At 69.0% G+C, this 51,276-nt stretch carries 45 protein-coding genes and 1 pseudogene; 27 read left to right on the plus strand and 19 right to left on the minus strand.

Features of this window, described 5'->3' with window-relative positions; translation table 11 throughout:
- Positions 1-114: 114 nt before the first annotated feature.
- The 3 genes from AB0N06_RS27050 to AB0N06_RS27060 all read left to right on the plus strand — a co-directional run bounded on the left by AB0N06_RS27050 (position 115) and on the right by AB0N06_RS27060 (position 2,019).
- On the plus strand, positions 115-924 hold the full coding sequence (locus AB0N06_RS27050) for an AraC family transcriptional regulator (RefSeq protein ID WP_366137316.1): 810 nt from the start codon (positions 115-117) through the stop codon (positions 922-924).
- A 73-nt stretch (positions 925-997) separates the two neighbouring features.
- Complete coding sequence (locus tag AB0N06_RS27055) at positions 998-1,717, plus strand: AzlC family ABC transporter permease (protein WP_366137317.1); 720 nt, start codon at positions 998-1,000, stop codon at positions 1,715-1,717.
- Entirely contained in the window at positions 1,714-2,019 is a 306-nt protein-coding gene (locus AB0N06_RS27060) for an AzlD domain-containing protein (RefSeq protein ID WP_366137273.1), read from the plus strand. Before AB0N06_RS27055 ends, AB0N06_RS27060 begins: the two co-directional genes overlap by 4 nt.
- 149 nt (positions 2,020-2,168) lie before the next feature.
- Here AB0N06_RS27060 and AB0N06_RS27065 read toward each other — a convergent pair whose 3' ends face one another.
- Positions 2,169-3,083 carry a hypothetical protein gene (locus tag AB0N06_RS27065; protein WP_366137274.1) on the minus strand — a complete coding sequence of 305 codons (915 nt, stop codon included), beginning with the start codon at positions 3,081-3,083 and terminating at the stop codon, positions 2,169-2,171.
- 79 nt (positions 3,084-3,162) lie between these two features.
- On the opposite strand from AB0N06_RS27065, the gene AB0N06_RS27070 reads away from it, so the two are divergent.
- Positions 3,163-3,357, plus strand: a complete 195-nt coding sequence (locus AB0N06_RS27070; RefSeq protein WP_037701444.1) for a DUF3046 domain-containing protein — start codon at positions 3,163-3,165, stop codon at positions 3,355-3,357.
- 183 nt (positions 3,358-3,540) lie between these two features.
- The gene (locus AB0N06_RS27075) at positions 3,541-4,710 is read left to right on the plus strand and encodes an AI-2E family transporter (RefSeq protein ID WP_366137275.1); all 1,170 of its coding nucleotides are present in this window, start codon (positions 3,541-3,543) and stop codon (positions 4,708-4,710) included.
- A 96-nt stretch (positions 4,711-4,806) separates the two neighbouring features.
- On the opposite strand, the pseudogene AB0N06_RS27080 reads toward AB0N06_RS27075, so the two are convergent.
- Positions 4,807-5,051 (minus strand): annotated as a pseudogene (locus tag AB0N06_RS27080) (short-chain dehydrogenase); the annotation flags it as partial.
- Between the two features lie 488 nt (positions 5,052-5,539).
- On the opposite strand from AB0N06_RS27080, the gene recA reads away from it, so the two are divergent.
- Both recA and recX read left to right on the plus strand, forming a co-directional pair.
- On the plus strand, positions 5,540-6,670 hold the full coding sequence (gene recA / locus AB0N06_RS27085; RefSeq protein WP_366137276.1) for a recombinase RecA: 1,131 nt from the start codon (positions 5,540-5,542) through the stop codon (positions 6,668-6,670).
- A 3-nt stretch (positions 6,671-6,673) separates the two neighbouring features.
- Positions 6,674-7,402: a recombination regulator RecX gene (gene recX, locus AB0N06_RS27090; RefSeq protein ID WP_366137277.1), complete on the plus strand. Its 729-nt coding sequence runs from the start codon at positions 6,674-6,676 to the stop codon at positions 7,400-7,402.
- Positions 7,403-7,545: 143 nt separating this feature from the next.
- On the opposite strand, the gene AB0N06_RS27095 is transcribed toward recX, so the two are convergent.
- Positions 7,546-8,184, minus strand: coding sequence for a hypothetical protein (locus AB0N06_RS27095; protein WP_366137278.1), 639 nt, complete (start codon positions 8,182-8,184; stop codon positions 7,546-7,548).
- Between the two features lie 241 nt (positions 8,185-8,425).
- Here AB0N06_RS27095 and AB0N06_RS27100 point away from each other — a divergent pair, with 241 nt between their 5' ends.
- Together AB0N06_RS27100 and AB0N06_RS27105 are read left to right on the plus strand one after the other, a co-directional pair.
- Entirely contained in the window at positions 8,426-9,037 is a 612-nt protein-coding gene (locus tag AB0N06_RS27100) for a helix-turn-helix domain-containing protein (protein ID WP_366137279.1), read from the plus strand.
- Positions 9,034-11,595: an FtsX-like permease family protein gene (locus tag AB0N06_RS27105; protein WP_366137280.1), complete on the plus strand. Its 2,562-nt coding sequence runs from the start codon at positions 9,034-9,036 to the stop codon at positions 11,593-11,595. Before AB0N06_RS27100 ends, AB0N06_RS27105 begins: the two co-directional genes overlap by 4 nt.
- Before the next feature lie 61 nt (positions 11,596-11,656).
- Here AB0N06_RS27105 and AB0N06_RS27110 read toward each other — a convergent pair whose 3' ends face one another.
- From AB0N06_RS27110 to AB0N06_RS27145, 8 genes are all read right to left on the minus strand, one after another.
- Entirely contained in the window at positions 11,657-12,064 is a 408-nt protein-coding gene (locus tag AB0N06_RS27110) for a rhodanese-like domain-containing protein (protein ID WP_366137281.1), read from the minus strand.
- Positions 12,061-12,612: a cysteine dioxygenase gene (locus tag AB0N06_RS27115; RefSeq protein WP_366137282.1), complete on the minus strand. Its 552-nt coding sequence runs from the start codon at positions 12,610-12,612 to the stop codon at positions 12,061-12,063. Before AB0N06_RS27115 ends, AB0N06_RS27110 begins: the two co-directional genes overlap by 4 nt.
- Positions 12,613-12,685: 73 nt before the next feature.
- Positions 12,686-12,772 (minus strand): putative leader peptide, encoded by an 87-nt coding sequence (locus tag AB0N06_RS27120; RefSeq protein WP_311605579.1) that lies wholly within the window; start codon positions 12,770-12,772, stop codon positions 12,686-12,688.
- 33 nt (positions 12,773-12,805) lie between these two features.
- Positions 12,806-14,422 (minus strand): FAD-dependent monooxygenase, encoded by a 1,617-nt coding sequence (locus tag AB0N06_RS27125; RefSeq protein ID WP_366137283.1) that lies wholly within the window; start codon positions 14,420-14,422, stop codon positions 12,806-12,808.
- Positions 14,423-14,598: 176 nt separating this feature from the next.
- Positions 14,599-15,498, minus strand: a complete 900-nt coding sequence (locus AB0N06_RS27130; protein ID WP_366137284.1) for an amino acid ABC transporter permease — start codon at positions 15,496-15,498, stop codon at positions 14,599-14,601.
- Positions 15,495-16,160 (minus strand): amino acid ABC transporter permease, encoded by a 666-nt coding sequence (locus tag AB0N06_RS27135; protein WP_366137285.1) that lies wholly within the window; start codon positions 16,158-16,160, stop codon positions 15,495-15,497. Before AB0N06_RS27135 ends, AB0N06_RS27130 begins: the two co-directional genes overlap by 4 nt.
- Before the next feature lie 75 nt (positions 16,161-16,235).
- Entirely contained in the window at positions 16,236-17,078 is an 843-nt protein-coding gene (locus AB0N06_RS27140; protein WP_366137286.1) for a glutamate ABC transporter substrate-binding protein, read from the minus strand.
- Positions 17,079-17,137: 59 nt separating this feature from the next.
- Complete coding sequence (locus AB0N06_RS27145; RefSeq protein WP_366137288.1) at positions 17,138-17,923, minus strand: amino acid ABC transporter ATP-binding protein; 786 nt, start codon at positions 17,921-17,923, stop codon at positions 17,138-17,140.
- 340 nt (positions 17,924-18,263) lie between these two features.
- On the opposite strand from AB0N06_RS27145, the gene AB0N06_RS27150 reads away from it, so the two are divergent.
- Both AB0N06_RS27150 and AB0N06_RS27155 read left to right on the plus strand, forming a co-directional pair.
- Positions 18,264-18,956: a response regulator transcription factor gene (locus AB0N06_RS27150; RefSeq protein ID WP_366137290.1), complete on the plus strand. Its 693-nt coding sequence runs from the start codon at positions 18,264-18,266 to the stop codon at positions 18,954-18,956.
- A gap of 15 nt (positions 18,957-18,971) precedes the next feature.
- On the plus strand, positions 18,972-20,366 hold the full coding sequence (locus AB0N06_RS27155) for a HAMP domain-containing sensor histidine kinase (RefSeq protein ID WP_366137292.1): 1,395 nt from the start codon (positions 18,972-18,974) through the stop codon (positions 20,364-20,366).
- Between the two features lie 43 nt (positions 20,367-20,409).
- Here AB0N06_RS27155 and AB0N06_RS27160 read toward each other — a convergent pair whose 3' ends face one another.
- A complete protein-coding gene (locus AB0N06_RS27160) occupies positions 20,410-21,408 on the minus strand; it encodes a TAXI family TRAP transporter solute-binding subunit (RefSeq protein WP_366137293.1) in 999 nt (332 codons plus the stop codon).
- A 98-nt stretch (positions 21,409-21,506) separates the two neighbouring features.
- Between AB0N06_RS27160 and miaB the strand changes: the two genes are divergently transcribed.
- Complete coding sequence (gene miaB / locus AB0N06_RS27165; protein WP_366137294.1) at positions 21,507-23,009, plus strand: tRNA (N6-isopentenyl adenosine(37)-C2)-methylthiotransferase MiaB; 1,503 nt, start codon at positions 21,507-21,509, stop codon at positions 23,007-23,009.
- Positions 23,010-23,122: 113 nt separating this feature from the next.
- Complete coding sequence (locus AB0N06_RS27170; protein WP_366137295.1) at positions 23,123-23,842, plus strand: class III extradiol dioxygenase subunit B-like domain-containing protein; 720 nt, start codon at positions 23,123-23,125, stop codon at positions 23,840-23,842.
- Between the two features lie 118 nt (positions 23,843-23,960).
- On the opposite strand, the gene AB0N06_RS27175 is transcribed toward AB0N06_RS27170, so the two are convergent.
- Both AB0N06_RS27175 and AB0N06_RS27180 read right to left on the minus strand, forming a co-directional pair.
- Positions 23,961-24,200 carry an antitoxin gene (locus tag AB0N06_RS27175; RefSeq protein ID WP_366137296.1) on the minus strand — a complete coding sequence of 80 codons (240 nt, stop codon included), beginning with the start codon at positions 24,198-24,200 and terminating at the stop codon, positions 23,961-23,963.
- 23 nt (positions 24,201-24,223) lie between these two features.
- On the minus strand, positions 24,224-24,460 hold the full coding sequence (locus tag AB0N06_RS27180; protein WP_366137297.1) for a hypothetical protein: 237 nt from the start codon (positions 24,458-24,460) through the stop codon (positions 24,224-24,226).
- Positions 24,461-24,694: 234 nt separating this feature from the next.
- On the opposite strand from AB0N06_RS27180, the gene miaA reads away from it, so the two are divergent.
- The 6 genes from miaA to hflX all read left to right on the plus strand — a co-directional run bounded on the left by miaA (position 24,695) and on the right by hflX (position 32,665).
- Positions 24,695-25,633 carry a tRNA (adenosine(37)-N6)-dimethylallyltransferase MiaA gene (miaA, locus tag AB0N06_RS27185; protein ID WP_366137298.1) on the plus strand — a complete coding sequence of 313 codons (939 nt, stop codon included), beginning with the start codon at positions 24,695-24,697 and terminating at the stop codon, positions 25,631-25,633.
- A 107-nt stretch (positions 25,634-25,740) separates the two neighbouring features.
- A complete protein-coding gene (locus tag AB0N06_RS27190; RefSeq protein WP_366137318.1) occupies positions 25,741-26,178 on the plus strand; it encodes a hypothetical protein in 438 nt (145 codons plus the stop codon).
- Between the two features lie 99 nt (positions 26,179-26,277).
- Positions 26,278-27,150: a diaminopimelate epimerase gene (dapF, locus tag AB0N06_RS27195; RefSeq protein WP_366137299.1), complete on the plus strand. Its 873-nt coding sequence runs from the start codon at positions 26,278-26,280 to the stop codon at positions 27,148-27,150.
- Between the two features lie 142 nt (positions 27,151-27,292).
- A complete protein-coding gene (locus tag AB0N06_RS27200; RefSeq protein ID WP_366137300.1) occupies positions 27,293-29,446 on the plus strand; it encodes an HD domain-containing protein in 2,154 nt (717 codons plus the stop codon).
- A gap of 99 nt (positions 29,447-29,545) precedes the next feature.
- Positions 29,546-31,000 carry a M1 family metallopeptidase gene (locus AB0N06_RS27205; protein WP_366137301.1) on the plus strand — a complete coding sequence of 485 codons (1,455 nt, stop codon included), beginning with the start codon at positions 29,546-29,548 and terminating at the stop codon, positions 30,998-31,000.
- A 144-nt stretch (positions 31,001-31,144) separates the two neighbouring features.
- Positions 31,145-32,665, plus strand: a complete 1,521-nt coding sequence (gene hflX / locus AB0N06_RS27210; RefSeq protein ID WP_366137302.1) for a GTPase HflX — start codon at positions 31,145-31,147, stop codon at positions 32,663-32,665.
- Between the two features lie 75 nt (positions 32,666-32,740).
- On the opposite strand, the gene AB0N06_RS27215 is transcribed toward hflX, so the two are convergent.
- Both AB0N06_RS27215 and AB0N06_RS27220 read right to left on the minus strand, forming a co-directional pair.
- Positions 32,741-33,907: a hypothetical protein gene (locus tag AB0N06_RS27215; RefSeq protein ID WP_366137303.1), complete on the minus strand. Its 1,167-nt coding sequence runs from the start codon at positions 33,905-33,907 to the stop codon at positions 32,741-32,743.
- Between the two features lie 218 nt (positions 33,908-34,125).
- On the minus strand, positions 34,126-35,349 hold the full coding sequence (locus tag AB0N06_RS27220; protein ID WP_366137304.1) for a hypothetical protein: 1,224 nt from the start codon (positions 35,347-35,349) through the stop codon (positions 34,126-34,128).
- A 314-nt stretch (positions 35,350-35,663) separates the two neighbouring features.
- Here AB0N06_RS27220 and AB0N06_RS27225 point away from each other — a divergent pair, with 314 nt between their 5' ends.
- The 5 genes from AB0N06_RS27225 to AB0N06_RS27245 are packed head-to-tail and all read left to right on the plus strand — an operon-like array spanning position 35,664 to position 43,708.
- Positions 35,664-37,055, plus strand: a complete 1,392-nt coding sequence (locus tag AB0N06_RS27225) for a diaminobutyrate--2-oxoglutarate transaminase family protein (RefSeq protein WP_366137305.1) — start codon at positions 35,664-35,666, stop codon at positions 37,053-37,055.
- Positions 37,056-37,084: 29 nt separating this feature from the next.
- Positions 37,085-38,980 carry an IucA/IucC family protein gene (locus AB0N06_RS27230; protein ID WP_366137306.1) on the plus strand — a complete coding sequence of 632 codons (1,896 nt, stop codon included), beginning with the start codon at positions 37,085-37,087 and terminating at the stop codon, positions 38,978-38,980.
- Between the two features lie 52 nt (positions 38,981-39,032).
- Positions 39,033-39,767 (plus strand): GNAT family N-acetyltransferase, encoded by a 735-nt coding sequence (locus AB0N06_RS27235; RefSeq protein WP_366137308.1) that lies wholly within the window; start codon positions 39,033-39,035, stop codon positions 39,765-39,767.
- A gap of 60 nt (positions 39,768-39,827) precedes the next feature.
- A complete protein-coding gene (locus AB0N06_RS27240) occupies positions 39,828-41,687 on the plus strand; it encodes an IucA/IucC family siderophore biosynthesis protein (RefSeq protein WP_366137310.1) in 1,860 nt (619 codons plus the stop codon).
- A gap of 50 nt (positions 41,688-41,737) precedes the next feature.
- A complete protein-coding gene (locus tag AB0N06_RS27245) occupies positions 41,738-43,708 on the plus strand; it encodes an ATP-dependent DNA helicase (protein WP_366137311.1) in 1,971 nt (656 codons plus the stop codon).
- A gap of 118 nt (positions 43,709-43,826) precedes the next feature.
- Here the strand turns inward: AB0N06_RS27245 and lexA are convergent, their stop codons facing one another.
- Positions 43,827-44,621, minus strand: coding sequence for a transcriptional repressor LexA (gene lexA, locus AB0N06_RS27250; RefSeq protein ID WP_266980763.1), 795 nt, complete (start codon positions 44,619-44,621; stop codon positions 43,827-43,829).
- A gap of 553 nt (positions 44,622-45,174) precedes the next feature.
- Between lexA and nrdR the strand changes: the two genes are divergently transcribed.
- Both nrdR and AB0N06_RS27260 read left to right on the plus strand, forming a co-directional pair.
- Entirely contained in the window at positions 45,175-45,687 is a 513-nt protein-coding gene (gene nrdR / locus AB0N06_RS27255; RefSeq protein WP_366137312.1) for a transcriptional regulator NrdR, read from the plus strand.
- 161 nt (positions 45,688-45,848) lie between these two features.
- On the plus strand, positions 45,849-48,752 hold the full coding sequence (locus AB0N06_RS27260; RefSeq protein WP_366137313.1) for a vitamin B12-dependent ribonucleotide reductase: 2,904 nt from the start codon (positions 45,849-45,851) through the stop codon (positions 48,750-48,752).
- Positions 48,753-48,850: 98 nt separating this feature from the next.
- On the opposite strand, the gene AB0N06_RS27265 is transcribed toward AB0N06_RS27260, so the two are convergent.
- Both AB0N06_RS27265 and AB0N06_RS27270 read right to left on the minus strand, forming a co-directional pair.
- Positions 48,851-49,387 carry a TerD family protein gene (locus tag AB0N06_RS27265; protein WP_366137314.1) on the minus strand — a complete coding sequence of 179 codons (537 nt, stop codon included), beginning with the start codon at positions 49,385-49,387 and terminating at the stop codon, positions 48,851-48,853.
- A gap of 128 nt (positions 49,388-49,515) precedes the next feature.
- Positions 49,516-50,472, minus strand: coding sequence for a DUF1152 domain-containing protein (locus AB0N06_RS27270; RefSeq protein ID WP_366137319.1), 957 nt, complete (start codon positions 50,470-50,472; stop codon positions 49,516-49,518).
- A gap of 89 nt (positions 50,473-50,561) precedes the next feature.
- On the opposite strand from AB0N06_RS27270, the gene AB0N06_RS27275 reads away from it, so the two are divergent.
- Positions 50,562-51,167 (plus strand): YdbC family protein, encoded by a 606-nt coding sequence (locus AB0N06_RS27275; protein WP_366137315.1) that lies wholly within the window; start codon positions 50,562-50,564, stop codon positions 51,165-51,167.
- Positions 51,168-51,276: the final 109 nt, after the last annotated feature.

Below are 51,276 nucleotides of genomic sequence, written 5' to 3' on the forward strand. Positions count from 1 at the left end.
CCCGAAGACGCCCTGGACTGCGCCTGCGGCTTCTACCTCGGCGACCTGGCGCCCTGATCAACACCCCTCCACGAACTTGCGCGGGGCAGCACTAGGTACTGGCAGTACGCGGAACTGCCCGATCTCGATCTTCTGCGAGCCCGGTACGTCCGCCACACCTTCCCGCGCCACAGCCACGAGGGCTATGTCTTCGGCACCATCACCCGGGGCGTCGAGGACGTCGGGCTGCCCGGCGGCACCGTGCACGCGGGTCCTGGCAGCGTCGTCATGATCAATCCGGAGGTGCCGCACACCGCCCGGGCCGGGGCCCCCGAAGGCTGGGTGTACGCCACGCTGTACCCGTCCGCGCAGGTGATCAACGACATCGCGGCTGATACGACGCGGCTGCGCGGCACGGTCGGCTTCGCCGAGACCGGCGTCCTGGACCCGGAGGCGGCCCGGCTCATCGGCGAGGTGCACCGGGCGGCCGAGGAAGGCAATGCGCTCGCCGCCGACAGCATGCTGCGGATCATGGTCGCGCGGCTGCTCAGCCGCCACGGCAGCGTGCTGCCCGCCCGTGCTCCCCGGTCGGCCGGCGCCCAGGACGCGGAGCGGGCGCGTGCGGTGCTGGAGAGCCGCATGGCCGAGCCGCCGACACTGGAGACGTTGGCCGCCGAGCTCGGCACCAGCCCCTTCGCCCTGCTGCGTGCCTTCAAGAAGCAGTACGGGATGCCGCCGCACACATGGCTCACCGATGCCCGGGTACGGCGTGCACGGCGGATGCTCGATGCGGGCATCGCGCCGGCGGACGCGGCGGCACGGGTCGGCTTCACCGATCAGCCGCACCTCAACCGTCATTTCACCCGGATCGTGGGGGTGCCGCCCGGCGCGTACCAGCGCGAACGCGCAATAACGTACAAGACCGGTCCGGCTTCGTCCGCGTAGCGTTCCTGCCGTGCCAGAACAGACAGCATCCTCAAAGAGACTCGACGAGACAGCCGAGACCGCCGTCGGCGAGGTGAAGCCGGACGCGGCCGTCATCCGTGACGCGCTCGGCGTCGGTATCGCGGTGGGCCTCTCCGGCTTCGCCTTCGGTGTCACCTCGGCGGGCTCCGGTCTGAGCCTGATCCAGACCTGCGCGCTCAGCCTCCTCGTCTTCACCGGCGCCTCGCAGTTCGCGCTGGTGGGCGCCCTTGCCGCAGGCGGAAACCCGTACACCGCCGCCGCCGGTGCGTTCTTCCTCGGCGTACGCAACGCCTTCTACGGTCTGCGGCTGTCACAGCTGCTCGCCCTCCCACGCGCCGTGCGACCACTCGCCGCCCACTGGGTCATCGACGAGACGACCGCGGTGACGCTGCCGCAGCCCACCCGGCGGGCCGCACGGATCGGCTTCACCGTCACCGGACTCACCCTGTACGTGCTGTGGAACCTGACCACACTGCTGGGGGCGCTGGGCGCCGAGGCGCTCGGCGACACCGACACCTGGGGGCTGGACGCGGCAAGCCCCGCCGTCTTCCTCGCCCTGCTCGCTCCGATGCTGAAGAGCACCACGGAGCGCGTCACGGCCGCTCTCGCCGTCCTGCTCGCCCTGGGGGCGCTGCCCGTGCTGCCCGCGGGCGTACCGGTGCTGCTCGCCGCGCTCGCCGCACCCGCCGTCCTCTTCCTGATGGGACGCAGGAAGGCATCGGCCACGGACAGCCCGGCCAAGGACCCGACCACGACGGAGGACGCCCGATGAACGTATGGATAGCGATCGCCCTCACCGCCGCCGGCTGCTACCTCGCCAAGTTGCTGGGGCTGCTGGTCCCCGCGGGAGCACTGGAACGCCCGCTCGTACAGCGTCTTGCCGCACTCCTGCCGGTGGCGCTCCTGGCGGCTCTCACGGCGCAGCAGACCTTCGGGAACGGACAGGAGTTGGTGCTCGACGCCCGGGGTGCGGGGCTCGCCGCCGCCGCACTCGCCCTGGTGCTGCGCGCACCCTTCCTGGTGGTCGTGGGAGCTGCCGTCGTCGTCACGGCCGGGGTGCGCGCGCTCGGATAGCCAACCTGGCCGCACAGGCAGCGTGCGCGTCCGTCGCGCCCTGGCCCCAGCAGCCACCGGGTCGCTGCCCTGCCGCACTGCCCCGCCCCGGGGACCGACGGTGTGTCCGCCGCCCCATGGGCGTCGGAAGCGAACCGCGCCGCCCGGTCTCAGTGGAGGCTGCGGCCGTGGGCCCGCAGCGTCAGCAGCGCCTTGAGCGTTACCAAGGGGCGGCCCTCCAGGGCGGTGCCCGGTGCCCACTGTCGCCAGTTCACCGGCCAGCCGCCGTCCGCCTGCTGCTCCGTCGCCAGATGGTCGAGCGAGCGTTCCAGCTCCTCGTCGGTGAACCAGCGGCGCGCGAGTGATTCGGGGGTGCGGGCGTAGTCGTACGGGAAATGCTGCTCGCCCGGTGCGTACCCGGCCGCCACCGGGTACTCCGCACGCCGCTCCGGCTCCAGTACGGCCAGCCGCTGTTCCCGTACCAGCCGCCCGAGGCGGTCCGTCGCCGCCTCCGCCCGTGCCCGGTCCGGAGCGCCGTCGAGGAAGGCGACCGCGGCTTCGATCTCGTACGGATGCGACTTCTCCAGCGCGTCGACCGCCGCCCAGCAGAAGTCGGTGGCCCGGAACAGCCAGGCGTGCCACACCGCGTTGCGGTGCAGCAGTCCGACGGCGGGGCCGGTGGCCAGCAACTGGGGCGGAGGGTCATCGACGATCGGGATGAACGGCGCGGCCGGATAGCCGCGCTGCGAGGGGAGAAGTGCCGGCAGCGCCCCCTCCTTGGTCGACACATCGGTCAGGAAGCGGCAGATCCGCTCCACCCGCAGGCCGCTGCAGCGCCCGATGGAGTCCAGGACGCTGAGCGCATGGGCCGTGTGCAGCGGCTGGCTGACAGGGCCCCGCAGATCCGGTTCGAGTGCGTGACCATATCCGCCGTCCTCATTGAGATAGGCGGCGAGCGCGGTCTCCACCGCGTCCGCACCCCCTCCCAGGAAGTGATGGGCGAACCGCCGCTGCTCGAGGACGCGGGCCGTGAGCCAGATGAACTGCTCAGCACGCTTGAGGGGGCTTGCTCCTGTTCCGGCCATGGACCGACCGTAGGCCGGTAAGCGCTTTCGACAATGCGTAGCGGCGCGGCTGCACTCTCAGGAGCGGGATACTGAAGTCATGCGGTTGACGATTTTCTGGGAACGGATGGCGGACCACTTCGGTGCGGGGTACGCCGACTCCTTTGCGCGCGACCATGTGATGGCCGAGCTCGGCGGGCGTACGGTGCACCAGGCGCTGGCCGAGGGCTGGGAAGCGAAGGACGTCTGGCGCGGTGTCTGCACGGCGGTCGGCATCCCCGCCGACAAACGCTGACGCCGTGCCCGCCCACCGCTGGACCTCAGCTGTTCCGGGGGCGGGCGGCCGGCTGTCACAGCCGTAGGCGAGACTGGGTCCGTGGCACCGACAGACGAGACAGCCCAGACCCAGCCGCCCTTGACCCGGCCCGTCCCGCCGGCCGCGCCATCGACCCCGCCTTCCGGCAGCGGGTCGGCTCGAATGCCCGCATGGCTGCCGCGAGCCATGGTTCTCGCCCTGGCGCTCTACGCCTGCTTCCAGCTCGGCAGTTGGGCGTTCCACCAGCTCATCGGGCTGTTGATCAATATCCTGATCGCCTTCTTCCTGGCGCTCGCCATAGAGCCTGCGGTGAGCCGGATGTCGGCGCGTGGTGTGCGCCGCGGTCTGGCCACCTTCCTGGTCTTCCTCGTGGTGCTGATCGCCGTGGCCGGGTTCGTCGCGCTGCTCGGCTCGATGCTCGCGGGCCAGATCGTCGACATGGTCGAGGAGTTTCCCAAGTACCTCGACTCGGTGATCAACTGGATCAACCAGAATTTCCACACCGATCTCTCCCGGGTCGAGGTTCAGGACAGCCTGCTGCACTCCGACTGGCTGCAGAAGTACGTCCAGAACAGCGCGACCGGTGTGCTCGACGTCTCGACCACCGTGCTCAGCGGGCTCTTCCGGCTGCTGACGATCTTCCTGTTCTCGTTCTACTTCGCGGCCGACGGTCCCCGGCTGCGCCGCGCCTTGTGCTCCACGCTGCCACCCGCCCGGCAGGCCGAAGTGCTGAGGGCCTGGGAGATCGCGGTCGACAAGACCGGCGGTTTTCTCTACTCGCGTGGACTGATGGCGCTCATCTCCGGGATCGCGCACTACATCCTGCTGGTGATCCTCGGTGTGCCGTACGCCCCGGCGCTCGCGGTCTGGGTCGGCCTCGTCTCGCAGTTCATTCCCACGATCGGTACGTATCTGGCGGGCGCCCTGCCGATGCTGATCGCGTTCACCGTCGACCCCTGGTACGCCCTGTGGGTACTTGGATTCGTCGTGATCTACCAGCAGTTCGAGAACTATGTGCTGCAGCCCAAGCTCACCTCGAAAACCGTGGACATTCATCCGGCGGTCGCCTTCGGATCGGTCATCGCCGGTACGGCTCTGATGGGCGCCGTGGGCGCGCTCATCGCGATCCCGGCCGTCGCCACACTGCAGGCATTCCTCGGTGCCTATGTGAAGCGCTACGACGTGACGGACGACCCGCGGGTGCATGGACGGCATCTGTGGCGGCGCGGCGAGTCGGTGCTCCCACGGCCGCGAGGCGTGGCGACCCGGGCTCCGGGGGGCGACGGTGACGCGGATTCCGAGCGACCGAACGTCCCGGATCCGCAGGCCTGAAGCGACAACCGGACGGTAGGTGGCCCGGCAGGCTGCGTCGCGCGCGGTGCGGGAGCGCGGGTCGCGGAGGCGTGGGGGTGCGGTCCGCAGGCGGGCTCAGCGACAGCCCGCTATGTCGGCCGGCAGGCCCGCGTCCTGGACCTCGGGGACGTGCCGCCAGGCGTCGGGACGCCTGCTGTCGAGGTCGCTGAAGCCGTAGGCCCGCGCCAACTGCGCGCCGGACAAGAAAATTGCCCGTTCCAGCGTGCGACCTCCGGGTCCTGCGCGAGCGCGGCCACTGCCCGGCCGACGAATGCGGGACTCTCGGTGATGGCGAAATGCGGCGCCTGGATGATCGCGTCGTGCCGGTTCGCCTCGGCGGCGGCTGCGGTCTGAATCGATGGTCTCCGGAGGGTTCCTTTCCGACTCATCGGCGACTCATCTCCGACCGTTGGGTCCCAGTCGTCCGCCCGGTCACGCGGACAGTCGCTCCGACCGCTCCCGACTGAACGGCGATGCCTGGGCCCGCACCGCGCGTGGCGCCGACGACCAGGGCCGCTCTTTCTGTCGGTCATGTGCCCATACAGCCGGAATTCAGCATGAGGTCGACCACGTTTTCTTGACTCCCCAAGTGTGTGATGCTAGAGGGCTACTCTGGGGGCGGGTCGGTCCGGCGCGGTGCGCTTGACACTGAAATCGAACATCCATTCTCATGGGATTCCGGCCGGGTTTTCCCGGGCCCGACCGTGGAGTTGTCCACAGGCCGGGAGGACGTCGAGGCCCATTGTCAGTGGCAGGGGTTAGCGTCTTTGACGTGAAGCGATCGACTCAAGCAAATCGGGTGGAACCCATGGCAGGAACCGACCGCGAGAAGGCGCTGGACGCCGCACTCGCACAGATTGAACGGCAATTCGGCAAGGGCGCGGTGATGCGCCTCGGTGAGCGGCCGAACGAGCCCATCGAGGTGATCCCCACCGGGTCGACCGCACTCGACGTCGCCCTCGGCGTCGGCGGACTGCCGCGCGGCCGTGTGGTGGAGGTCTACGGGCCGGAGTCCTCCGGCAAGACGACACTGACGCTGCACGCGGTGGCGAATGCACAGCGGCTCGGTGGCTCGGTGGCCTTCATCGACGCGGAGCACGCCCTCGACCCCGAGTACGCGAAGAAGCTCGGCGTCGACATCGACAGCCTCATCCTGTCCCAGCCGGACAACGGTGAGCAGGCGCTCGAGATCGTGGACATGCTGGTCCGTTCGGGCGCTCTCGACCTGATCGTCATCGACTCCGTCGCGGCGCTCGTGCCGCGCGCGGAGATCGAGGGCGAGATGGGTGACTCGCACGTGGGTCTGCAGGCCCGTCTGATGAGCCAGGCGCTCCGCAAGATCACCAGCGCGCTCAACCAGTCCAAGACCACCGCGATCTTCATCAACCAGCTCCGCGAGAAGATCGGCGTGATGTTCGGCTCCCCGGAGACCACGACCGGTGGCCGGGCGCTGAAGTTCTACGCATCGGTGCGCCTTGACATCCGCCGCATCGAAACGCTGAAGGACGGCACCGACGCGGTCGGCAACCGCACCCGTGTCAAGGTCGTCAAGAACAAGGTCGCACCGCCGTTCAAGCAGGCCGAGTTCGACATCCTCTACGGCCAGGGCATCAGCCGCGAGGGCGGCCTGATCGACATGGGCGTGGAGCACGGCTTCGTGCGCAAGGCGGGCGCCTGGTACACGTACGAGGGCGACCAGCTCGGCCAGGGCAAGGAGAACGCCCGTAACTTCCTCAAGGACAACCCCGACCTCGCCAACGAGATCGAGAAGAAGATTCTCGAAAAGCTGGGCATCGGCGTCAGGCCGGACGCGGCACTGGGTGCCGAGCCCGGTGCGGACGCGGCGGGCGGCGCTGCGGCTTCGGCCGACGGCGCGAAGTCGGTGCCCGCTCCGGTCAGCAAGGCCAAGCCGGCCAAGGCTGCGGCGGCCAAGAGCTAGACCGTGACGCGTCGTACGGAGTGGCCGGACAGCGCTGTCGGCGCCGGTCCCGGCCCAGGAGTCGCCGGGCGCACGGCCGATTCCGCGCCCGAGTCCGCATACGGGCTGGAGGCCGGTCCCGGTCACGGCACCGGCTCGGGCGGGCGATTCGGTAAGGGGGCGGACCGTCGTGCCCGCTCCCGCTCCAGGAACAGCGGCTCCCCTTCCTCGTCGAGGGCCGAGAAGGGGGAGCCGCGAGACCCGGTCGAGCAGGCGCGCAATATATGTCTGCGGCTGCTCACCGGGACCCCGCGCACCCGCAAGCAGCTTGCGGATGCGTTGCGTAAACGCGAGATCCCGGACGAGGCGGCCGAAGAGGTGCTGTCGCGTTTCGAGGACGTCGGGCTGATCGACGACGCGGCGTTCGCGGACGCCTGGGTGGAGTCCCGGCACCACGGCCGGGGGCTGGCCCGCCGCGCTCTCGTCCGGGAGTTGCGGACCAAGGGGGTGGACTCGGCGGTGATCGACGAGGCCGTCGGACAGCTCGACTCCGAGCAGGAGGAGGAGACGGCCCGCGAACTCGTCGCGCGGAAACTCCGCTCCACTCGCGGACTGGACCGCGACAAGCGGCTGCGCCGCCTTGCGGGCATGCTCGCGCGCAAGGGGTACGGGGAGGGGATGGCCCTGCGTGTGGTGCGCCAGGCGCTCGAAGCAGAGGGCGAGGACACGGAAGGCCTGGACGAGCCGTTCTGACGGCGTTGCTATCGGGATGTGCGGGGCTGCATACACAGGGGGTGTGTACGCAGCGGATGTACACGGCGCGGGCGTTGAGCGCAGTGGGCGTGCACGGTGACGGTGTGCATGCTGGGTTGCTGCGGGCCGGGGAGGCGCGGCGGTCACTGTCCGGCATGTGAGGCGCGGCGGATGGTGGCGTCCAGCAGGGCCACAGCATCCGCCGCGGTGCGGCCCGGGTGTCGGTTCCAGGGGCCGATCAGGTCGGTCCAGCCCTGCGAGCGAAGCTCGGCGACGATCCAGGCGCCGGCCCGGTCCACGGTGTCGAGGGAGCCGTAGCCCAGGCGGTGTGCGGTGAGGAGGGCGCCGCAGACGCACCGGGCGCCGCGGGCGTTCCGCAGCCGGTACGGGGTGTTCTGCCAGCCCCACTCCATCAGGATCTGCCGCGCGTAGGCGAGGTGGGTGGAGGGCCGCAGTTCGGGCTGCCCGATGCGGCGCCAGCTGTGGAACCGGTCGGGGAGGATCGCGCCGAGGCGTCCGGGGAGGGGACGCTCGCGTGGGGCGGCCGGGGGCACGGAGCGGATCGAGTCGGCGATCAGCTGATCAACGGTCACGGACAGCAGATCACGCCAGTCGGCCGGATGCCGGTCCGCCGGGTGCGGCACGGAGCCAGGTGAGGCAGCACGCACCGGTTCGGGGACGGTGATGTCCCAGCCCGTGACGATCTGCTGCCAGGCCTCCGTGTCATGGAGGCGGACGGCCTGACGGTCGAGCTGGTCGGGTGTGAGGGCGGTGGTCGGCATCTGCGTGGCATCTCCGTCATATCGGTCCCTTGTATGAGGTGAATGTCTGCCTTGTGATGAATGTGCTCCACCGGGGTGAGCCATTCGGGTGCGTGCCGGGTCGGATCCCGGTCGGTCCCGGGTCGGTTCCAGAGCGGTTCCGAGGGAAGGCGGGACAGCGGCTCCCGGGGGAAAACTCCCGTACGAAGACGCCGACAGGCTCCAGTGCCCAGGTATCTGTGCACAGAGCACTGTGTGACGCATGGCAGAAAAGTCCGGTGGCACCGACATCACAGAGCTGGCCGCTCTCGCAACGCTCGCACAGCCGAGGCGGCAGCAGATCCTTCAACACCTCACCCTGCACGGCCCCGCGACGTCCGCGATCCTTGCCCGCGCCCTTGGGCTGAACACCGGGTCCACCAGCTACCACCTGCGCGAACTGGCCAGGTACGGCTTCGTGGAGGACATCCCCGCCGAGGAGCCGGACGGGCGTCGGGCGAGGTGGTGGCGGGCCGTTCCCGGCGACCGCCGTTTCCCGCCCCGGTCCCGCCAGAGCCCCGAGGTGCGGCTCGCGATGGACGAGCTGAACCGCCATGCGTACGCCGCCGACCTCGCCCTCTTCGAGCAGCTTCAGCGCGACAGGGGCGAACGGGGCGAGTGGGCCGACGCGTTCCCGTACTCGCGCGGCACCATCCGGCTCACGCTCCCCGAGCTCCGCGCGTTCTTCGAGGAGTACATCGCCCTCATGAACCGCTACAAGCGGTCCGACGCCGACACTCCGCCGGGCGCTCGCACGGTCCACACCCGGCTGCTCGCCTTCCCGGCCCCGCCCCTTGCGGCCGACAACCACATGAGAGAGACGGACGCATCATGATGCTGCGCTACGCCCTGCAGACGATCCGAGACCGCAAGGGCGGGTTCCTCGGCGCCCTGGTGGCCCTGATGTGCGCCGCTGCCCTTGTCACCGCCTGCGGCACGCTTCTGGAGACCGGTCTGCGCGGACGGATCGCGACCGAGCGCTATGCCGCGGCTCCGCTCATCGTCTCCGCCGACCAGAATGTTCACCAGACCACCGTCAAGCACAAGGGCAACGGGAAGACGAAGGTCAAGCGCAAGGCGAAACCCGTCGCTGAGCGCGCCTGGCTCCCCGCAGCCACCGCGGACCGGATCCGGAACGTGGACGGCGTACGCAAGGTCGTCCCCGAACTCACCTTCCTCGCTGTGCCCGTTGCCCAGTCCGCCGGCAAGGCCACTCCATCTTCCCCGCCTTCCTACGGACACTCCTGGGCCTCCGCCTCCCTTACGCCCTTCGCTCTCACCGCAGGCCGTTCCCCCGTCTCCGCCGACGACGTGGTGATCGACGGGGGTCTCGCCGAGCGAACCGGCCTGAAGCCCGGAGACCGGCTCACCGTCCAGTCCACCGGCGCTGCCCGCCCGTACCGCATCAGCGGTGTCGCAGCCCCGGCCCACCGCGGCGACCTCCGGCAGCAGACCACCCTCTTCTTCTCGGGCGCCGAGGCCGCCCGCCTCTCCGCCCGTCCCGGTCAAGTCACCGCCCTCGGTGTGGTGCCCGCGCCGGGCACGAACCTCGACCGGCTGAAGCGGCAGGTGGAGCAGGCGCTCAGGGGCACCACCGCGCAGGTGTCCACAGGCGACGACCGCGGCCCCGTCGAGTTCCTGGATGCCGCGGGCGCCCGGATCAAGCTCGTCTCCATGGGCGGTGCGATGGGTGGCACCTCACTCCTCGTCGCGATCCTCGTGGTCGTCGGCACCTTTGCGCTCTCCATCCAGCAGCGCCACCGTGAACTGGCCCTGCTGCGCGCCATCGCCGCCACACCGCGCCAGGTCCGCCGCCTTCTCGGGCGTGAGGCGCTGGTCGTCGGGGCCGTGGCCGGCGTGCTTGGCTCGCTCGCCGGACTGCCGCTCGCCGGCTGGCTCCACAGTCGATTCATCGATATGGGTGCGGTCCCACCGTCGCTGGAACGCACCACGGGCATCTTCCCGGTTCTCGCCGCCCTCGCCGTCACGCTTCTCGGCGCCTGGGCAGCCGCCAGGATCTCCGGCCGCAGGATCGCCCGTATCCGCCCTGGCGAGGCCATGGCCGAGTCCACGGTCGAGCGCGAGCGGCCGGCCACGGTCCGGATTGCCGCAGGTCTGGTGTTGCTCGCGGGCGGCGGAGCGCTCGTCGCCTTACTCGGCAGCCTGCGCACCGAGGCGGCCTCGACTCCCGTCACCTTCCTGGCCGTTGTGGTGCTGGCCACGGCCGTGTCGCTACTCGGACCGCTGCTCGTCAAGATGGCGGCGGCACTGCTCGCGGGCCCGCTCCGGCTGACCGGTTCCGGGGGCACTCTCGCCACCGCGAACATCCGTGGAAACTCCGTCCGGATGGCCGCCGTCGTCACCCCGCTCACCCTGCTCATCGCCATGACCTGCACGGTTCTCTTCGTTCAGCCGACCCTCGGTGACGCCGCCCGCGCCCAGGCCCGCGAAGGAACCCGTGCCACCTGGGTCCTCTCCTCGCAGGGGCCCGGGGTCCCGTCCGCCGCCGCCGAGACCGTGCGCAGGACACCAGGTGTGACGGCCGCTACCGAGGTCGTACGGACCACGGTCAGGGTCGGCCTCGAGAAGGTCACGGCTCAGGGCGTCACCCAGGCCGGTCTCGCCCAAACCTGGGACCCCGAGGTGACCAGCGGCTCGCTTGCCGGCTTCGCCGCCCGTCCCGGCACCGCTGCAATCAGTGAACTTGCCGCCGAACAGCTGGGGCTGCACGCCGGCAGCGAGCTGGCAGTGCACCTCGGTGATGGCACACCCGCCACCCTCACGGTCGCCGCGGTCTACACCCGCGGCCTCGGTTTCGGCGATCTGACCCTGCCCCACGACCTGATGGCCCGTCACATGGACAACCCTCTCGCTGCCACGGTCCTGGTCGCCGGAGACAGCGACCGCAGCCGGCTCGTCGCCGCTCTGCGGAAGTTCCCCGGCATCGCCGTGCTCGCCCCTGCCACCGCAGACCGGGTCCAGGCGGACCGGCAGCAGCAGAACGCAGAGGTCAACTATCTGGCCATGGGCCTGGTTCTCGCCTTCACCGCGATCGCGGTCGTCAACACCCTCGCCATGTCGGTGTCCGAGCGGATCCGGGAGTTCGCCATGCTCCGGCTGGCCGGTGCCACTCGCCGCCAGGTCCTGCGGATGCTCCGCATCGAAGCCCTGTCGGTTCTGCTGATTGCCGCCGTCCTCGGCACCGGCATCGCCCTCGCCGTGCTGACCGCCTTCAGCATCGGCATGACCGGCAGTGCGGCGCCCACCGTCCTGCCGTCGGTGTACGCGACAGTCGTGGGCGCAGCCGCACTGCTGGCACTCGTCGCCTCGACGCTGCCCGGCCGGCTGGCACTCACGGTCAGCCCGGTGGAGGTGGCGACGTCCAAGCAGTGACACTGCGGGCCGGTGGCGGGCGGAACAGCACAGGGAGCAGTGCGGCCGGGCCCGCCACCGGTCAGGCGCCGACCGGCAGCCCCGCCGCCCGCCACGCCTGGAACCCGCCAATCAGATCGGTCGCCCGGTGCAGCCCCAACTGCCTCAAGGACGCGACCGCGAGACTCGACGCGTACCCCTCGTTGCAGACCACCACCACCTGCAGTTCGTGGCTGACCGCCTCCGGCGCGCGATGGCTTCCCTGCGGGTCGAGTCTCCACTCCAGCTCGTTGCGCTCGACGACCAGCGCCCCCGGAATCAACCCGTCCCGCTCGCGCAGCGCCGCGTAGCGTATGTCCACCAGCAGGGCGCCGTCCGCGGCGGCGGCGATCGCCTCGTGCGGACCGATGCGGTCGTATCCGGCCCGGACCCGCTCCAGCAGTTCGTCGATCCCCACCCGCTCCGCACCGTTGTCGTGCTCGTCGCTCACTGCCAGTCCTCCGGGCGTTCGATGTGCTCAAGACGGAGTAGCGCACCGCTACGGCTGTAGCGCCTGATCTGCGGCAGCGGCGGATAGTACGCATGGACCGAGACCGCGTGCTCGGTGCCGGATTCGTTCAGCACCTCGTGCACATGGTGCCGGCCGAACGCCCTGCCCCGGCCGGTCGTCAACTGCCAGGACTGGTCGACGCCTTCGGCCAGTTCGAGGGTTTTCCAGTCGTCGGCGGGCAGCCTGGCCGCGAGTGAATGCTCTGTGAGCGTGCCGGTCGCGGTGGTGAAGGCGCCGATCGAGCCGGCATGGTCGTGCCAGCCGGTGCCGGTGCGCGGCGGCCAGCCGATCAGCCAGGCCTCGCTGCCGCCGGGGCCGTCGAGCCGGATCCAGGTGCGGCCCTCGGGATCGAGGGGGAGCGAGGCAATCAGACCGGGGTCCGCCGCCGTACGGTGGACGAAGTCGAGCAGTTCTGCAGCCGTGGGACCGGCACCGGAGTCAGGGCCGGAAGAAGGCGTGCGTACAGAAGGCGGGGGAGAGGCAGACAAGGGGACCGCCCTGAGAGTTCGCGCGTGATGCCCGGCGTGCGACAGAGGGCACGCCGCGGCAGGGAGAGGCGGTTCAGCAGGACGGGCGACACACACAGCCCGCATAGCGGACGAGGTCCATATGGACCCTCCGCCACAGGCGCACATCGGTGTCGGTCACATTTCGGAGTACACCATGTGCTGCCCGTGGCGGTCAATTGATGTCTGCGGTCTGGTCGGAGCGCACGGAGGCACGTGGCGCGCCGCCGCGCACCGCGTCCGCCGCAGCGAAAAGTTCCGCGGGCCGGACCCCGCCGAACGATGCCACCAGATGTCCGTCCGGCCTGATCAGCAGCACTGTATGGGCAGGGGCACCCGGGTAGGCCTCGGTCACCAGCAGCTCCCCCTTCACCGGCAGGGCGTCGACCGACTCGACGAGCCGGGGCATCACCCCCGCGGTCAACCAGTGGCGCCGGTCCCACACCCCGGTCCCCGGAGCGACCAGCACGACCAGCAGACGGCCCCGCCCCAGCCGCTCGCGCAGCCGTACGGTCGTGCCGTCGGGCGCCGTCACCCGTACATCGTCGACCGGTGCTCCCGGGGGCGTACCCACCGATGTGTGCGCCTCGGCGTACGCAGGCGCAAGGGGGGAGTGTGAGTACGAGGGGGGCGCACCCAGTGGGCCGCACCCCAGGTGACCGTCGGCGAGCAGTGAATCGTGCCCCCGTGCGCTCCCGGGGACGATGCTCCGTAGCCCTCCGCCGCCGCGCAGTATCGGCAGCGACTGGTCCGCCGCGCGCAGACGGGAGGCGACCGCGGCCCGCCGCTCGGCCTGGTAGCTGTCGAGCAGCACGTCGGAGGCGCCGTGATGCCAGGCTTGCGCCAGCTTCCAGGCCAGGTTCTCGGCGTCCCGCAGCCCTTCGTCGAGCCCCTGCGTACCGAGTGCACCGAGCAGATGGGCGGCGTCCCCGGCAAGGAAGGCCCGCTGGACCCGCCAGCGCCGAGCCAGCCGGTGATGCAGCGTGTACACGCCCGTGTCCAGCAGTTCGTACGGCGGGGTCTCGCCGCCGCACCAGCCCGCGAGAGTGTCCCGCACCCGGGTGATCAACGCGTCGGGGGTGACGAGCTCGCCGCGTGGCGGGAGCAGCCAGTCCAGCCGCCACGCACCGTCCGTCAGCGGGCGCGCGGTGACTTCGGCGCCCCCGGTGCGCCACGGCGGCAGCCGGTGCAGCACTGCCTCGCCCGGCCAGGGCAGTTCGGTGCGCAGTGCGGCGACGGCGTGGCGTTCCACTGCTGTGCGCCCCGGGAACCGGACGTCCAGGAGCTTGCGGACGGTGGATCTGGCGCCGTCGCAGCCGACCAGGTAACTCCCGCGCCACCAGGTCGAATCGGGTTCCCTGGTGTGCACCGTGAGCCCGGCCGGATCCTGCTCCAGAGTGTCGATCCGGCTGAGCGGCGCCATGTGCACCAGCTCCTGCCCGGCGACCGCGGCCCGCAGCCCGCGCATCAGGGCGTGCTGGGGCAGATGGAGCGGGGCCGAGAGCGGATCACCGTACGGGGAGTCCTCGCCGAGGCGCAGTTCGCGTACGAGCTGCTTGCGGCGCATGGAGCGCCAGCCCGTCCACTGGGCGCCCTCGTTCCGGAGCGCCTTGCACCCGAGCCGCTCCACCAGGGCTGTGGTGTCCTCGCGCAGCACCACCGTCCGGGCGGGACGGGTCTCGCCCCTCCCCGGATCCTCGTCGAGGACGACGGAGGGAACGCCCTGCGCGGCGAGGGCGAGCGACAGCGTCAGGCCCACAGGCCCGGCGCCGACGACAATCACCGGGTCCACGGCGCGACTCCCTGGGCCCGTGCGGTCGGGAGAGCGGTGGCGGAAGCGGGGGCTCGGTCGGCGATCACAGAACGTATGCAACCCACTGCCGGTGCTTGCGTCAAGTGACACCCGAGCACGGCGAGGGGCGCCGGTGCATGCACCGGCGCCCCTGCGCAGAAATTACCGACGAACCGTCAGACGGCGCGTCCGTCGTCGACGACGAGCGCCGGCGTGCCGATGGTCTCCAGACCACCGGCGGGTGCGGCGCCCGTGCTCTTCTTGCCGCGCCGCAGCCGGCCCTCCAGCCAGCCCGCGAACGAGGTGAGCGCGAAGTTCACCACGATGTACAGCACGGCGACGATCGTGAAGCACGCGATGGTGTTCGCACCGTAGTTCGCGCTCATCGGACGGACCGAGGCCAGCAGCTCCGGGAAGGTCAGCACCGCACCGCCGAGGGCGGTGTCCTTCACGATGACGACGATCTGGCTGACGATCGCGGGCAGCATGGCCGTCACCGACTGCGGCAGCAGCACGTACAGCATGGTCTGGCCCTTGCGCATACCGATCGCCTTGGCCGCGTCCGTCTGCCCGTTGGGGAGGGACTGGATTCCGGCCCGCACGATCTCGGCGAGCACGGAGGCGTTGTACAGCACCAGACCCGTGACCACGGCGTACATCGGGCGGGAGTCGCTGCTGATGGTCGTGTACTCGGAGTACGCCGCGTTCGCGGTGATCATCAGAATCAGCACCGGGATGGCGCGGAAGAACTCCACGACCACGCCGGCCGGCATCCGCACCCACCGGTGGTCCGAGAGCCGTCCGATACCGAACAGGGCGCCCAGCGGCAGCGCGATGACCAGGGCGAACGCCGCTGCCTTCAGGGTGTTCTGCAGACCCGGCCAGATGTAGGTCTGCCAGGGCTGGGAGCTGGTGAAGAACGGCTTCCACTTGATCCAGTCGAGCTGGTGCTTGGCAGCCAGACCGTCGTACACCCACCACACGGCGGCAGCGGCGACGAGCAGGAACAGGACCGTGTAGACGATGTTGCGCTGCTTGGCGCGCGGCCCCTGGGCGTCATAGAGGACGGAAGTCATCGCTTCACCGCCACCTTCTTGCTCACCCAGCCGAGGATCAGGCCGGTCGGGAGGGTCAGACAGATGAATCCGAACGCGAAGACGGCGGAGATCAGGATCAGCTGCGCCTCCTTCTCGATCATGCCCTTCATCAGGTATGCGGCTTCGGCCACGCCGATCGCGGCGGCGACCGTGGTGTTCTTCGTGAGCGCGATCAGAACATTGGCCAGCGGGTTGACGACCGAGCGGAAGGCCTGCGGAAGGATGATCAGCCGCAGCACCTGAGTGAAACTCAGTCCGAGGGCGCGTGCCGCCTCCGCCTGGCCGACCGGCACGGTGTTGATGCCCGACCGGAGCGCCTCACAGACGAACGCGGAGGTGTAGACGACCAGCGCGAGCACCGCGAGCCGGAAGTTGATGACCTTGAAATCGCTGGCCCCGAGCTGGATGTTGAGCGTCTGGAAGAGACCCAGCGACGAGAAGACGATGATGACGGTCAGAGGGGTGTTCCGGATGACGTTCACATAGGCGGTGGCGAAACCGCGCATCAGAGGGACCGGGCTGACCTTCATGCCGGCCAGCAGCGTTCCCCATATGAGGGAGCCGAGGGCGGAGTAGACGGTGAGCTGCACCGTCACCCAGAAAGCCCCCAGCAGGTCGTAACCTTCAAGAAAGTCGAACACGATCTCCCGCGCTTCCGCGTGTAGGAGGGCATGGCGCGCCGCCGTTCACGGACGGCGCGCCGGGTCAGCCCTGCTTCACTTGACGATGTTGCCGATCTTCGGGGCCTGCTCGTTCTTGTAGTTCGCCGGACCGAAGTTGGCCTTCACCGCCTCGTCCCAGGAACCGTCCGAGACCATCTTGGTGAGCGCGTCGTTGATCTTCTTCTTGAGGTCGGCGTCGCCCTTCTTCAGGCCGATGCCGTAGTTCTCGTTGCTCATCTTGAAGCCCGCCAGCTTGAACTTCCCCTGGAAGTCCTTCTGCGAGGCGAAGCCGGCCAGGATGCTGTCGTCGGTGGTCAGCGCGTCGACGGCCTTGCTCTCCAGACCGGTGAGGCACTCCGAGTAGCCGCCGTACTCCAGGAGCTGGGCCTTCGGAGCCAGCTTGTCATGGACGTTCTGCGCCGAGGTCGAGCCGGTGACCGAGCAGAGCTTCTTGCTGTTCAGGTCGGCCGGGGTCTTGAACGAGTCGTCGTCGGCACGGACCAGGATGTCCTGGTGCGCCAGCAGGTACGGGCCGGCGAAGTCGACCTTCTGCAGACGCTCGTCGTTGATCGAGTAGGAGGCGGCGATGAACTTGACGTCCCCGCGCTCGATCGCCGTCTCGCGGTCGGCGCTCTTGGTCTCCTTGAAGGTGATGTCCTTGGCGTCGTAACCGAGTTCCTTGGCGATGTACGTGGCGACATCGACGTCGAAACCGGTGTACTTGCCGTCGGGCGTCTTCAGACCGATACCCGGCTGGTCGATCTTGATGCCGATGGTGATCTTCTTGCCGCCGCCGGCCGAGTCGCTGCCCTTGTCGTCGGAGGAGCCACAGGCGGTGGCGGTGAGGGCGAGCGCGAGCACGGCGGCCGACGCGGCGGTGACCTTACGAAGCTGCATGGTGAACTTCCCTAGAGTTGACGCGATGACGCGATGTGAGTGAACAGCTGATCCGGAAATCAGTGGTGCAGGATCTTCGAAAGGAAGTCCTTGGCCCGGTCACTGCGCGGGTTGCTGAAGAACTGGTCGGGCGTTGCCTCTTCGACGATCTTCCCGTCCGCCATGAAGACGACACGGTTGGCCGCCGAGCGCGCGAAGCCCATTTCGTGGGTGACGACGACCATGGTCATGCCGTCCCGGGCGAGCTGCTGCATGACTTCCAGCACCTCATTGATCATCTCCGGGTCGAGCGCGGACGTCGGCTCGTCGAAGAGCATGACCTTGGGGTCCATCGCCAACGCCCGTGCGATGGCCACACGTTGCTGCTGGCCTCCGGAGAGCTGCGAGGGGTACTTGTCGGCCTGCGTCGCCACGCCCACCCGGTCGAGCAGCGAACGGGCCTTCTCCTCGGCAGCCGTCTTGTCCGCCTTGCGGACCTTGAGCTGCCCCAGCATCACGTTTTCGAGCACCGTCTTGTGCGCGAAGAGATTGAACGACTGGAAGACCATGCCGACATCGGCACGCAGCCTGGCCAGCTCCTTGCCCTCCTGGGGCAACGGCTTGCCGTCGATCGATATCGCGCCCGAGTCGATCGTCTCCAAGCGGTTGATCGTGCGGCACAGCGTGGACTTTCCGGACCCGGAAGGCCCGATCACAACCACGACCTCGCCGCGGGCGATGGTCAGGTCGATGTCCTGGAGCACATGCAGCGCGCCGAAGTGCTTGTTGACGTTGCTCAGTACGACAAGGTCGTTCGCCGCGGGTGCGGCATCCTCGGCGGCCTTGGTCACTGAAACTCCGCTCATCGGCTTTTTGCTCCGTCCTCCTCGGTTGGGAAGGACCTTAGTGACGCAGTGCGACCACCGTCATTACATCTGAGCGGAAATTGAGCATAACGATCCGGCGGCAACCGGACACTCCGCGTGAACGGGACGTCGGGAGAGGTACCGGGGGCGTACCGGGTGCATAACGGAAACCCCGATGTAAGAGGAGGGCCCTTGACTGGCGTACCGGTCATCGGAGTGGATGCCCTGGTACGTGATGACGTGAAACACCTCGGTACGTGGAAGTGCCGGGAAGATGGACAGCCACCGGGGAGTGCGGGAAGCCTGCACCACGATGCGAAAGCGGAGAGGAAGGAGGGCCATGAGGCTGCTGCTCGTCGAGGACGACAACCACGTGGCGGCCGCCCTGTCCGCGGTGCTCGCCCGGCACGGCATCCAGGTCGTGCACGCGCGCAGCGGCGAGGAGGCCCTGAAGGCCCTGCTGCCGACGGAGGCAGAGCCTTTCGGTGTCGTGCTCCTCGACCTCGGACTGCCCGACCAGGACGGTTACGAGGTCTGCGGGAAGATCCGCAAGCGCTGTTCCATCCCTGTGATCATGGTGACCGCGCGGGCCGATGTCCGGTCGCGGATCCACGGCCTCAACCTCGGAGCGGACGACTACGTCGTCAAGCCGTACGACACCGGTGAACTCCTCGCGCGTATCCACGCGGTCAGCAGGCGCAACCCGGTCGGCGAGGACACGGCGCAGACGCCCGTCGCGGCACTGCGCCTCGGTCATGTTCACATCGAGCTGCCGACCCGCAGGGTCAGTGTCGACGGCGCCGAAGTCCAGCTCACCCGCAAGGAGTTCGATCTGCTCGCGCTCCTCGCCCAGCGCCCCGGCGTGGTGTTCCGCCGGGAGCAGATCATCAGCGAGGTGTGGCGCACGAGTTGGGAGGGAACGGGGCGCACGCTCGAAGTGCATGTCGCGTCCCTGCGTTCCAAACTGCGGCTGCCCGCACTGATCGAGACCGTGCGCGGGGTCGGCTACCGCCTCGTCTCCCCATCCGCGTAAAGGCGTACTGCCCCGGTGCGTACCCGTCTCCTCCCCCTGCTCATCATCCTTATGGCAGCCGTGCTGCTCGCGCTCGGCTTTCCGCTGGCCGTCAGCGTGGCCGCCGCCCAGCAGCAGGGCGTCGTGATCGACCGCATCGACGACACGGCACGCTTCGCCGCACTGGCCCAGTTCGTCACGGAACCGGCCGGCAGCAACGACGAACGGCGCCGCGTGCTCCAGTCGGAGCTGGAGACGTACGACTCGGTGTACGGAATCCGCGCCGGCGTCTTCTACCGCGACGACACCGCCATGGCGAAGGCACCGGCCGACTGGCAGCTCCCTGTCGAGGGGGCGGGCCGCGAGGCGTTCAGGGAGGCGCTCCTCGGGCGCCGCAGTCATGATCCGCCGCAGGTCTGGCCCTGGCAGCGCGGCCGGGTCGTCGTCGCCTCGCCCGTCGTACGGGACGGCGATGTGGTCGCCGTCGTCGTCCTCGACTCGCCCACCGGTGAGATGCGCACCCACACGCTGCGCGGCTGGTTGCTGATCGCAGCCGGCGAAGTGGTCGCGATGCTGGTGGCCGTCGGTGCCGCGATCCGGCTCACCGGCTGGGTCCTGCTGCCCGTCCAGACCCTGGACGCGGCGACCCACGACATAGCCGGCGGCCGGATGCGGTCCCGGGTGGTGGCATCGGGAGGTCCGCCGGAACTCAGACGCCTGGCCCGTTCGTTCAACGAGATGGCCGACAACGTCGAGGAAGTGCTGGAGCAGCAGCGCGCTTTCGTCGCCGACGCCTCGCACCAACTGCGCAACCCCCTCGCCGCGCTGCTGCTGCGCATCGAGCTCCTCGCCCTCGAACTCCCCGAGGGGAACAAGGAGATCGCCTCCGTACGCACGGAGGGAAAGCGTCTGGGGCAGGTCCTGGACGACCTGCTGGACCTGGCGCTGGCCGAGCATGCCGCGGCCGACCTCCAGCTCACCGACATCGGCGCGCTCACCGCGGAACGGGTGGCTTCCTGGCGCCCGTTCGCGGAGGAGAACGGTGTACGGCTGACAGCCGACGGGGCATCCGCCGTGACAGCCTGGGCGGACCCCATCGCGCTCTCCAGCGCCCTCGACGCCGTCATCGACAACGCGTGCAAGTTCACCCCCGCCGGTGAGGAGGTCCGTGTCACCGTCGCCGCCGGCCGCGACACCGTCACCGTGGCCGTCGCCGACCGCGGCCCGGGGCTCACCGATGAGGAACTGGAGCGGATCGGCGACCGGTTCTGGCGCAGCGCCCAGCACCAGAACGTGCAGGGGTCCGGTCTCGGGCTCTCCATCTCCCACGCACTGCTCGCCGCGGGCGGCGGCTCTCTCTCCTACGCCCCGCACGAGCCGCACGGACTGCGGGTGACGGTGGCAGTTCCGCGCAACGGTCCGAGCGGCTGACTCCGGTACCGGGTGCCGCGACGGCGCTCTCCGCCGGAGTGCGTCAGGGCTTGACGGACCGGTAGTAGCGTCTGGCCCCGTCGTGCAGCTGCAGCGGATCGGTGTAAATCGCTGTCCGCAGGTCCACCAACTGCGCCGCATGCACCTCGCGTCCGATGCGGTCCCGGCTGTCGATCACCGTCCTGGTGAACGCCTCGGTCATCGCCGGATCCGTGCGGTCCGTGGTGACCAGCACGTTGGCGACGGCCACCGTCGAGATGGCCGATCCCTGCTGGGCGTTGCGGTACGCGTCGGCGGGCATCACGGCCGAGCGGTAGTAGCGAGTGGGGCCGCCGCCGGCCCGCAGCCGCTTGATCAGCGATGCCTCCAGGGGCACGAGCCTGATCGGGAAGCGGTCCGACAGCTCCTGCACAGCGTTGGTGGGCAGCCCGCCGGACCAGAAGAAGGCATCGAGAAGACCGTTCTGCAACTGCGTCGGCATCGTGTCGATCCCGGCCGGGACCGGGGTGATGCCGTGCGTCGGATCAAGACCCGCGGCAGTCATCATCCGGTCGGCGACCAGACGCACGCCCGAACCCTCCTGCCCTACCCCGACCCGCTTGCCGGCGAGATCCGAGACCGTCTGTACGTCCGAGTCCCGGGGCACCACCAGCTGGATGTAGTCGTCGTACAGCCGGACACAGCCGCGCAGCCGGTCGGCCCCGGCCTTGCCATCCTGTAGATACGTGGCGAGGGCATCGGTCGTGGCGATGGTGAAGTCGGCCTTCCCGGTCGCCACCCGCTGGATGTTCTGCTGGGAGCCCTCGCTGGTCTGCAGTCGAATCGAGACCTTGGGCAGGTCCTTGGCGAGGGCTCCCTCGAGCCGCTCGCCGTAGCGCTGGTAGACCCCGCTGCGTACCCCGGTGCTGAAGGTCAGAGATCCGCTCGGCGGCGGATCCCCGAGCGGCAGCACCCACCACAGCACCAGCCCGAGAACGACGGCAACGACGGCGCCCCCCTGAAGGGTGCGTCGGCGGCCGATACGGGACAGTGCGTGGAGCATGGCGCGATCCTGCCAGCTCACTCCTCGTGATGGCCAGGGCCGGTCCTGTGGAAGAGAGGCCCTGGGTGTCCGTACGACCTCGTACCCTGGTGGACGAGATGAGCGAGGTAGAGGGTTTGAAAACGTACGAGGTGCGCACCTACGGGTGCCAGATGAACGTCCACGACTCCGAGCGGCTGTCGGGGCTGCTGGAGGGCGCGGGGTACGTACGTGCGCCCGAGGGCGCCGACGGTGACGCCGATGTCGTCGTCTTCAACACCTGCGCGGTGCGGGAGAACGCGGACAACAAGCTCTACGGCAATCTCGGCCGGCTTGCCCCGATGAAGACGAAGCGGCCCGGGATGCAGATCGCGGTCGGCGGCTGTCTGGCGCAGAAGGACCGCGACACGATCGTCCAGCGGGCCCCATGGGTCGACGTCGTCTTCGGAACGCACAACATCGGCAAGCTGCCGGTGCTTCTGGAGCGCGCCCGTATCCAGGAGGAGGCGCAGATCGAGATCGCCGAATCCCTGGAGGCCTTCCCCTCCACCCTCCCCACCCGCCGCGAGTCCGCCTACGCCGCGTGGGTCTCCATCTCCGTCGGCTGCAACAACACCTGCACCTTCTGCATCGTCCCGGCGCTGCGCGGCAAGGAGAAGGACCGCCGCACCGGCGACATCCTGGCCGAGATCGAGGCACTGGTCGCCGAGGGAGTCTCCGAGATCACCCTGCTCGGCCAGAACGTGAACGCGTACGGCTCCGACATCGGCGACCGCGAGGCCTTCTCCAAGCTGCTGCGCGCCTGCGGGAAGATCGAGGGCCTGGAGCGGGTCCGCTTCACCTCGCCGCACCCTCGCGACTTCACCGACGACGTGATCGCGGCGATGGCGGAGACGCCGAACGTCATGCCGCAACTGCACATGCCGATGCAGTCGGGTTCGGACACGATCCTGAAGGCGATGCGGCGCTCGTACCGGCAGGAGCGGTTCCTCGGCATCATCGAGAAGGTGCGCGCCGCGATGCCGGACGCCGCCATCTCCACCGACATCATCGTGGGCTTCCCCGGCGAGACGGAGGAGGACTTCGAGCAGACCATGCACGCGGTCCGTCAGGCGCGCTTCGCCAACGCCTTCACCTTCCAGTACTCCAAGCGCCCCGGAACCCCGGCTGCCGACATGGAGGGGCAGATCCCGAAGGAGGTCGTCCAGGAGCGGTACATGCGCCTGGCCGCCCTCCAGGAGGAGATCTCCTGGGACGAGAACAAGAAGCAGGTCGGCCGCACCCTGGAGATCATGGTCGCTGAGGGCGAGGGCCGTAAGGACGGCGCCACACACCGTCTCTCCGGCCGTGCTCCCGACAACCGCCTGGTCCACTTCACCAAGCCGGACGAGGAGGTGCGCCCCGGCGATGTGGTGACGGTCGAGATCACCTACGCCGCCCCGCACCACCTGCTCGCCGAGGGCGCGCCGCTCGGTGTGAGGCGGACCCGGTCCGGGGACGCCTGGGAGAAGCGCACGGTCGCCGAGGCCGTCAAGCCTGCCGGAGTGATGCTCGGGCTGCCCGGCATCGGCGCCCCGGCGCCGTTGCCGCCCGCGGCGGCTCCCGGCTGCGGGTGCGACTGACCTCGTAGGGCAAGGGGGCACGGACCCGCGGCCGGTACGCCGGGTCGCGGACCCGTGGCCGGAACGGACGGGGGGAAACGGGCGGAATCGGCTGACGCAGTACGCTGCCCAGCATGCTTGTCGCCGCAGCTGTCTGCCCCTGTCCGCCCGTGCTGGTACCCGAGGTCGCCGCAGGAGCCGCGCCAGAGCTCCTGGCCGCGAGGACCGCGTGCATCGATGCCCTGGGCGTGCTCGCCGCGGCCCGCCCCGACCTGCTGATCGTGATCGGGCCCGCGGATCCCGATGGCCGCGGGCCGCATTCCGAGGGGGCCCCGGGATCCTTCAAGGGCTTCGGCGTCGATCTCGACGTCCGGCTCGGGCTCGGAGGAGACCCCGGCGCTGCGGCGGTGCGCCCGCTCCCGCCGTCCCTCTCCGTCGCCGCGTGGCTGCTTGCCTGTGCGAAGTGGGCGGACGCGCCGATCGAGGGCCTGGGCGTGGGGGAGACGCTCGAAGCCGGGCGCTGCGCGAGCACCGGACGGGAGCTGGCGGCCAGGGCCCGCCGCGTGGCCATGCTGGTGATGGGCGACGGCAGCGCCTGCCGCACAGTCAAGGCCCCCGGCTATCTGGACGAGCGCGCCCTCTCGTTCGACATGGAGGTGTCACGGGCCCTGGGCGCCGCGGACCTCGCCGTGCTGAGTGCGCTGGACGAGTCACTGGCGTACGAACTGAAGGTGGCGGGCCGGGCGCCGTGGCAGGTGCTGGCGGGTGCGGCGGAAGGGGCCGGGCTGGGCGGGCGGCTGCTCTACGAGGACGCTCCGTACGGCGTCGGATACATGGTCGCCACCTGGTCCTGAGGACGGATCCGGCTGCTCTCGGACCGGGGTGGAGGGTTCCGGGCCGGGCACGCACGTGACGGCCGCGGAGCGATGCCGCTCCGCGGCCGTCCACCGTGATCAGGTCGAGGTGCCGAGGTCAGGAAGCCGGTGGCGGAGTACCGCCCTCGCCCCTGTGGGACAGACGGTCGATCGCATGCTTGGCCTTCTGCGAGCCGGACTCGATCTTGTCGCTGTACTTGCCCTTTGTCTTTTGATCGACCGTCCGTGCTGCCTTGTCGATTCCATGCTCGATCTTGTCCCCGTGCTGCTGCGCGAGGTCACCGACCTTGCCCTTCGCCGGACTCAGTTTGGCCTTCAGACTGTCCATGAAGCCCATCGGACACCTTCCCTGCTGGGGGACTACGTGCGGGCGCTGTCTCCGGCCGCGTTGTCCGCCGCTTCGTCGGCCGACTGCTGCTTCGGGATTTCCACGCCCTCGGAGGACTCCGACCCGGTGGACGTCACCGACTCGTCCACCGGCGCCCCGGACGCCGTCGCGGCGACCTCGGACGCCTCGTCCGTCGGTGCTGCGGCTTCCTCGGCCGACGTCTCGACCGCTCCGGAGGAGGAACGGCGAAACCATGAAAAAACACCCACATTTTCTCCATATTTTACTCGTGTGATCGAAATTCCGCGCCGCCCGGAGCGTCCCCTTGCGCCACTCGGGCTCTCGTCCGTCAGTCCCCGTCGGGCCTTCGGCCATCCGGCCGCCTGCCGGACGGGGGCCGGTCCGAACCGGCGCGCGACACCTCGGAACAGCAAACGACTCCGGCTTCGTGCCGTCACGTAGCCCATTCGGGGAGAGGGCCGGACATTTGCGAGACTGGGGCAGTGAGTAGTCCATCTCCCGCACCGCGGGTCATCGCCGTCGTCGGTCCCACTGCAGCCGGAAAGTCCGATCTGGGGGTATTCCTGGCCCAGCAGCTCGGTGGCGAAGTGGTCAACGCCGACTCCATGCAGCTCTACCGGGGGATGGATATCGGCACTGCGAAGCTGACGCTCGCCGAGCGTGGGTGCGTACCCCACCGACTGCTGGACATCTGGGACGTCACCGAGACGGCCAGCGTCGCCGAGTACCAGCGGCTGGCCCGAGCCGAGATCGACCGGCTGCTCGCCGAGGGCCGGACCCCGGTTCTGGTCGGCGGCTCCGGGCTGTACGTGAAGGGTGCGATCGACGCACTGGAATTCCCCGGCACGGACCCCGGCGTACGCGCCAGGCTGGAACAGGAACTGGCGGAGCACGGTTCAGGGCCGTTGCACGGCCGGCTCGCCGCCGCCGACCCCGAGGCGGGCCGGGCCATCCTGCCGAGCAATGGCCGCCGCATCGTCCGGGCCCTCGAAGTCATCGAGATCACCGGGAAGCCCTTCACGGCCAACCTCCCGGGTGGCGAAGCGGTCTACGACGCAATCCAGATCGGCGTCGACGTGGCCCGCCCCGAACTCGACGAACGCATCGCCCTCCGGGTCGACCGGATGTGGGAGGCAGGGCTCGTGGACGAGGTGCGCACACTGGAGGACCGCGGTCTGCGTGAGGGGCGCACCGCCTCCCGTGCGCTCGGCTATCAGCAGGTGCTCGGCGCACTGGCCAAGGAGTGCACGGAGGACGAGGCGCGCGCCGAGACGGTCCGCGCCACCAAACGCTTCGCGCGCCGTCAGGACTCCTGGTTCCGCCGCGACCCCCGCGTCCACTGGCTGAGCGGCGCCGAGGAGCACCGCGGGGAACTACCGCACCGGGCGCTGGCGTTGGTCGAACGAGCGGTTACAGCCTGATCACGTGATGGCATCGGGAAGCCCTGCCCGTCATTAAGGCGACCGGGAGCGTGCCATCATCGAGCATCGATCGACCAGGGAAGTCCGAGTTGGGAGGGCGCGTGGCGATGGAGGCCGGCCCTCGCGACACAGAACAAGACGCACCGGACACGCAGCACGAGGCGGGACGCCTGAGCCCTGACGGGCCCGACGAGCCCCAGGTGACCCCCGAGGTCGAGGTCGAGCTGCGGCCCGCGCGCCGTCTGAGGATCTGGCAGCTCGCTCCGATCGTCATGCTTGCCGCGGTCGGTTCTCTGATGTTCGCCTTCCCGCTCGCCTTCGAGTTCGGCGACGGGGGTGCGGTCGTCGCCATGCTCGGTCTGCTGATCAGCTGCTGCGCCGCGGGCTGGGGGATGATGGCCGCCCGCCGTGTCGGCCACACCTGGCCGGGCCTGCCGGCCCGGAGCTCGGGGGAGCGCCCCGACTGGCGGGTGATCGCCCTGTACGTGGCCGTGTGCGGCGCACTGGTCGCGCTGGCCATCTGGCGCGTGGCGCGACTGCGCTGAGTCCGGGCTCGCGCCTCCCGTCATCTGTCCGCAGCCGCGCCCCGTCCATCGTTCGGCCTGGCTTCGTCCGCTGTCGGCGCGACCTCGTACAGTTGCCCTGTGAGCACCTCGGAGATCCCCTTCCTCAAGGGTCACGGCACCGAGAACGACTTCGTGATCGTTCCCGACCCGGACAACACCGTCGACCTGCCCGCATCCGTCGTCGCCCGGCTCTGCGACCGACGGGCCGGTATCGGCGGTGACGGGCTGCTGCACGTCGTGCGGTCCGCCGCACACCCCGAGGCGCGGATCATGGCGGCCGACGCCGAGTGGTTCATGGACTACCGCAATGCCGACGGCTCGATCGCCGAGATGTGCGGCAACGGCGTGCGGGTCTTCGCCCACTATCTGCAGCGCGCCGGACTTGTCGAGGAGGGCGACCTCGCGGTCGCGACCCGCGGCGGCGTGAAGAAGGTCCATCTCGCCAAGGGCGGCGACATCACGGTCTCCATGGGGCGCGCCCAGCTCCCCGAGGACGGCGTCACGGTCACCGTGGACGGCCGCAGTTGGGACGCCCGCAACGTGAACATGGGCAACCCGCACGCGGTGGCCTTCGTCGACGACCTGGCACACGCGGGCAAGCTGTTCTCCGTACCGCCGTTCAGCCCTGCCGCCGTCTACCCCGACGGCGTCAACATCGAGTTCGTCGTGGACCGTGGACCGCGCCATGTGGCGATGCGGGTCCACGAACGCGGTTCCGGCGAGACCCGCTCCTGTGGCACCGGCGCCTGCGCCGTGGCCGTCGCCGCCGCCCGCAGGGACGGCGCGGACCCCGCCGAGACCGGCACCCCGGTCACGTACACCGTCGATCTGCTGGGCGGCACCCTTGTGATCACCGAGCGGCCGGACGGCGAGATCGAGATGACCGGAGCCGCTGTCATCGTCGCCGAGGGCAAGATCGATCCGGCCTGGCTCGAAACGGTGACCGGCTAGAGCTTCGCTCGAATGGGTGATCCGTTTCACGCTGAGCGAGAGCGGGACTCCGCCACGTGGTGGGGTCGGTAGCATCAAGCACCGGCCCGGAGGCGCGTCCGCACTTCCCCACCGCCGGTCGACGTTTGCCGGAGGTGCCCCCATGAGCGCAGAGGCCACCAACCCAGGTGCTCCCATCCGCAGACGAGGCCGTCCCCGGATCGATCTCCGCAGGCTCGGCCGCGTCGCCGTGCTCGGACCGGTCTCCCGTGACCGGCTGCCCGACGCGATCGGCCACGTCGCCGAGGCCCACCGGGCCCACTACCCGGACGCCGACCTCAGCGTCCTCCGCAAGGCCTACGTCCTGGCAGAGTCCTCCCACCGGGGGCAGATGCGCAAGAGCGGCGAGCCCTACATCACGCATCCGCTCGCGGTCACGCTGATCCTCGCCGAGCTCGGGGCCGAGACCACGACACTGACCGCTTCGCTGCTCCACGACACGGTCGAGGACACCGAGGTGACCCTCGATCAGGTGCGGGAACAATTCGGCGACGAGGTCTGCTATCTCGTCGACGGCGTCACCAAACTGGAGAAGGTCGACTACGGGGCGGCCGCCGAACCCGAGACGTTCCGCAAGATGCTGGTCGCCACCGGGGACGACGTCCGGGTCATGTCGATCAAGCTCGCCGACCGGCTGCACAACATGCGCACCCTCGGCGTGATGCGCCCGGAGAAACAGGCGAGGATCGCCAGGGTCACCCGTGACGTGCTGATCCCGCTCGCCGAACGGCTTGGGGTACAGGCGCTCAAGACCGAGCTGGAGGATCTTGTCTTCGCGATCCTCCATCCCGAGGAGTACGCGCACACCCGGGCACTGATCGCCGCGTCCTCGGCACCGGAATCCGGCTCCCCGGGAGCCACCGACGACCCCCTCTCCGCCGTCGCAGAGAACGTCAGAACCGTGCTGCGGGACGCGGACATCCCCGCAGACGTCCTCATCAGGCCCCGCCATTACGTCTCCGTGCACCGCGTCAGGATCAAACGCGGAGAGCTGCGCGGCACCGACTTCGGGCGGCTGCTCGTGCTCGTCGGCGAGGACGCCGACTGCTATGCCGTCCTTGGCGAGCTCCACACCTGCTTCACCCCCGTGATCTCCGAGTTCAAGGACTTCATCGCGGCCCCCAAGTTCAACCTGTACCAGTCGCTGCACACCGCTGTCGTGGGCGCCGGGGGAGCGGTCGCGGAAGTCCTCATCCGTACCCATCGGATGCACAAGGTCGCCGAGGCGGGCGTGATCGCCCTCGGCAACCCCTACATCGCGGACGGCACCTCCACGCTGCCGCAGGCCGAACCCGCGGACGGCGAGCGCGCCGACCCGACCCGGCCCGGCTGGCTCTCCCGGCTCCTCGCCTGGCAGCAGTCCGCCCCCGACCCGGACACCTTCTGGACCACCCTCCGCGCCGACCTCGCCGAGGACCGGGAGATCACGGTCTTCCGCACCGATGGCGGCACGCTCGGACTCCCCGCCGGCGCCAGTTGCGTCGACGCCGCCTACGCGCAGTACGGCGACGAGGCCCACAGCTGTATCGGGGCCCGGGTCAACGGCCGGCTCGCCACGCTCTCCACCGTGCTCAGCGACGGGGACACCGTGCAGCTGCTGCTGGCCGAGGACACCGCCTCCGGCCCCTCACCGGACTGGCTCGACCACGTCCGTACGCCCGCGGCGCGCATCGCCATCACCGGGTGGCTCGACGCCCACCCGGAGGGTGCCCAGGGGACGAACGGCAGCCAGCCCGCGGGCGGCAGGCCCGAGCGGCAGCCGGCCTACCTGTCGGACGCCGGAGCCAACCGGGCCGCACGCCGCGCCGCGACCGCCGTCGTAGACATGCCGGACGCCACCGTACGGCTCGCAGGCTGCTGCACCCCCGTACCGCCCGACGACGTCACCGGATTCACCGTGCGCGGCGGCGTCGTCACCGTGCACCGGCGAGAGTGTCCCGGGGTGGCCCGGATGCAGGCAGCGGGCCGGACGCCCGTCACGGTGGGCTGGGGCGACGCGGCGGAATGCCGGGTCACCCTGGTCGCCGAGTCCTTCGGCCGGCCAGGGCTGCTCGCCGATCTCACCGAGGCCATCGCGTCGGCGGACGCGGCGATCATCTCCGCCACCGTGGAACCGCCCAGCGAACAACGTGTTCGGCACACCTACACCCTGCAGCTCCCGGACGCCGCCGGACTGCCCGCACTGATGCGCGCGATGCGGGACGTACCGGGGGTGTACGACGTGAACCGTGCCCAGCACCCGGCCGCCGCCGTCTGAACCAGTCCTACGCGGCGCCCAGCTGTCCCGGCGACCTCGTTCGAGTGGCGCGGCGCGTGCCGCGCCCGTCCCTGTGCGGGTCGCTGATAGCCGTAGTCCATGCCGTTCATCCCCCGCCGCCTGCGGGCCGCCCTGCTGGCCACTGCATCGGCCACCCTCGTTGCCGCCACCCTGCCCTCACCCGTGCCGCTCGGCGTCGGAGATTCACTCTTCCCCACCCTCGGCAACCCGGGGTACGACGTCCTCTCGTACGACATCGGATTCACTTACCACGGCAGCAACAGCGAACCCCTGGACGCCGTCACCACGATCGACGCGCGGACCACCGAGCCACTGGACCGGATCAACCTCGACTTCACCCGCGGCACCGTCCGTTCCGTCGCGGTCAACGGCCTGCGCGCCGACTTCGCCGTCACGGGCGAGGACCTTGTCGTCGAACCCCCCGGCACGCTGGCCGCCGGAGTGCCGCTCCGGATCACCGTCCGGCACACCAGCGACCCCAGCGGCGACCAGGACAGCGGCGGCTGGCTGCGCACCTCCGACGGCCTGGCCATGGCCAACCAGGCCGACGCCGCGCACCGGGTCTTCCCCAGCAATGACCACCCCGCTGACAAGGCCTACTTCACCTTCCGGGTGACCGCCCCCAAGGACCTGACGGTGGTGGCCAACGGCCTGCCCGCCGGCACGGTCCGGCACGGCGCCTCGACCACCTGGACGTACCGGACCGAGCACCCCATGGCCACCGAACTGGCCCAGGTCTCCATCGGGCACTCGACCGTCCGGAAGCGGACCGGGCCGCACGGACTGCCGGTTCGTGATGTGGTGCCGGCTGCGGACGCTGCCCGCCTGGAGCCCTGGCTCAAGAAGACGCCCGGACAGCTGGAATGGATGGAGCGCCAGGTCGGCCGGTACCCGTTCGAGACGTACGGACTGCTGGTTGCCGACACGGAGACCGGTTTCGAGCTGGAGACTCAGACACTCACACTCTTCGAACGGACCCTGTTCACCAACACGGCATATCCCCAGTGGTACGTCGACTCGATCATGGTCCATGAGCTGGCCCACCACTGGTTCGGCGACAGCGTCTCCCCACAGACCTGGTCCGATCTCTGGCTCAGCGAAGGACATGCCAGCTGGTACGAGGCCCGCTACGCGGAGGAGCACGCCAAGAAGTCGCTGGAGAACCGGATGCGCGATGCCTATAACAGGTCCGACAGCTGGCGCGCGGTCGGAGGCCCGCCCGCCCGTCCCGCCGCGCCCTCGCCGGGACAGAAGATCAGCCTCTTCCGGCCCGTCGTGTACGACGGCAGCGCGCTGGTCCTCTACGCGCTGCGACAGGAGATCGGCAAGAGCTCGTTCGACCGGCTGGAACGCCGCTGGGTGAGGACGCACCGTGACTCCACCGCGACCACGGCGGACTTCGTCCGGCTGGCGTCAGAGATTGCGGGACGCGACCTGACCGCATTTTTCGACGGCTGGCTGTACGGCGAGAAGACCCCGCCGATGCCCGGGCACCCGGACTGGCGCGGCACGCAGCCCGCCGGACACCGGTAAATCCGGGTGACGGGGCCGTCCGGGCCATGCCACTATCGACGGGTCGCCGCGGCAGCCGGACCGGAGATTCTCCCGAGCGGGAATCATCCGGACAGGTCACGCGTTGTGACTGACGTAACGGACTTCCATCGACGTAAGGATCCAATGACCTCCTCTTCTTCCCTTCCCCAGGACGCGCAGAATGCGCAGAGTGCCACGGAGAACGTCACCGAGAGCCTCACCGAAAGCCTTCGGGCCAACGCCCTGATGGAAGAGGACGTCGCCTGGAGCCACGAGATCGACGGAGAGCGGGACGGCGAGCAGTTCGACCGCTCCGAGCGCGCGGCACTGCGGCGTGTGGCGGGCCTTTCCACAGAGCTTGAGGACGTCACCGAGGTCGAGTACCGACAGCTGCGCCTGGAGCGTGTGGTGCTGGTCGGCGTCTGGACCTCGGGGACCGTGCAGGACGCCGAGAACTCCCTCGCGGAGTTGGCGGCGCTCGCCGAGACGGCGGGTGCTCAGGTACTGGACGCCGTCTTCCAGCGGCGCGACAAGCCCGACCCGGCCACCTACATCGGCTCGGGCAAGGCGCTGGAGCTGCGTGACATCGTCCTCGAATCAGGAGCCGACACCGTCGTCTGCGACGGTGAGCTCAGTCCCGGCCAGCTGATCCATCTGGAAGATGTCGTCAAGGTCAAGGTGGTCGACAGGACCGCCCTGATCCTCGACATCTTCGCCCAGCACGCCAAGTCCCGAGAAGGCAAGGCGCAGGTCTCGCTGGCGCAGATGCAGTACATGCTGCCGCGCCTGCGCGGTTGGGGACAGTCGCTCTCCCGTCAGATGGGCGGCGGCGGTTCCAGCGGCGGTGGCGGCATGGCCACCCGTGGTCCCGGTGAGACCAAGATCGAAACGGACCGGCGCCGGATCCGCGAGAAGATGGCGAAGATGCGCCGGGAGATCGCGGAGATGAAGACCGGGCGCGAGATCAAGCGGCGGGAGCGCAAGCGCAACAAGGTGCCCTCGGTCGCCATCGCCGGTTACACCAACGCAGGCAAGTCGTCGCTGCTCAACCGGCTGACCGGGGCGGGCGTCCTGGTGGAGAACGCACTCTTCGCCACGCTCGACCCGACCGTGCGCCGGGCCGAGACGCCGAGCGGCCGGATCTACACCCTGGCCGACACCGTCGGGTTCGTTCGGCATCTGCCGCACCACCTCGTCGAGGCGTTCCGCTCCACCATGGAGGAGGTCGGCGAGTCCGACCTGATCCTGCACGTGGTGGACGGCTCGCATCCGGTTCCCGAGGAGCAGCTCGCCGCGGTGCGCGAAGTGATCCGCGAAGTGGGTGCGCTGGACGTGCCCGAGGTCGTGGTGATCAACAAGGCGGATGCGACCGACCCGCTGGTCCTCCAGCGTCTGCTGCGGAACGAGAAGTACGCCATTGCCGTCTCGGCGCGGACCGGGGCCGGAATCGACGAGCTGCTCGCGCTCATCGATGCCGAACTGCCCCGGCCGTCGGTCGAGATCGAGGCACTCGTCCCGTACACGCACGGCGGACTCATCTCCCGGGCGCACGCCGACGGCGAAGTGATCTCCGAGGAACACACCTCGGAGGGCACTCTCCTCAAGGCGTGGGTGCACGAGGAACTGGCCGCGGAACTCGCGCCGTTTGTGCCTGTGGCGCACTGACAGCACGACACAGTACGGACCGAAGGCCCGTTCCCTTGTGAGGGAGCGGGCCTTCGGGCGTGAACCGGACCGTGACTACTGGCCGACGAACTTGTCGCTCATCATGGTGAAGATCTCCTGCGCGCCCTGGCCCAGATGGGGTCCTGCGAGCCAGCCCGAAGTCACCGGGCCGATGGAGGTGTTGGAGACCAGCGCCAGCTTGCCGTCGGAGCCCTCACTGAACCAGCCGCCACCGGAGGAACCGCCGGTCATGGTGCAGCCGATGCGGTACATCGTCGGGGTGCTGGGGCTGATGGAGAGCCGGCCGGGACGGTCGATGCACTTGTGCATGATCAGACCGTCGTACGGGGCGGCGGCGGGGTAGCCCCAGGCGCCCATGGCGCTGATCTGAGAGATCTCGGGGGCGTCGAAATTGACCGGCAGGGCGTTGCCCACGGTCTCCTCAAGCGACTTGGTGCCGTTCTGCGGCTGCACGTGAAGCACGGAGTAGTCGTACGGGGCGCCCTCGCCACCGGTGGGGCCGCCATGGGCGATCCACTCTCCGGAGGTCGTGACCCAGTCGGCCCAGAACGCGCCGTACGGGGCGATCTCCTCGGACCGGGCGTTCTCCAGCGCGGCGGCGGACTTGCCCTTGTCGTTGTAGGCGGGCACGAAGACGATGTTGCGGTACCAGCCGCCCTTCGAACCGGCGTGGACGCAGTGTCCGGCCGTCCACACCAGGTTGGACCTGCCCGGGTTCTTCGGGTCCTTGACGACCGTGCCCGAGCAGACCATGGACCCCTCGGGGGAGTCGAAGAACACCTTGCCGACCGGGGCGGCGTGCTCGTGGTACGGCAGTTCCTCGGGCTCTGCCTTGACCGGTGCGGGCTCCGGGTCCGTGACGCCCTGGTCGCCGGAGAAGTCACTGGCCGCCATCGTCTTCGCCGGGTCCTTGGCGGACTTCATCCGCTCGGGCTTCCACAGCCCGTCGATCACCGGGTTGACGAAGTCCTTGGCCTCACGCAGCCACTTGTCCTTGTCCCAGTTCTTCCACTCGCCGTTCCTCCACTTCTCCGGGTCGACGCCGTGCTTCTTGAGCGTCTCGGTCAGATCGGCGGATATGCCGCCGGTGTCGTTGCCACCGGCGGATTCGGCGGCGGGCTTGCCGTCCGTCTTGTCCTCGCTCGGACCACATGCTGTGGCCGTCAGCGAGAGAGCGGCGACGAGGCCGGTCGCGACGAGCAGTGGTCGTACGGATCGCATGGAAAACTTCCCCCTGAAAGCAGAAAATGCCATGAACGCGTCATGCGGTTGCCAGGATCAGTGGCCACCCCGAGATGCAGGACCACCCTATGACGGTCCGGCGCATGCTTTCCGCCACCGAGGCGCCGCTCATAAGGGGGCCCCGGCGGACTGCTGTCGCGCCGAGGGCCCCCTGAGAAACCGTCACCGGCAAGGCTGCCGGTCATAGTTCGTGTGGGCTACTGTCCCGCGTACTTCTTGCTGACCGCGTCGTAGACGCCCTTGGCCTCCTTGCCGAGGCGCGGCCCTGCCAGCCAGCCGGCCGTGACCGGGCCGATGGACGTGTTCGACACCAGTGCGGGCTTGCCGTCCTGGCCCGCCGCGACCCAGCCACCGCCGGAGGAGCCGCCGGTCATGGAGCACCCGATGCGGTACATCGTCGGGTCTGCCTCGGTGAGCGAGAGGCGGCCCGGCTTGTCCTTGCACTGGAGCATCTTCTGGCCGTCGTACGGCGGAGCGGCCGGGAAGCCGGTTGCGGTCATGCTGTCGATCTTCGGCACGGCCGGGGCGTTGAACTCGACAGGCAGCGCCGAACCGACCGTCTCCTCGAGGGACTTCCCGGTCGAGCCCTTCTCCGGGGCCACATGCAGGACCGCGAAGTCGTACGGGGCTCCCTGGCCACCGGTGGGGCCGCCGTCGGCGATCCACTGGTCGGACGTCTGCGCCCACTGCCCCCACCACACGCCAAAGGGAGCGATCTTCTCCTTGGGCGCGTTCTTCAGCTCGGCGAGCGACAGGCCGCTGTTGTTGTACGACGGCACGAAGGCGATGTTGCGGTACCAGCCGCCCTTCTGGCCCGCGTGCACACAGTGCCCGGCGGTCCACACCATGTTGGACTTTCCGGGATTGGCCGGGTCCTTCACCACGGTTGCGGAGCAGACCATGGAACCCTCGGGGCCGTCGAAGAAGAGCTTCCCCGACTCTGCGGCACTGCCGTGGTACGGCGACTGCACATTCGTGGCCCGGACCAGCACGGGCGTCGGGTCCGTCACACCCTTGTCACCCGAGATGTCGTTGTCGACCGGTTGCTCGGGTGCCTTGTCGGCTTCTCGCATACGGTCCGGGTCCCAGAGGCCCTCGATGATCGGGTTGATGAAGTCCTTGGCCTCTCGCAGCCACTTGTCCTTGTCCCAGTTCTTCCACTCGCCGTTCTTCCACTTGTCGAGGTCGACTCCGTGTTCCTTGAGCCGGTCCCGCAGATCATCCGGAATAGCGATCTTGTTGTCCGAGGTCAGCCCGGCGGAGTTGCTCGGCTCGGCATTCGCACCGTCCTCGCTCGGCCCGCAGGCGGTGGCCGTGAGCGCGAGAACGGCGGTGACCGCGGCCCCCGCGAGCACGGATGAGGGCCTGCGGCGTGTGCTCTTCCCCGGACGGGCGGTGAGAACTGGTCGAATCGGTCGCATGCGGTGATCCCCCTGGGACTTCGTAACTCAGCACTTCTGCAGTGCATTTGGGCACTGTTCCGAACGTTCCGCACCATCCGGTGATGGTGCCCGGAGTGTCGGCACGGCCCCCACTATGCCGGTGCCGGTGGTGACGGTACGCAGCAGGTCCACGGTTCCGCCTCCGCAGGGATCTTCCGATTACCCGTGATCCCCTGCGCCCGGCGTCGTTGGTACGTACGAGGGACTTACGGGCAGCATTCAACGCCGCAGTCCGTCCTTGCGGAAACGTACTGACGTGCAACGCAACTGTTACAGCGGGAGGACCAGAAGCCGTGGCCGTGACCGAACCAGCTCCGGTGGCACCGCCCGCGGTGCACGAGGGAATCCTGCGCCGCCAGTCGCTGCGCGAATCGGCCGCTCGCACTTACGCGCGGTCACTGCCGATCGTGCCGGTGCGGGCGCGCGGGCTGACCATCGAAGGTGCGGACGGACGGCGCTATCTCGACTGTCTCTCCGGAGCCGGCACGCTGGCGCTCGGACACAACCATCCGGTGGTTCTGGAGGCGATCAAGAAGGTCATCGACTCGGGTGCGCCGCTCCACGTCCTCGACCTCGCGACCCCGGTCAAGGACGCGTTCACCACGGAACTGTTCGCCACACTGCCACGGCAGTTCGCGGACAACGCCCGTATCCAGTTCTGCGGACCGGCCGGCACGGACGCCGTCGAGGCGGCCTTCAAGCTGGTCCGGTCCGCGACCGGGCGCAGCGGACTCCTGGCTTTCACCGGCGCCTACCACGGGATGACGGCGGGAGCCCTTGCGGCCTCGGGCGGAGCCGAGGACGTCAGCGTGACCCGACTTCCCTTCCCGCTGCAGTACCGGTGCCCATTCGGCATCGGTGGCGAACGCGGCGCCGACATCGCCGCCCGGTGGACCGAGAGCTTGCTGGACGATCCCAAGAGCGGAGCACCCGCGCCGGCCGGAATGATCCTCGAACCGGTGCAGGGGGAGGGCGGTGTGAACCCCGCCCCCGACGGCTGGATGCGCCGGATGCGTGAGATCACCGCGTCCCGATCCATTCCCCTGATCGCCGACGAGGTCCAGACCGGCGTCGGCCGGACCGGTGCTTTCTGGGCAGTCGAGCACAGCGGGATCACCCCTGATGTGATGGTGCTCTCGAAGGCCATCGGTGGTTCCCTCCCACTTGCAGTGATCATTTACCGCTCCGAGCTGGACACCTGGCAACCGGGCGCCCACGCCGGCACATTCCGCGGCAACCAACTCGCGATGGCCGCCGGCACGGCCACCCTTGCCTACGTGCGCGAGAACCGGCTCGCCGAGCACGCCGCGTCGCTCGGCGCCCGTATGCTCGCCCGCCTCCGCACGTTGGCCACCGATCACCCGTGCGTCGGAGACGTCCGCGGGCGGGGGCTGATGATCGGGGTCGAACTCGTCGACCCCGAGTCCGCCCCGCTCACCGGCGGTACCGGAGGTGCCACCGAGCCATCGCCCGATCCGGTCCTCGCCGCCGCTGTCCAGCAGGAATGCCTCCGACGCGGCCTCATCGTCGAACTCGGCGGACGCCACTCCACCGTCGTACGCCTGCTCCCTCCCCTCACACTCACCGACGAACAGGCAACGGCGGTCGTCGACCGCCTCGCCGACGCCCTGGCAGCCGCTGAACGCTCGCCGCATCGCCGAATCGCGACCGGGTCGACCTACTGACCCCGGACACCCTCACAAGGAAGACCGCCGTGAACCCCACCCCCGCGCCCGCGCCCGAGGCCGACGGCGCTCCCGTCGGCCAGCAACGAGGCCAGTCCGTCCTCGTCGGCCGAGTGGCAGTCGAGCAGACGACGGTGCCGCGCCAGATGGCAGCCCTCCATGGCGAGCGGTGCACTCCGCAGGCACCTCCCGCCGGCGCAGGAACGGCCGATCCTCTCGACCACCCGGACCCGCTCCGGGCCGCAGACGCATCAGGCGTCGAGAACCTGCTGCGCTGCTGGGTCCGCGAGAACGATCTGTCCCGACCCGACGGGAACGCTCTACGCATCCCGCTTCCCGCCAGCGGCACCGCCCTGCTCGTCCCCGTCCTCTATTGGTCCGCCACGGGATGGCACCGCTTCGGCCCGCCCAACCTGGAGCACGCGCCCGACGAGGCGCCGACCACCGATGCCGTCACCGTCGCCGCCCTCCTGGGCCGAGAGGCAGACCGCGACGAAGGTGCCGACATGGTGGCCAGGGTCGCCGACTCCGTACGCCGTACAGCCGGTTTCATCGCCGAGCGACGCCGCACACCCGTACCTCCCGCCGACGCGGACCTCTTCCTCACCGCTGAGCAGTCGCTTTTGCTGGGTCACCCCCTGCACCCCAGCCCCAAGAGCCGCGAAGGCATCTCCGAGACCGAATCCCGTCTCTACTCACCTGAGTTGCACGGCTCTTTCCCGCTGCACTGGATGGCTGTGGACCGTTCCCTGCTGGCCACCGAGTCCTCCTGGACGGACGGAGGCCGTCCCGTCCCCGCCGAAGGCCTCGTCGCCTCCCACGCCGACGGACTGCACCTCCCCGCCAACGCGGCACCGCTACCGCTCCACCCCTGGCAGGCCCGGGAACTGAGCAGCCGTCCGGACGTCGCGGCCCTGCTCGAAGCCGGTCTTCTCCATGACCTGGGACCGCACGGCGAGCCCTGGCACCCCACCTCCTCCGTCCGTACCGTCCATCAGTCCGGTGCCGATGTCATGCTCAAGCTCTCCCTCGGTGTACGCATCACCAACTCCCGTCGTGAGAATCTCCGCAAGGAACTCCACCGGGGCGTGGAGGTCCACCGGCTGCTCCGCAGTGGACTCGCTGCGCAGTGGCACGCTGTCCACCCTGGCTTCGACATCGTTCGCGACCCGGCTTGGCTCGCCGTCGACACACCGGGTGGCGATCCCGTCCCCGGCCTCGACGTCATGCTGCGCCACAACCCCTTCGGCCCGTACGACGATGCGGTGTGCATCGCCGGGCTGACCTCCCCGCGCCCCTGGGCCGACCGGCCAGGCATGCAATCGCGCCTCGCCGACATCGTCTTCCGCCTCGCTGCCACCACCGGCAGATCCAAGGGAGCCGTTGCCGCCGAGTGGTTCCTGCGCTACCTCGACCGGGTCGTGCGCCCCGTGTTGTGGCTCGATGCCACAGCAGGCGTTGCCCTCGAAGCCCACCAGCAGAACACGCTGGTGCTGCTCGACGCCGCCGGCTGGCCCATCGGGGGTCGATATCGGGACAATCAGGGCTATTATTTCCGCGAATCGCATCGCCAGGCACTTGAGCAGAGGCTCCCCGGCATCGGAACCTTCAGCGACACCTTCGTCTCTGATGCGGTCACTGACGAGCGCTTCGCCTACTACTTGGGCATCAACAACATCTTCGGTCTGATCGGGGCCTTCGGCGCCGAGCATCTCGCCGATGAACGCGTGCTCATCGCCGGCCTCCGCCGGTTTCTCGGCGGTGTCATCGACCTCGGCTCCCCGCTTCCCGCGCAACTGCTGCAGAAGCCGCACCTGCGGTGCAAGGCCAACATGCTGACCCGGCTCCACGGTCTCGACGAACTCGTCGGCCCCGTCGACACTCAGTCCGTCTATGTCACCATCGCCAACCCCCTGTACGCCTGAAGGAACATGATTACCGCCTGAACCACTGAACCGCTGAGAGGAGAGCGTCACCGTGCCTCCCGACGATGCGCACGCTGATGGAGGAACCGGCCCCGCCCCACGGGCTGGTTCGGGCATCGAGGACACCCTGGACCTGAAGCTCTCCGACGAGTTCCTCGCGCTGTTCGGGGAAGGCACACCGGCATCAACACCGGCCACCGCCCTGTCCGGCACCTCCGACCTGCTCGACAACCCGGCCGAATGGCGACCGGTCACCACGACCGCCGGCGTGTTCCAGCTCGTCCCGGTGCGACTGGACCGCGACCTGGCCGTGATCAGTCGTTGGATGAACGACCCCGCGGTCGCCACCTTCTGGGAACTCGCAGGGGACGAAGGCGTCACCGCCACCCATCTACGCCCGCAACTCGACGGTGACGGACGCAGCGTCCCCTGCCTGGGCGTGCTCTCCGGCATTCCCATGAGCTACTGGGAGATCTATCGTGCGGACCTCGACCCACTGGCGCGCCACTATCCCGCCCGACCGCATGACACCGGAATCCACCTCCTCATCGGTGGTGTGAACAACCGCGGGCGCGGCATCGGCACCACCCTGCTCCGGGCCGCCTCCGACCTCGTACTCGACAACCGTCCCCTCTGCGCACGCGTCGTGGCGGAACCCGACTTGCGCAACACTCCCTCCGTCTCCGCCTTCCTGAGCGCCGGCTTCCGGTTCTCGGCGGAAGTCGAACTCCCCGACAAGCGAGCCGCCCTGATGGTCCGCGACCGAGCCCACCGTGCCCAGCTGTGAACGACCTGTTGCATTACTTACACCGCTCGAAGCCCATCGGTTCCGTCCCGAGGAGTCCCCGTGCCGAACAATCCTGCGAGCCATGAATCAGCGGAGTCTCCCGCGCTGCTCAGCACTCCAGAACTGAACCGGACGGTCTGGGAACGGGCTGCCGCCCGCCTGCTCGCGAAAATGCTCGGAGAGTTCGCCTACGAGGAAGTCATCGACCCGGTTCCCAGGGCCGCCGGGAGCGACGTCTACACCCTTGCGATGGACGACGGCGAAACCCTGAACTTCCGCGCCGGACGGGGTGTCTACGGCGGTTGGCATGTCGCCACCGACTCGATGCGGCTCAGCGACCGGAACGCGCCCGCGGGTACCGGTCAGGACGAGAGCACCGGGACCATCCCGTTCCGCGACCCGTTGCAGTTCCTTGCCCGCGCCCACCGTCTCCTCGAACTCGACGGCGCCACTCTCGGCCATCTGATCCGCGAGATCACCACCACACTCGCCGCCGACGCCCGGCTGGACCACACCGCGTTCACCGCCGCCCGGCTGGCCGAACTCGACTACGCCGAGCTCGAGGGACACCAGACCGGCCATCCGTGGCTCGTCGCCAACAAGGGGCGTCTCGGATTCTCCGCCGCCGACGCCTCCCGCTTCACGCCCGAGGCCCGCAGACCGGTCAGACTGCCGTGGATCGCCGTGAGCACCCGGATCGCCGGCTACCGAGGTGTGACCCGCCTTGCCACTCCCGAGCAGCTGTACGCGCAGGAACTCGACGCCTCGGTCCGCGCATCATTCACCGCCGAGCTCCGCGCCCGCGGCCTCGCCCCGGACTCCTACCTCTTTCTTCCCGTGCACCCCTGGCAGTGGGACGAATGGATCGTTCCGCTGTTCGCCCCGGCCATCGCCGACGGTGACATCGTTCCGCTGCACACCGACGAAGACCTACGGTTGCCGCAGCAGTCCATCCGTACCTTCGCCAACCTCGGACACCCCGACCGGCACACCGTCAAACTGCCGCTGTCGATCCTCAACACACTGGTCTGGCGGGGTCTCCCGACCGAGCGCACCCTCGCGGCACCCGCTGTCACCACCTGGGTCCAGGGCCTGCGCGACCGCGACCCCTTTCTGCGTGACACCTGTGGGGTCATCCTGCTCGGAGAGGTGGCCTCCGTAACCGTCGAGCATCCGCTCTACGACCATCTCCCGGAGACCCCGTACCAGTTCAAGGAAATCCTCGGCGCGATCTGGCGAGAGCCGCTCCACCCCCGGCTCGCGCCCGGTGAGCGCGCCCGCACGCTTGCGTCGCTGCTCCACACGGATCCGCACGGCCGCGCCTTCACGGCCGAGCTCGTCGCCCGCTCGGGTCTGACCCCCTCCGCCTGGCTGACCCGGCTCTTCGCCGCACTGCTCCCGCCGCTGCTGCACTTCCTCTATCAGTACGGCACGGTCTTCTCCCCCCACGGCGAGAACGCCATCGTGGTCTTCGACGACCAGGATGTGCCCGTACGGCTGGCGATCAAGGACTTCGTCGACGATGTGAACATCAGCGCCCGGCCGCTGCCGGAACACGCGACCATGCCGGACGACGTACGCAGCATCCTTCTCACCGAGGAGCCCGGCTTCCTCACCCAGTTCATCCACTCAGGGCTCTTCATCGGTGTCTTCCGATTCCTGTCCAGGCTGTGCGAGGAGCAGCTGGCTGTCCCGGAGGACGAATTCTGGTCACTCGTCCGAGCCGAGATCCTGCGTCACCACGCGCGCTTTCCCGAGCTCAAGGACCGCTTCGAGATGTTCGACATGCTGACGCCGCGCATCGAACGCCTCTGTCTCAACCGCAACCGCCTGTATCGCGACGGCTACCGCGACCGGCCCGAGCGCCCCCACGCCGCCGTCCACGGCACAGTTCCCAACCCACTCCACCCCTCTGCATGAGTCCTGGAGTGATCCCCGTTGTCAGTGGTGCACCGTAGGCTGGTCACGCTATGACAAAGCCATCCCTCCCCGAGCTCCTGCATGCCGCCGTGACCGCCGTCGGCGGTACGGAACGGCCTGGTCAGGCCTCCATGGCCGAGGCCGTTGCCGAGGCTGTCGACGACAATTCCCATCTGCTGGTCCAGGCCGGTACCGGCACGGGCAAGTCGCTCGGTTACCTGGTGCCCGCGCTGGCGCACGGGGAGCGCGTCGTGGTCGCCACGGCCACCCTGGCGCTGCAGCGCCAGCTCGTGGAGCGCGACCTTCCGCGTACGGTCGACGCACTGCATCCGCTGCTGCGCCGTAGACCCCAGTTCGCGATGCTCAAGGGGCGCTCGAACTATCTCTGTCTGCACCGGCTCCATGAAGGTGTCCCGCAGGAAGAGGAAGAGGGACTCTTCGACCAGTTCGAGGCCGCGGCGCCGTCGAGCAAGCTCGGCCAGGATCTGCTGCGGCTGCGGGACTGGTCGGACGAGACCGAGACCGGAGACCGCGACGACCTCACCCCCGGTGTCTCCGACCGGGCCTGGGCGCAGGTCTCCGTCTCCTCCCGGGAGTGCCTGGGTGCCAGCAAGTGCGCGTACGGCGCGGAGTGCTTCGCGGAGATGGCCCGCGAGCGCGCCAAGCTTGCCGATGTCGTCGTCACCAACCACGCGCTCCTCGCCATCGACGCGATCGAGGGGGCCCCGGTGCTCCCGCAGCATGAAGTGCTGATCGTCGACGAGGCCCACGAGCTGGTTTCCAGGGTCACCGGAGTGGCCACCGGCGAACTCACCCCCGGGCAGGTGAACCGGGCCGTGCGCCGCGCGGCGAAGCTGGTCAACGAGAAGGCCGCCGATGCCCTGCAGACCGCGGCGGAGGGCTTCGAGCGGGTGATGGAGCTGGCACTCCCCGGCCGCCTGGAAGAGGTCCCGGAGGACCTCGGCTACGCGCTGATGGCTCTCCGCGACGCTGCACGCACCGTGATCACGGCCCTGGGTTCCACCCGGGACAAGTCCGTCCAGGACGAGGATGCCGTCCGCAAGCAAGCAATGGCCTCCGTGGAGACGGTCCACGGCGTCGCCGAGCGCATCACCCAGGGGTCCGAGTACGACGTCGTCTGGTACGAGCGCCACGACCGCTTCGGCGCGTCCGTGCGCGTCGCCCCGCTCTCCGTCTCCGGCCTCCTGCGCGAGAAGCTCTTCGCGGACCGTTCCGTCGTCCTGACATCCGCCACGCTCAAGCTCGGCGGAGACTTCAACGGTGTGGGCGCGTCCCTGGGCCTGGCTCCCGAGGGCACCGAGGGCGACGACATCCCGCAGTGGAAGGGGCTCGACGTCGGCTCGCCCTTCGATTACCCGAAGCAGGGCATCCTGTATGTCGCCAGGCACCTGGCCACGCCCGGCCGGGAGGGTTCGCGCACCGACATGCTGGACGAGCTTGCCGAACTGGTGGAGGCCGCCGGCGGGCGCACGCTCGGGCTTTTCTCCTCCATGAGGGCCGCCCAGGCCGCCGCGGAGGAACTGCGTGGCCGGCTCGACAAGCCGATCCTGCTGCAGGGCGAGGAGACGCTGGGTGAGCTGATCAAGAACTTCGCGGCCGACCCCGAGACCTGTCTCTTCGGCACCCTCTCGCTCTGGCAGGGCGTCGATGTCCCGGGAGCGAGCTGCCAGTTGGTGATCATGGACAGGATCCCGTTCCCGCGTCCCGACGACCCGCTGATGAGCGCGCGCCAGAAGGCCGTCGAGGAGGCGGGGGGCAACGGGTTCATGGCTGTCGCGGCGACCCATGCCGCACTGCTGATGGCCCAGGGCGCCGGTCGTCTGGTCAGAGCCACGGGCGACAAGGGTGTGGTCGCGGTGCTCGACCCGAGGCTGGCCAATGCCCGGTACGGCAGCTATCTCCGGGCCTCGCTTCCCGACTTCTGGTACACGACGGACCGCAACCAGGCCCGCCGCTCTCTCGCGGCAATCGACGCTGCCGCCAAGGCCGACGGGCGGTGATCCGGTAGCCCGTCCAGGGCTTCTGTTCATCTGTGAGGGGTCGACGGCGTCAGCCGCACCGACAGGGCCCCGGGACCGGTGCAGCGGATCCCGGGGCCCTGTCGGAACAGGTGTCTCTTCACACGCGCCGCAGCACCGCCACGACCTTGCCGAGAATGGTTGCCTCGTCGCCAGGGATCGGCTGGTACGCGGAGTTGTGCGGGAGCAGCCATACATGGCCGTCCTCCCGCTTGAAGCGCTTGACGGTGGCCTCGCCGTCCAGCATCGCGGCCACGATGTCGCCGTTCTCCGCTACGGGCTGACGTCGGACGGTGACCCAGTCGCCGTCACAGATCGCAGCCTCGATCATCGAGTCGCCGACGACCTTCAGAACGAACAGCTCGCCGTCCCCGACCAGCTGGCGGGGGAGCGGAAAGACGTCCTCGACCGATTCCTCGGCGAGGATCGGGCCACCGGCTGCGATCCGCCCGACGAGCGGTACGTACGATGCGGCGGGCTTGCCGGTCGTGTCGGTCGGCTGCGTACTGGGCTGATCCGAACCACGGACCTCGTACGCCCGGGGACGGTGCGGGTCGCGGCGCAGGAAGCCCTTGCGCTCCAGGGCCATCAGCTGATGGGCGACCGAGGACGTGCTGGACAGGCCCACCGCCTGACCGATCTCCCGCATCGATGGCGGGTATCCCCGGCGTTGCACGGAATCCCGGATGACCTCGATCACGCGCCGTTGGCGGTCCGTGAGCCCCGAGCTGTCCGCTCGGATGCCTGGAGGTCGGCCGGGGAGCGAGCGTGCCGGTCGTGCCGGCTCTGGCCCCTCCGTGTTCGTGACTGAGTCATTCATGGCATGCACCGGCTGGAGTCGGCTCTGGGAGCGGTCCTGGGCAGTGATGGTGGCACTGTCTGCGGTGGTGGTCACGTCGGCCCCTCTCGAATGGTCTCCCTAGCTGGACAACGGTAGTAGCTTTCGAAAGGTTGCGCCAAACACACGTTCGAGTGAAAAACAAATAAAAGCCCGTGCCCTGTTCACTGCTGGGTGTATGAGCGAGGTTCGGGTGGGTTTCCGACGGTGTTCCGGCCCAGGTCCGGGTCGCTTTGTGGCGTTCCGGCGCGACCGGCAATTCGGAGCATTACGGTAGCCTTCGCGGCCGCGCCGCTGCCACGCGGGGTGCTCTTCCGGCGGCCGTTCGGGTCAGGCGCCGGGTGCCCCGCGATCCGTGCGGCCGGGAGTGTCCCGTAACCTCGTGGGCGGCCGCACGTTGCCTGCGGGCCGCCCGGGATGCGTGACACGCGCTAGGGCCAAATGCGCAACCAAACCCAAGATCTAGTGGTTGGATTGTTCCAGCCACCCAGAAGTTGTGGTCGCCGGTCGATCCGGCCGTGGCCATCGCCTATGCTTGTGGCTGCTTCGAAGGTCCCCAACAGGGCCTGGAGAGGCTATTCAGTCGTGCCGTGAAGGAGGGTTCGGAGCCATGCACTGCCCCTTCTGCAGGCACCCCGACAGCCGGGTCGTCGACAGTCGCACCACCGACGACGGCACGTCGATCCGTCGGCGCCGCCAGTGCCCCGACTGCTCCCGCCGTTTCACCACAGTGGAGACCTGCTCGCTGATGGTGGTGAAGCGCAGCGGGGTGACCGAGCCCTTCAGCCGCACCAAGGTCATTTCCGGCGTGCGCAAGGCGTGCCAGGGGCGGCCGGTCACCGAGGACGCCCTCGCCAAGCTCGGACAGCGGGTCGAGGAGGCGGTGCGCGCCACCGGAAGCGCCGAGCTGACCACCCACGACGTGGGTCTGGCCATTCTTGGCCCTTTGCAGGAACTCGACCTCGTCGCGTACCTGCGCTTCGCGTCCGTGTACCGGGCGTTCGACACACTTGAAGACTTCGAGGCCGCGATCGTGGAACTCCGCGAGCGACGGTCTCCCATGGAGGGATGCGGGACCGGCGGGACTCTCGAGGTTCCCGTTCCCGCCGTCGCCGCCGACTGAGTGACACCGGCTGATCGACACAGGGCTGTGAGATCAGCGGCAGGGCGGCTGCAGGAACCTGCTCCGGGTGCTGTGCGCGGCATCCGAAGCATCAGACACACACTGTGCCCCGGGAAGTTCTGGGCACTTCAGGGCGTTTTTGCCCACATATGGGAGGCGGCATGACAGAGACGGCGAGCGGCCCGGCACGAGGTTCCCGAGCCAAGGGATCCAAGTCGACTGCGACGAAGCAGGGCCTGCGTATCGAGCGCATCCACACCACCCCCGGCGTGCATCCGTACGACGAGGTGGCTTGGGAGCGCCGTGACGTCGTCATGACCAACTGGCGCGACGGCTCGATCAACTTCGAGCAGCGTGGCGTCGAGTTCCCCGACTTCTGGTCGGTGAACGCGGTCAACATCGTCACCAGCAAGTACTTCCGCGGTGCTGTGGGTACGCCGCAGCGCGAGACCGGTCTGCGACAGCTCATCGACCGGATCGTGAAGACGTACCGGAAGGCGGGCGAGGACTACAACTACTTCGCCTCCCCGGCCGACGCCGAGATCTTCGAGCACGAGCTGGCGTACGCCCTCCTGCACCAGATCTTCAGCTTCAACTCGCCGGTCTGGTTCAACGTCGGCACGCCCCAGCCGCAGCAGGTCTCCGCCTGCTTCATCCTGGCCGTCGACGACTCCATGGAGTCGATCCTCGACTGGTACAAGGAAGAGGGCATGATCTTCAAGGGCGGCTCCGGCGCCGGCCTGAACCTCTCCCGTATCCGCTCCTCCAAGGAGCTGCTGTCCTCCGGTGGCAACGCCTCCGGTCCTGTCTCCTTCATGCGTGGCGCCGACGCGTCCGCCGGAACGATCAAGTCCGGTGGCGCCACCCGCCGTGCGGCCAAGATGGTCATTCTCGATGTCGACCACCCCGACATCGAGAACTTCATCGAGACCAAGGTCAAGGAGGAGGAGAAGATCCGCGCCCTGCGCGACGCGGGCTTCGACATGGACCTGGGCGGCGACGACATCACGTCCGTCCAGTACCAGAACGCCAACAACTCGGTCCGCGTGAACGACGAGTTCATGAAGGCCGTCGAGTCCGGCGGGAAGTTCGGGCTGCGCGCCCGGATGACCGGTGACGTCATCGAAGAGGTCGAGGCCAAGTCCCTCTTCCGCAAGATGGCCGAGGCCGCGTGGGCCTGCGCCGACCCGGGTATCCAGTACGACGACACGATCAACCAGTGGCACACCTGCCCCGAGTCCGGCCGGATCAACGGCTCGAACCCGTGCAGCGAGTACATGCACCTGGACAACACGTCGTGCAACCTGGCCTCGCTGAACCTGATGAAGTTCCTCAAGGACGACGGCAAGGGCAACCAGTCCTTCGAGTCCGAGCGCTTCGCCAAGGTCGTCGAGCTCGTCATCACCGCGATGGACATCTCCATCTGCTTCGCCGACTTCCCGACCCAGAAGATCGGCGAGAACACCCGCGCCTTCCGTCAGCTGGGTATCGGCTACGCGAACCTCGGCGCCCTGCTGATGGCGACCGGCCACGCGTACGACAGCGACGGCGGCCGCGCCCTCGCCGGGGCCATCACCTCGCTGATGACCGGCACCTCGTACAAGCGCTCCGCCGAGCTCGCCGCGGTCGTCGGCCCGTACGACGGCTACGCCCGCAATGCCGAGCCGCACCAGCGGGTCATGAAGCAGCACGCCGACGCCAACGCCGCGGCCGTCCACATGGACGACCTGGACAACCCGATCTGGGCCGCCGCCACGGAGGCCTGGCAGGACGTCATCCGCCTCGGCGCGAAGAACGGTTTCCGCAACGCACAGGCCTCGGTCATCGCGCCCACCGGCACCATCGGTCTCGCGATGTCCTGCGACACCACCGGCCTCGAGCCCGACCTCGCCCTGGTCAAGTTCAAGAAGCTGGTCGGCGGCGGCTCGATGCAGATCGTCAACGGCACCGTTCCGCAGGCTCTGCGCCGCCTGGGCTACCAGGAGGAGCAGATCGAGGCGATCGTCGCCCACATCGCCGAGCACGGCAATGTGATCGGCGCCCCCGGTCTGAAGGCCGAGCACTACGAGGTCTTCGACTGCGCGATGGGCGAGCGTTCCATCTCAGCGATGGGCCACGTGCGCATGATGGCGGCCATCCAGCCGTGGATCTCCGGCGCGCTCTCCAAGACGGTGAACCTGCCGGAGACGGCCACCGTCGAGGACGTCGAGGAGGTCTACTTCGAGGCGTGGAAGATGGGCGTCAAGGCGCTCGCCATCTACCGCGACAACTGCAAGGTCGGCCAGCCCCTCTCCGCGAAGACCAAGGAGAAGGAGAAGGCCGAGGTTACGGCCAAGGCCGAGGAGACCATCCGCAGCGCGGTCGAGAAGGTCGTCGAGTACCGCCCGGTCCGCAAGCGTCTGCCCAAGGGCCGTCCCGGCATCACCACCTCCTTCACGGTGGGTGGCGCCGAGGGCTACATGACCGCCAATTCCTACCCGGACGACGGTCTCGGTGAGGTCTTCCTGAAGATGTCCAAGCAGGGTTCCACCCTTGCCGGCATGATGGACGCCTTCTCCATCGCCGTCTCGGTCGGTCTGCAGTACGGCGTCCCGCTGGAGACGTACGTCTCGAAGTTCACCAACATGCGCTTCGAGCCGGCCGGCATGACGGACGACCCGGATGTGCGGATGGCGCAGTCGATCGTCGACTACATCTTCCGTCGCCTGGCGCTGGACTTTCTGCCCTTCGAGACCCGTTCGGCACTCGGCATCCACTCGGCCGAGGAGCGTCAGCGTCACCTCGACACCGGTTCGTACGAGCCGTCTCTCGAGGACGACGAGCTGGATGTCGAGGGCCTGGCCCAGTCCGCCCCGCTCCGGACGGAGCCGCTGAAGGCGGTAGCCGCTCCGCAGGAGGCGGAGATGCCCGCTCCGAGGACGGCACACACCTCGGCGGAGCTCGTCGAGATGCAGCTGGGCATCAGCGCGGACGCGCCGCTGTGCTTCTCCTGCGGTACGAAGATGCAGCGCGCCGGGTCCTGCTACATCTGTGAGGGCTGCGGCTCGACCAGCGGCTGCAGCTGATCCAGAGCCCCGTAGGGGCATGAAGCACCGGTCAGGGCGGTGGAGTCGGTCTCTCGACTCCGCCGCCCTCGGCGTCCGTCCTGCCGGCGCCCAAGGTGTCAGGTGCCCGGCTTGTGGTTTCCCATGATCGCGGCATACGAACCGGGGTCGCCGTCGAAGCCCCGGACCGTTCCATCGAACGTCCAGATGCCCGATCCGTCCCGGACGAACTCGGCCACGGTCGCCGCGGTAGCGGTGGCGACCCCGGAGAAGTCGTCCTCCGCCAGGTTCGTGTAGCCCTCGCGAATCTGCACGCCGGTATTGGCTATGTCGCCGAACGTCTTCCGGCCGTCGCGCTGCTGAATGACCACTCCGACCACGACCCGGGCGTACGCGGTCGACAGCCGCTCCAGTTCCAGAGTCATCACCTCGTCGAAACCGAGACCCTGGCCGGTCCTGCTGTCGCGGTTCAGCGTGATGGTGCCGTCCGGCGAGCGGCTGTCGAAGTGCACGAGATACGAGGGGCTGCCGGACGGTTCGTCCGCCGGGTAGGTCGCCGCGATGATGTCGAGGTCGTGAGCGGGCGCGCCCGGCGGACTCGGGTCCCACTTGAGCTTGACCTCGACCTTTTCGAAGTCCTTGTTGGGAGTGCTCATCGCGCTTCCCTCCTTGTCGCTGGGCCGTCGGACCGGTCGTACCATCCGATCATGTCCGTAACTCTCCCTGGAGCCAACCGGCTTGGGAGCGGGCGGCGGAATCGGGCCATAGTTGTTCCCGGCGCCTTTCAGTGCGGGATGCGGCGCGGTGGACGCTGGCTGATCTCTTCGCGGAAGAGCTCGATCGCGCTGCTCACCTGCCGCATCAGGTGGGTGTTCTCGATGCGGTCGAGGTAGAGACAGTTGCGGGCCAGCCCTTCCAGCTCGAAGGCGAAGCAGAGCGTCATCAGCGGGTTGATGAACAGCTCGCTGCCACGGGTGCGTGACGTGAACTGGACGTCCCCGAAAGCGCCCTGGACCGCGGCGGCGATCGATCCGTTGACGATGCTCGGGTCCTCGGGCGTGTGCTCCTGGGCGTGTGCCACCGCGTCGACGAAGAGGGCTCCCTCGCGCGTCGTACGGGAGACGGAGAATGCTCCGAGGCAGGCGCCGTCGCGTTCGAGAGCGGCGATGTTCTCCAGGACGAGTCCGTGGCTCACCCCGTGGTACGCGTCGATTCCGAAGCCGACGGAGACGACAAGGCGCTCCGGTACGTCGATTCCGGCGAGGGCGGCGACACTGGTCAGGTCTTCCTCCGGGGTGCCGAGCCCGGTTTCGTCTCCACGCATCAGGATGTCCGTACCGCCGTCGACAAGGACGACCGCATCGATGTCGTACCGCTCGATCAGCGCCCGGTAGGCCGCGCGCAGCGGCTGCACTCCCACCCGGGTGAAGGCGTGCACGGTGCTCGGGTAGTGGTGCAGCTCGAGCCACTGGGCGAGGGTGCGTTCCGGGAAGTACGCCTGATGGAGGGCCGTTTCAGGGGTGATGACTGCGACGTCCGGTGCCAGCCAGGCGTTGAGGGGAAGCCCTTCGAGCGCGCTGAACGACAGATTGGCGAGCCGGACGTCCTTGCCCTGATGGAGCAGGGAGAGCGCCACCGGCAGGCCCGCGTAGATGTCGAAGCCGCCGCCCGCCCCGGCCACGAGGATGCGCTCGGCCGATTCGAGACGCGCGAACAGAGGGTTGGTGTGGAAGGCCGTCATGGAGATCATTCTCCGGTCCTGGTTAACCGGTTCGGGCGCACTCCGGCAGAGCATGACCCGCGCCACGTTCGGCGCCGTACGATAGCGCGGTGCTGGTCAAGTGGATTCGCTGCACCGTGATGGATCGTCGTGGTTTCGAGCGGGGGCAGCGAAAGTGGGCGGGGCTGCTCGGTGAGCCGGGGTTCAGGGGACAGGGGGGCGGATGGAGTCGGGGGCGGCCGGAGGTTGCCCATGTGTTCGCGTTCTGGGAGAACCGGGTCTTCTACGACTCCTTCATGGCGCGCGCGCATGACCAGTTGGCTGCGGCGCAGTCCGGAACGTACAGCGACATCCAGGTCAAACTGTTCGAATGCCGCTTCGACGTGAAGACCGGCTTCGAGCCGCATTTCACTGATGCGGACGTGGTCAGAGTGGCACACAGCACCGTGCATGAGGACCGCGTGGAGCATTTCACGCTGATGCAGCAGCGGGTGTGGAATCCGGCGATGGCCGGATCGCCCGGAATGCTGCGCGGTGTGTTCGGTGAAGCGCCGGGGCACGAGTTCCTCGTGTTGTCGATGTGGCAGTCGAGCGCTGAGCGGGGCAAGTACCGGCCGGGGAGCGTCGAACGGCTTTCGCAACGGGCGCAGACCGAGGACGATGTGGCGGCTCTGGCGGGGGACGTCGTGCAACTCGAGCCCTCCTGGACAGTCTGAGCTGACGGCACCCGGGGCCCTTGCGCCAGTGCCGCGACCGGCAAGGTTTGCGCGCACCGGCCACCTCGCCGACCGCATCGGCCGCAAACCCTTGATCGTCACCGGCATG

The organism is Streptomyces sp. NPDC051020, assembly GCF_040683105.1.
GTDB lineage: Bacteria > Actinomycetota > Actinomycetes > Streptomycetales > Streptomycetaceae > Streptomyces.

What these genes read in the sequence shown, in the direction of transcription:
- AB0N06_RS27060 (WP_366137273.1), top strand. Translation starts at nt 1,714, where the DNA reads ATGAACGTATGGATAGCGATCGCCCTCACCGCCGCCGGCTGCTACCTC.
- AB0N06_RS27065 (WP_366137274.1), bottom strand. Translation starts at nt 3,083, where the DNA reads ATGGCCGGAACAGGAGCAAGCCCCCTCAAGCGTGCTGAGCAGTTCATC.
- AB0N06_RS27070 (WP_037701444.1), top strand. Translation starts at nt 3,163, where the DNA reads ATGCGGTTGACGATTTTCTGGGAACGGATGGCGGACCACTTCGGTGCG.
- AB0N06_RS27075 (WP_366137275.1), top strand. Translation starts at nt 3,541, where the DNA reads ATGCCCGCATGGCTGCCGCGAGCCATGGTTCTCGCCCTGGCGCTCTAC.
- recA (WP_366137276.1), top strand. Translation starts at nt 5,540, where the DNA reads ATGGCAGGAACCGACCGCGAGAAGGCGCTGGACGCCGCACTCGCACAG.
- AB0N06_RS27095 (WP_366137278.1), bottom strand. Translation starts at nt 8,184, where the DNA reads ATGCCGACCACCGCCCTCACACCCGACCAGCTCGACCGTCAGGCCGTC.
- AB0N06_RS27100 (WP_366137279.1), top strand. Translation starts at nt 8,426, where the DNA reads ATGGCAGAAAAGTCCGGTGGCACCGACATCACAGAGCTGGCCGCTCTC.
- AB0N06_RS27105 (WP_366137280.1), top strand. Translation starts at nt 9,034, where the DNA reads ATGATGCTGCGCTACGCCCTGCAGACGATCCGAGACCGCAAGGGCGGG.
- AB0N06_RS27130 (WP_366137284.1), bottom strand. Translation starts at nt 15,498, where the DNA reads ATGACTTCCGTCCTCTATGACGCCCAGGGGCCGCGCGCCAAGCAGCGC.
- AB0N06_RS27140 (WP_366137286.1), bottom strand. Translation starts at nt 17,078, where the DNA reads ATGCAGCTTCGTAAGGTCACCGCCGCGTCGGCCGCCGTGCTCGCGCTC.
- AB0N06_RS27145 (WP_366137288.1), bottom strand. Translation starts at nt 17,923, where the DNA reads ATGAGCGGAGTTTCAGTGACCAAGGCCGCCGAGGATGCCGCACCCGCG.
- AB0N06_RS27150 (WP_366137290.1), top strand. Translation starts at nt 18,264, where the DNA reads ATGAGGCTGCTGCTCGTCGAGGACGACAACCACGTGGCGGCCGCCCTG.
- AB0N06_RS27160 (WP_366137293.1), bottom strand. Translation starts at nt 21,408, where the DNA reads ATGCTCCACGCACTGTCCCGTATCGGCCGCCGACGCACCCTTCAGGGG.
- miaB (WP_366137294.1), top strand. Translation starts at nt 21,507, where the DNA reads ATGAGCGAGGTAGAGGGTTTGAAAACGTACGAGGTGCGCACCTACGGG.
- AB0N06_RS27170 (WP_366137295.1), top strand. Translation starts at nt 23,123, where the DNA reads ATGCTTGTCGCCGCAGCTGTCTGCCCCTGTCCGCCCGTGCTGGTACCC.
- AB0N06_RS27175 (WP_366137296.1), bottom strand. Translation starts at nt 24,200, where the DNA reads ATGGGCTTCATGGACAGTCTGAAGGCCAAACTGAGTCCGGCGAAGGGC.
- AB0N06_RS27190 (WP_366137318.1), top strand. Translation starts at nt 25,741, where the DNA reads ATGGAGGCCGGCCCTCGCGACACAGAACAAGACGCACCGGACACGCAG.
- AB0N06_RS27200 (WP_366137300.1), top strand. Translation starts at nt 27,293, where the DNA reads ATGAGCGCAGAGGCCACCAACCCAGGTGCTCCCATCCGCAGACGAGGC.
- AB0N06_RS27205 (WP_366137301.1), top strand. Translation starts at nt 29,546, where the DNA reads ATGCCGTTCATCCCCCGCCGCCTGCGGGCCGCCCTGCTGGCCACTGCA.
- hflX (WP_366137302.1), top strand. Translation starts at nt 31,145, where the DNA reads ATGACCTCCTCTTCTTCCCTTCCCCAGGACGCGCAGAATGCGCAGAGT.
- AB0N06_RS27215 (WP_366137303.1), bottom strand. Translation starts at nt 33,907, where the DNA reads ATGCGATCCGTACGACCACTGCTCGTCGCGACCGGCCTCGTCGCCGCT.
- AB0N06_RS27220 (WP_366137304.1), bottom strand. Translation starts at nt 35,349, where the DNA reads ATGCGACCGATTCGACCAGTTCTCACCGCCCGTCCGGGGAAGAGCACA.
- AB0N06_RS27245 (WP_366137311.1), top strand. Translation starts at nt 41,738, where the DNA reads ATGACAAAGCCATCCCTCCCCGAGCTCCTGCATGCCGCCGTGACCGCC.
- nrdR (WP_366137312.1), top strand. Translation starts at nt 45,175, where the DNA reads ATGCACTGCCCCTTCTGCAGGCACCCCGACAGCCGGGTCGTCGACAGT.
- AB0N06_RS27260 (WP_366137313.1), top strand. Translation starts at nt 45,849, where the DNA reads ATGACAGAGACGGCGAGCGGCCCGGCACGAGGTTCCCGAGCCAAGGGA.
- AB0N06_RS27265 (WP_366137314.1), bottom strand. Translation starts at nt 49,387, where the DNA reads ATGAGCACTCCCAACAAGGACTTCGAAAAGGTCGAGGTCAAGCTCAAG.
- AB0N06_RS27270 (WP_366137319.1), bottom strand. Translation starts at nt 50,472, where the DNA reads ATGACGGCCTTCCACACCAACCCTCTGTTCGCGCGTCTCGAATCGGCC.